This is a genomic window from Stenotrophomonas rhizophila, from assembly GCF_001704155.1.
Lineage (GTDB): Bacteria > Pseudomonadota > Gammaproteobacteria > Xanthomonadales > Xanthomonadaceae > Stenotrophomonas > Stenotrophomonas rhizophila_A.
The window spans coordinates 617501-674100 of record NZ_CP016294.1 but is presented as its reverse complement, the minus strand read 5'-3'; the positions used below and the strand labels follow the sequence as shown (position 1 = coordinate 674100).

General features: G+C 66.4%; 50 protein-coding genes and 3 rRNA genes (2 of these 53 running past the window's edge). 19 read left to right on the top strand and 34 right to left on the bottom strand.

The genetic code is table 11. From position 1 onward, the window contains the following. The 9 genes from hglS to BAY15_RS02835 form a co-directional block, all read right to left on the bottom strand. Positions 1 to 1196, bottom strand: the 5' portion of a protein-coding gene (gene hglS / locus BAY15_RS02875) for a 2-oxoadipate dioxygenase/decarboxylase HglS (protein ID WP_068848811.1). It extends 169 nt beyond the left edge of the window; the window shows 1196 of its 1365 coding nt (coding positions 1-1196); the start codon lies at positions 1194 to 1196; the stop codon falls past the left edge of the window. A 106-nt stretch (positions 1197 to 1302) separates the two neighbouring features. Further along, entirely contained in the window at positions 1303 to 1857 is a 555-nt protein-coding gene (locus BAY15_RS02870) for a hypothetical protein (RefSeq protein ID WP_068848809.1), read from the bottom strand. Between the two features lie 4 nt (positions 1858 to 1861). Continuing rightward, the gene (locus BAY15_RS02865; protein WP_068848807.1) at positions 1862 to 2608 is read right to left on the bottom strand and encodes an HAD family hydrolase; all 747 of its coding nucleotides are present in this window, start codon (positions 2606 to 2608) and stop codon (positions 1862 to 1864) included. Between the two features lie 95 nt (positions 2609 to 2703). Next, positions 2704 to 3120: an EF-hand domain-containing protein gene (locus BAY15_RS02860; protein WP_068848805.1), complete on the bottom strand. Its 417-nt coding sequence runs from the start codon at positions 3118 to 3120 to the stop codon at positions 2704 to 2706. A 219-nt stretch (positions 3121 to 3339) separates the two neighbouring features. Then, positions 3340 to 3717: a hypothetical protein gene (locus BAY15_RS02855; RefSeq protein ID WP_068848803.1), complete on the bottom strand. Its 378-nt coding sequence runs from the start codon at positions 3715 to 3717 to the stop codon at positions 3340 to 3342. A 59-nt stretch (positions 3718 to 3776) separates the two neighbouring features. Beyond that, a complete protein-coding gene (locus BAY15_RS02850; RefSeq protein ID WP_068848801.1) occupies positions 3777 to 4505 on the bottom strand; it encodes a M15 family metallopeptidase in 729 nt (242 codons plus the stop codon). Then, positions 4459 to 6084, bottom strand: coding sequence for a serine hydrolase domain-containing protein (locus BAY15_RS02845; RefSeq protein WP_068848799.1), 1626 nt, complete (start codon positions 6082 to 6084; stop codon positions 4459 to 4461). The genes BAY15_RS02850 and BAY15_RS02845 overlap by 47 nt, the downstream gene beginning before the upstream one ends. 48 nt (positions 6085 to 6132) lie before the next feature. Then, a complete protein-coding gene (locus tag BAY15_RS02840; RefSeq protein ID WP_068848797.1) occupies positions 6133 to 9159 on the bottom strand; it encodes a TonB-dependent receptor in 3027 nt (1008 codons plus the stop codon). Between the two features lie 61 nt (positions 9160 to 9220). Further along, positions 9221 to 10705: a transglutaminase-like domain-containing protein gene (locus BAY15_RS02835; RefSeq protein ID WP_068848795.1), complete on the bottom strand. Its 1485-nt coding sequence runs from the start codon at positions 10703 to 10705 to the stop codon at positions 9221 to 9223. Between the two features lie 132 nt (positions 10706 to 10837). On the opposite strand from BAY15_RS02835, the gene BAY15_RS02830 reads away from it, so the two are divergent. The 6 genes from BAY15_RS02830 to BAY15_RS02805 all read left to right on the top strand — a co-directional run bounded on the left by BAY15_RS02830 (position 10838) and on the right by BAY15_RS02805 (position 16824). After that, on the top strand, positions 10838 to 12280 hold the full coding sequence (locus BAY15_RS02830; protein WP_068848793.1) for an SH3 domain-containing protein: 1443 nt from the start codon (positions 10838 to 10840) through the stop codon (positions 12278 to 12280). Then, entirely contained in the window at positions 12280 to 13386 is a 1107-nt protein-coding gene (locus BAY15_RS02825; RefSeq protein WP_068848791.1) for a dipeptide epimerase, read from the top strand. Before BAY15_RS02830 ends, BAY15_RS02825 begins: the two co-directional genes overlap by 1 nt. A gap of 28 nt (positions 13387 to 13414) precedes the next feature. Continuing rightward, positions 13415 to 14263, top strand: coding sequence for a MurR/RpiR family transcriptional regulator (locus tag BAY15_RS02820; RefSeq protein ID WP_068848789.1), 849 nt, complete (start codon positions 13415 to 13417; stop codon positions 14261 to 14263). A gap of 17 nt (positions 14264 to 14280) precedes the next feature. After that, positions 14281 to 15075 carry a L,D-transpeptidase family protein gene (locus tag BAY15_RS02815; protein ID WP_068848787.1) on the top strand — a complete coding sequence of 265 codons (795 nt, stop codon included), beginning with the start codon at positions 14281 to 14283 and terminating at the stop codon, positions 15073 to 15075. Next, positions 15072 to 16367, top strand: a complete 1296-nt coding sequence (locus BAY15_RS02810; protein WP_068848785.1) for an APC family permease — start codon at positions 15072 to 15074, stop codon at positions 16365 to 16367. Before BAY15_RS02815 ends, BAY15_RS02810 begins: the two co-directional genes overlap by 4 nt. Positions 16368 to 16461: 94 nt before the next feature. Beyond that, positions 16462 to 16824: a hypothetical protein gene (locus BAY15_RS02805; protein ID WP_068848783.1), complete on the top strand. Its 363-nt coding sequence runs from the start codon at positions 16462 to 16464 to the stop codon at positions 16822 to 16824. A gap of 68 nt (positions 16825 to 16892) precedes the next feature. Here BAY15_RS02805 and yiaA read toward each other — a convergent pair whose 3' ends face one another. Then, positions 16893 to 17324, bottom strand: coding sequence for an inner membrane protein YiaA (yiaA, locus tag BAY15_RS02800; protein ID WP_068848781.1), 432 nt, complete (start codon positions 17322 to 17324; stop codon positions 16893 to 16895). A 142-nt stretch (positions 17325 to 17466) separates the two neighbouring features. On the opposite strand from yiaA, the gene BAY15_RS02795 reads away from it, so the two are divergent. Next, on the top strand, positions 17467 to 18624 hold the full coding sequence (locus tag BAY15_RS02795) for a PQQ-dependent sugar dehydrogenase (RefSeq protein ID WP_068848779.1): 1158 nt from the start codon (positions 17467 to 17469) through the stop codon (positions 18622 to 18624). Between the two features lie 226 nt (positions 18625 to 18850). Here BAY15_RS02795 and BAY15_RS02790 read toward each other — a convergent pair whose 3' ends face one another. The 5 genes from BAY15_RS02790 to tsaD all read right to left on the bottom strand — a co-directional run bounded on the left by BAY15_RS02790 (position 18851) and on the right by tsaD (position 25288). Then, positions 18851 to 19474 carry a hypothetical protein gene (locus BAY15_RS02790; protein WP_068854518.1) on the bottom strand — a complete coding sequence of 208 codons (624 nt, stop codon included), beginning with the start codon at positions 19472 to 19474 and terminating at the stop codon, positions 18851 to 18853. A gap of 128 nt (positions 19475 to 19602) precedes the next feature. Beyond that, complete coding sequence (gene bglX / locus BAY15_RS02785; protein ID WP_068848777.1) at positions 19603 to 21777, bottom strand: beta-glucosidase BglX; 2175 nt, start codon at positions 21775 to 21777, stop codon at positions 19603 to 19605. Positions 21778 to 21859: 82 nt separating this feature from the next. After that, positions 21860 to 23122 (bottom strand): mechanosensitive ion channel family protein, encoded by a 1263-nt coding sequence (locus BAY15_RS02780; RefSeq protein WP_068848776.1) that lies wholly within the window; start codon positions 23120 to 23122, stop codon positions 21860 to 21862. Between the two features lie 164 nt (positions 23123 to 23286). Continuing rightward, the gene (gene folB, locus BAY15_RS02775) at positions 23287 to 23640 is read right to left on the bottom strand and encodes a dihydroneopterin aldolase (RefSeq protein ID WP_068848774.1); all 354 of its coding nucleotides are present in this window, start codon (positions 23638 to 23640) and stop codon (positions 23287 to 23289) included. Between the two features lie 622 nt (positions 23641 to 24262). Further along, positions 24263 to 25288, bottom strand: a complete 1026-nt coding sequence (tsaD, locus tag BAY15_RS02770) for a tRNA (adenosine(37)-N6)-threonylcarbamoyltransferase complex transferase subunit TsaD (protein ID WP_068848772.1) — start codon at positions 25286 to 25288, stop codon at positions 24263 to 24265. Between the two features lie 167 nt (positions 25289 to 25455). Here tsaD and rpsU point away from each other — a divergent pair, with 167 nt between their 5' ends. From rpsU to BAY15_RS02740, 6 genes are all read left to right on the top strand, one after another. Beyond that, positions 25456 to 25671 carry a 30S ribosomal protein S21 gene (gene rpsU, locus BAY15_RS02765; protein WP_002808376.1) on the top strand — a complete coding sequence of 72 codons (216 nt, stop codon included), beginning with the start codon at positions 25456 to 25458 and terminating at the stop codon, positions 25669 to 25671. Positions 25672 to 25786: 115 nt separating this feature from the next. Next, positions 25787 to 26233: a GatB/YqeY domain-containing protein gene (locus BAY15_RS02760; RefSeq protein ID WP_068848770.1), complete on the top strand. Its 447-nt coding sequence runs from the start codon at positions 25787 to 25789 to the stop codon at positions 26231 to 26233. Positions 26234 to 26412: 179 nt separating this feature from the next. Beyond that, a complete protein-coding gene (locus tag BAY15_RS02755) occupies positions 26413 to 27363 on the top strand; it encodes a YihY/virulence factor BrkB family protein (protein WP_083214047.1) in 951 nt (316 codons plus the stop codon). 64 nt (positions 27364 to 27427) lie between these two features. Beyond that, positions 27428 to 29152, top strand: a complete 1725-nt coding sequence (gene dnaG / locus BAY15_RS02750) for a DNA primase (protein WP_068848768.1) — start codon at positions 27428 to 27430, stop codon at positions 29150 to 29152. Between the two features lie 24 nt (positions 29153 to 29176). Further along, a complete protein-coding gene (locus BAY15_RS02745; protein ID WP_237334307.1) occupies positions 29177 to 29764 on the top strand; it encodes a beta-lactamase hydrolase domain-containing protein in 588 nt (195 codons plus the stop codon). Positions 29765 to 29816: 52 nt separating this feature from the next. Then, complete coding sequence (locus BAY15_RS02740) at positions 29817 to 30809, top strand: bile acid:sodium symporter family protein (protein ID WP_068848766.1); 993 nt, start codon at positions 29817 to 29819, stop codon at positions 30807 to 30809. A 266-nt stretch (positions 30810 to 31075) separates the two neighbouring features. Here BAY15_RS02740 and BAY15_RS02735 read toward each other — a convergent pair whose 3' ends face one another. The 6 genes from BAY15_RS02735 to BAY15_RS02710 form a co-directional block, all read right to left on the bottom strand. Beyond that, positions 31076 to 31816 (bottom strand): hypothetical protein, encoded by a 741-nt coding sequence (locus BAY15_RS02735; RefSeq protein WP_157771677.1) that lies wholly within the window; start codon positions 31814 to 31816, stop codon positions 31076 to 31078. A 764-nt stretch (positions 31817 to 32580) separates the two neighbouring features. Then, positions 32581 to 33405 carry a calcium-binding protein gene (locus tag BAY15_RS02730; protein WP_068848763.1) on the bottom strand — a complete coding sequence of 275 codons (825 nt, stop codon included), beginning with the start codon at positions 33403 to 33405 and terminating at the stop codon, positions 32581 to 32583. 72 nt (positions 33406 to 33477) lie between these two features. Further along, complete coding sequence (gene cyoE / locus BAY15_RS02725) at positions 33478 to 34365, bottom strand: heme o synthase (protein ID WP_068848761.1); 888 nt, start codon at positions 34363 to 34365, stop codon at positions 33478 to 33480. Continuing rightward, positions 34362 to 35558, bottom strand: coding sequence for a COX15/CtaA family protein (locus BAY15_RS02720; protein WP_068848759.1), 1197 nt, complete (start codon positions 35556 to 35558; stop codon positions 34362 to 34364). Before BAY15_RS02720 ends, cyoE begins: the two co-directional genes overlap by 4 nt. A gap of 10 nt (positions 35559 to 35568) precedes the next feature. Continuing rightward, positions 35569 to 36144, bottom strand: coding sequence for a hypothetical protein (locus tag BAY15_RS02715; RefSeq protein WP_068848757.1), 576 nt, complete (start codon positions 36142 to 36144; stop codon positions 35569 to 35571). A gap of 13 nt (positions 36145 to 36157) precedes the next feature. Continuing rightward, a complete protein-coding gene (locus tag BAY15_RS02710) occupies positions 36158 to 36889 on the bottom strand; it encodes an SURF1 family protein (RefSeq protein WP_068848755.1) in 732 nt (243 codons plus the stop codon). Positions 36890 to 36946: 57 nt separating this feature from the next. Here BAY15_RS02710 and BAY15_RS02705 point away from each other — a divergent pair, with 57 nt between their 5' ends. Beyond that, positions 36947 to 37165: a twin transmembrane helix small protein gene (locus BAY15_RS02705; RefSeq protein ID WP_068848753.1), complete on the top strand. Its 219-nt coding sequence runs from the start codon at positions 36947 to 36949 to the stop codon at positions 37163 to 37165. A gap of 12 nt (positions 37166 to 37177) precedes the next feature. On the opposite strand, the gene BAY15_RS02700 is transcribed toward BAY15_RS02705, so the two are convergent. Genes BAY15_RS02700 through coxB form a run of 5 tightly spaced genes read right to left on the bottom strand, consistent with a single transcriptional unit; the run spans position 37178 to position 41403 of the window. Beyond that, positions 37178 to 38056: a cytochrome c oxidase subunit 3 gene (locus tag BAY15_RS02700; protein ID WP_068848751.1), complete on the bottom strand. Its 879-nt coding sequence runs from the start codon at positions 38054 to 38056 to the stop codon at positions 37178 to 37180. 20 nt (positions 38057 to 38076) lie between these two features. Then, positions 38077 to 38658 (bottom strand): cytochrome c oxidase assembly protein, encoded by a 582-nt coding sequence (locus tag BAY15_RS02695; RefSeq protein WP_068848749.1) that lies wholly within the window; start codon positions 38656 to 38658, stop codon positions 38077 to 38079. Then, positions 38655 to 38783, bottom strand: a complete 129-nt coding sequence (locus BAY15_RS19620) for a hypothetical protein (protein ID WP_256947664.1) — start codon at positions 38781 to 38783, stop codon at positions 38655 to 38657. Before BAY15_RS19620 ends, BAY15_RS02695 begins: the two co-directional genes overlap by 4 nt. A gap of 8 nt (positions 38784 to 38791) precedes the next feature. Then, positions 38792 to 40402 (bottom strand): cytochrome c oxidase subunit I, encoded by a 1611-nt coding sequence (ctaD, locus tag BAY15_RS02690; RefSeq protein ID WP_068848748.1) that lies wholly within the window; start codon positions 40400 to 40402, stop codon positions 38792 to 38794. Between the two features lie 59 nt (positions 40403 to 40461). Then, positions 40462 to 41403 (bottom strand): cytochrome c oxidase subunit II, encoded by a 942-nt coding sequence (gene coxB, locus BAY15_RS02685; RefSeq protein WP_068848746.1) that lies wholly within the window; start codon positions 41401 to 41403, stop codon positions 40462 to 40464. 442 nt (positions 41404 to 41845) lie between these two features. Here coxB and putA point away from each other — a divergent pair, with 442 nt between their 5' ends. Beyond that, entirely contained in the window at positions 41846 to 45070 is a 3225-nt protein-coding gene (gene putA / locus BAY15_RS02680) for a bifunctional proline dehydrogenase/L-glutamate gamma-semialdehyde dehydrogenase PutA (RefSeq protein WP_068848744.1), read from the top strand. Between the two features lie 69 nt (positions 45071 to 45139). Here the strand turns inward: putA and BAY15_RS02675 are convergent, their stop codons facing one another. Then, positions 45140 to 45787 (bottom strand): hypothetical protein, encoded by a 648-nt coding sequence (locus tag BAY15_RS02675; RefSeq protein WP_068848742.1) that lies wholly within the window; start codon positions 45785 to 45787, stop codon positions 45140 to 45142. A 104-nt stretch (positions 45788 to 45891) separates the two neighbouring features. Here BAY15_RS02675 and BAY15_RS02670 point away from each other — a divergent pair, with 104 nt between their 5' ends. Next, positions 45892 to 46623, top strand: a complete 732-nt coding sequence (locus BAY15_RS02670) for a ThuA domain-containing protein (RefSeq protein WP_068854515.1) — start codon at positions 45892 to 45894, stop codon at positions 46621 to 46623. Between the two features lie 194 nt (positions 46624 to 46817). On the opposite strand, the gene BAY15_RS02665 is transcribed toward BAY15_RS02670, so the two are convergent. Continuing rightward, a complete protein-coding gene (locus BAY15_RS02665) occupies positions 46818 to 48161 on the bottom strand; it encodes an outer membrane protein transport protein (RefSeq protein WP_068848740.1) in 1344 nt (447 codons plus the stop codon). Between the two features lie 230 nt (positions 48162 to 48391). Here BAY15_RS02665 and BAY15_RS02660 point away from each other — a divergent pair, with 230 nt between their 5' ends. After that, entirely contained in the window at positions 48392 to 49084 is a 693-nt protein-coding gene (locus tag BAY15_RS02660; RefSeq protein ID WP_068848738.1) for a rhomboid family intramembrane serine protease, read from the top strand. Between the two features lie 179 nt (positions 49085 to 49263). Here BAY15_RS02660 and BAY15_RS02655 read toward each other — a convergent pair whose 3' ends face one another. Both BAY15_RS02655 and BAY15_RS02650 read right to left on the bottom strand, forming a co-directional pair. Further along, on the bottom strand, positions 49264 to 50694 hold the full coding sequence (locus BAY15_RS02655; RefSeq protein WP_068848736.1) for a S41 family peptidase: 1431 nt from the start codon (positions 50692 to 50694) through the stop codon (positions 49264 to 49266). 95 nt (positions 50695 to 50789) lie between these two features. Next, positions 50790 to 52007: a murein hydrolase activator EnvC family protein gene (locus BAY15_RS02650; protein WP_237334340.1), complete on the bottom strand. Its 1218-nt coding sequence runs from the start codon at positions 52005 to 52007 to the stop codon at positions 50790 to 50792. 205 nt (positions 52008 to 52212) lie between these two features. On the opposite strand from BAY15_RS02650, the gene BAY15_RS02645 reads away from it, so the two are divergent. Together BAY15_RS02645 and BAY15_RS02640 are read left to right on the top strand one after the other, a co-directional pair. After that, positions 52213 to 52875, top strand: coding sequence for a hypothetical protein (locus BAY15_RS02645; protein WP_068848732.1), 663 nt, complete (start codon positions 52213 to 52215; stop codon positions 52873 to 52875). Positions 52876 to 52927: 52 nt separating this feature from the next. Then, a complete protein-coding gene (locus BAY15_RS02640; RefSeq protein ID WP_068848730.1) occupies positions 52928 to 54658 on the top strand; it encodes a M28 family metallopeptidase in 1731 nt (576 codons plus the stop codon). A 63-nt stretch (positions 54659 to 54721) separates the two neighbouring features. Here the strand turns inward: BAY15_RS02640 and BAY15_RS02635 are convergent, their stop codons facing one another. The 4 genes from BAY15_RS02635 to BAY15_RS02620 all read right to left on the bottom strand — a co-directional run. Continuing rightward, positions 54722 to 55126: an REP-associated tyrosine transposase gene (locus BAY15_RS02635; protein ID WP_237334306.1), complete on the bottom strand. Its 405-nt coding sequence runs from the start codon at positions 55124 to 55126 to the stop codon at positions 54722 to 54724. A gap of 414 nt (positions 55127 to 55540) precedes the next feature. Next, positions 55541 to 55655: ribosomal RNA gene (rrf, locus tag BAY15_RS02630) — 5S ribosomal RNA — on the bottom strand. Between the two features lie 159 nt (positions 55656 to 55814). Beyond that, positions 55815 to 55929 (bottom strand): 5S ribosomal RNA (rrf, locus tag BAY15_RS02625). Positions 55930 to 56076: 147 nt separating this feature from the next. Next, positions 56077 to 56600, bottom strand: a 23S ribosomal RNA gene (locus BAY15_RS02620); it runs 2355 nt beyond the window's last position.

The window sequence follows — 56600 nt, the reverse complement described above, 5'->3', positions numbered from 1 at the left end:
ACTGGCAGGAAATCTTCGTAGACGATCGGGTCGGCACTGGCCAGCCCTGCCGCGACCAACGCTTCGGCCGGCAGGTCGCCCACGGCGGCCGGGTTGGCGCGGCCGGCGTCGGTGAGGGCGTAGCGGTAGTAGCCCAGCCCTTCGCGGCGCAGGGTGTCGTGGTCGTCCGGGAAGGCGGTGAAGGCTGCGGCCAGGCGCGTGGGGTAATCCTGCCCGGTGCTGCCGGCGCCGCCGGCATCGCGGGCCTGGGCCAGCAGCTGGTCGTACAGCGCGCGTCCCTTCGGGGTGAGGGCCAGGCCGCGCTGTTCAATTTCGCCGAAGCGCGCGGTATGGGTGCCGGCATCGCCGCCCTCGCCGTGCGGGAAGTTCACCGTTTCCTCCAGCGCCTTGAAGCTGGTCTGGCGCAGCAGGATCGGGCAGCGGCGCGGCGGCGGGCCTTCGACCACGGCCTTGGCATCGATGCCACGGGCCAGCATGCCGGCCTGCGCGGCGTCGATGTCCAGCGTGCGCGGGGTGAGGTGGTTGATGTGCGGGCCACGGAAGCTGACCACGTCGGCCACCAGACGGTGGGCGTTGCTCAATGCCTCGTAGGTGGCCAGCGAGACGGTGGCATCGCTGTGCCAGCGGAAGGTTTCCAGTGCGGCCAGCACGAAGCGGCGGGCATCGTACTGGTCCAGGCCGCCTTCGCGTTCTGCCTGCTCGATCAGCGCCAGCGCGTCATCGGTGAAGATGCGGCGGCGCGCGAGGATGCGCGCGGATTCTTCGCGCAGGGCTTCGTCTTCGATCAGTTCCAGGCGCAGCAGCGAGGTGAACACGCGGAACGGGTTGGCGGCCAGCGCGGCAGCGGTGCGCGGGCGGAAGGCGGTGGAATGCACCGGCACGCCGGCCACGGAGAGGTCGTAGTAGCCGATGGGGTACATGCCCATGACGGCGAACAGGCGGCCCAGGGTGGCCAGCTCCTCGGCGGTGCCGACACGGATGGCGCCGTGGCGCTCCTGCGCCAGGCGGCCGCGCTCGTCATTGCGCTCGAGCTGCTCGGCCAGTGCCGGGTCGTCGGTGAGCACGGCATCGTTGATCTCGGCCACCAGGTCGACCAGGGTGCCGTACAGCGGCACTTCGGTGCGGTACATGGTGGACATGGCCTGGGCGAACAGGCTGCGGATATCGTCGGGTGAAACGAAACGGTCGGCGCTCATTACGTACTCGGCAACGGATCACGGGGAACAGCAGGTACCCATTGTCGCCGAGGTGGGCCGTACCGGGCGAGGTGCACAGCAGCATTCGCAGATGGGGCCTGGAGGGTCAGCGGGCGCGTTTGGTTTCGGCGTCAGCAGCGGCTTTGTCGCGCTGGGCGCGGTCGCCGAGCTGGCGCTTGAGGGTGGCGTCGAGGGTGACCGGGCGGTCCCAGTGGTCGTGGCTGGCCACGATGGCGTGGCGCAGGGTGCGCCAATGCGTGTTGCTGGGGGTGACCGGCATCCTGGTCACCACGTCGGCCCAGCGCTTGTCTTCGCCTTCGTCGGGCACGAAGCGCGACCAGGCCTGCACGGCGTCCCGGCAGGAGCGCTCGGTGGCCTTGGCCCAGAAGCAGGCGAAGTAGATGTCGCCCGCCTGCCAGCCATGGGTGTAGAACAGCGCAGCGATGTAATCGCGCGGGACACTGGCGTAGCGCGCGACCTCGTCGAGGAAGCTCTCCGGGTAACGCTCGGCGTAGTGGTTGATGTCCTGCAGTTGGTCATCAACCCAGGCGTCACCGGTGTGGACCTGGTAAGCCTGGGATTTTTCCGGGGTCTGCTGCGCGGCCGCCAGCAACGGCAGCCACAGCAGCAGGGCAACCAGCAGCAGGCGCAGGCGCTTCACCGGTTCAGCCGCCCGCCTTGGCTTCAATGGCGCGCAGGGCCTGCGGCCAGTCGAACGCGGTGGCCGCTTCGACCATGCGCGGCTCATCGGCAGCCACGCCATGCTGGGTTTCATGCGCCCAGGTCACCGCATACGGGGTGTGGATGCCCCAACCGCCCAGGGTGACCACCGGTTCGATATCCGAGCGCAGCGAGTTGCCGACCATGACGAAACGCTCCATCGGCAGGTCGAACTCTCCGAGCACGCGCGCGTAGGTTTCCGGATCTTTCTCGGACACGATCTCGATGCGCGGGAACAGGTCACGCAGGTTGGCGACCTTGATCTTGGCTTCCTGGTGGAACAGGTCGCCCTTGGTGATCAGCACCACTGGATACTCGCGGGCGATTTCGGCGACGGACTCGCGCACGCCATCGATCAGCTCCACCGGGTGGCGCAGGGTGTCATGGCCGATGTCGAGGATCAGCTGCAGGTCGCGTGCGGCAATGGTCTTTTCGGTGATCTCGATGGCCGCTTCCAGCATCGACAGGGTCATGCCCTTGACGCCGTAGCCGAACACGCCGAGGTTGCGCTGCTGCACTTCGAGCAGGTGGCGCGCGGTGGCGGTGTCGTGCACGTCGATGTAGCGCGACAGGATGTCGAGGTAATCCTGCTCGGCCTTGCGGTAATAGTCCTCGCTCTTCCACAGCGTGTCGTCACCGTCAAAACCGACCAGACCGATGGCGCCGGTGGGCGCGGGCATGGAGGTCATCATCGGGCAAGGATACCAAGCGCAAAAGAAGGAAGGGCGGCCCAAGCCGCCCTTCCAGGCCATTCACCGTTGTCCAGCGGTTTCAGGCAGTTGCGTGGTCAGCGGCCCGGGGCGGCGTTGCCGCCGGCTGCGGCGCCCTGCTGGGCGGCGACGTAGGCTTTGTACTCGTCCGGGGTGAGCTTGCCGTCTTTGTTGGTGTCGGCCTGGTCGAACACCTGGGCAAGGCCGGCGTTCACCTGGGCCTCGCTCTTGCTGATGGCGCCGTCACCGTCGGTATCGACGCTGGCCCAGGTCTGGCCGCCACCGCCGCCGGCCTGCGCCGAGGCCTGGGCGGCCGCGCCGGTGGCCGCATCTGCCGCCTGGTCTGCCTGTGCCGCCGACTGCTGGGCCTGCGCGGCCTGGGTCTGGGCCTGCGCGGCACTCTGCTGTGCGGTCTGTGCCATCGCCGGAATGGCCAGAACACTGCCGGCGGCGACGATCAGGGCGATCAGGGGCTTGCGGTTGCGAATAGTCATTGGGTGGTCTCCTTGTGGGATGTTGCGCGGCTCGTTGTTTTCCGCACGGCCCCACACTGACACCCCGTTTGTGAATCGACCTTGCCCTGCAACCGGCCTGCGCACGCCGTCTTAACCACACGCGCGCAGCGCTCCGTTACCCCTGCGGTTACGCGCAGGTGAGCGGTTGGTAAGACGATCATTCAATGGGCCCGGATTTAACCGGATGCGAACGAAAACTCAGGGGTTGCTGGCGTTTTTTTCGCCTGAGCGGGAACTGAATATCAGCCAGCCCAGTGCAACACCGCCCAGCGCACCAGCCACTTCAATCACCACGCGCGAGCCCAGTTCGTTCGGATCGTGGATGGTGGCCAGGAACAGGCGTGCATACAGCGGCGACTCCAGCCGCATCATGCCCATGTAGAACAGGTTCCAGGCATCGATGCCGGCGGATGCGACCACGGACATCACGCAGGCCCAGCCAATGGCATGCCCGTCGGACCACCCCGCCCAACGGCACACCCGGTGCCACAGTGCGTACACCAGCAGGCCGACCAGCAGGGCGATGAGCCCGGCTTCCAGCGTGCCCAGCAATCCAAAGTGCAGCGGCAGGTTCATCGTGATCCGTGGGTTCGGTGAGCGCGCATTGTAGCGGCGCGCCGACCGGACGCAGGGGCTCAGCGCACCGGCACGTCGTAGGCCGTGGTGGGGCTGGGCTCGGGGGTGAGGGTGAAATGCCACCATTCCTGCGGATAGTTGGCAAAGCCCTGGCGCTGCATGGCCTGCAGCAGGGTCTGGCGGTTGCGGTACTGGATGGGGGTGATGTCGGGCGCGTTGGTATGCGCGCGTGGGCCGAAGAAGTCGAAATCGGTGCCCATGTCGACCACGCTGCAGGGGTCGCTGCGGCAGTCGAGCAGGCCCAGGTCGACGGTGGCGCCACGGCTGTGGCCGGAGGTTTCGGCGATATAGCCGCCCAGCAGCGCGGGTTTGCCGAGGCTGGGGTACTGCTGCGCCTTGCGCGACTGCTCCAGCGGGTCGTTGGCCCAGTCCACGAACGCCCGCACAGATTGTGCGGGGCGGTAGCAGTCGAACAGCTGCAGGCCGTAGCCATTGGCGCGCAGGTCGGCTTCCACCTCGGCCAGCGCCTTGGCGGCCGGGCGCAGCAGGAAGCACTTGGGCGCTTCGTAGCCGGGCACCGGGCGGCCGGTGAAGTTGTTGCTGCCGGCGTAGCGCATGTCGAGTTTGATATCCGGCGCCAGCGTGGTGATGTCGACCAGGCCGGCCTGTTCGGCGGTGCGCACCAGGGCGATGTGCACCGGCTGGGCCGACACCGGCGGTGCGGCCGCGGCGAGCAGCAGGCTAAGGGCAATCGCCGATGCGGGTGAAGTGCAGGTCCTGGTAGTCATAGCTGAAGTCGATATCCGGATCGATCGCGCTCAGGCGGAGCGTGGGCGGGGTGCCCGGCTCCACCTGCAGCCAGGGTTCTGCATCCGCCCCGAGGGTATCCCACTGCACCAGCCAGCGGGAATCGAGCTGCATCACGGTTCCGCGCAGTGTGGGCGATTTGTCCACGCTGAAGCGCAGGGTGTTGTTTTCCGGGCAGAGGCGGGCCTGGCCCAGCCAGGGGTCGCGATAGAGGCCTTGCACGGCTGCGGGATGGTCGCCACCGCGTAGAGCCACGCCCTGCGTGGCTGCGGGATGGTCGGCGCTGCCCAGCCACGCATGGCGTGGCTCTACGGGTTTGCGCGCGCTCGTATCGGGGCGCACATGGCCCGCCGCATGGCGGTTGGCTGTTTCGGCCTGCAACTGCGCGGCGTAGCTGGCTACCGTCTGCTTCTGCGCCGGGGCGGTGTAGTGCTTCAGCGCGGCCTGCATCAGCACGGTGCGCGCGTCCTCGCCTTCGCCGTTGATCAGGATCACCACGCCCACCTTGCGGTCCGGCAGCAGCGCGAGCGAGGAATACATGCCCGACAGCGTGCCGGTGTGGGCGACCTTCCACTGCCCGTCCATGTCCGACAGGCGCCAGCCGTAGCCATAGGCGGAGAAGTGCGCGTTGTCCCAGCGGCGCTGGCGTTCGCCGAGCGGCATGGGCATGTGCGCGGTCCACAGCGCGCGGCGCTGGGGTTCACTGAGCCAGCCAGGCACCCGCGTGGGATCCAGCAGCACCTGCATCCAGCGGGTCATGTCGCGCAGGCTGCAGCGGATGCCGCCGGCCGCCATCGAGGTCAGGTCCGGGGCGATGTCGGTGTCGGCGTTGACGACCACGTTGCCACTCCCGCGCCGGGCATGCGGTTGCGCCACGTTGTCCACCTTCGCCACTGACCACGTGCCGGCCTGGCAGCGGGTCATGCCGAGCGGGATGAACACTTCCTCGCGCAGCAGCTGGTCATACGGTTTGCCACCGGCAGCCGCCGCCACTTCGCCGGCCACCACGTACATCAGGTTGTCGTAGGCATAGCCGCTGCGGAAGCTGGTCACCGGCTTGAGATGTTCCAGGCCGGCGATGATGTCGGCGCGGGTGAACGCATTGGGTTCGGGCCACAGCATCAGGTCGCCCGCACCCAGGCCGAGGCCGCTGTTGTGGATGAGCAGGTCGCGGACCTGCATGTGTTGGGTGACCCACGGGTCGTGCATGCGGAACTGCGGCAGGTATTTCGTCACCGGGTCGTCCCAGGCGAGCAGGCCACGGTCGACCAGCCGCGCCAGTACTGCGGCGGTCATCGCCTTGCTGTTGGAGGCGATCTTGAACAGGGTGTCGGCGTCGATCGGCTCGCCGCTGCCAGCGCGGCGTTCGCCACGGGTGCCGGTGAATACCACCTGGCCGTTGTCGACCACCGCCATGGCGATGCCGGGCAGGTGGTGGTGTTCGACGGTGCTGTCGAGCATCGGGGTGAACGGGGACGGGACGGCCGCTGACGCAGGCAATGCGGCCGCCAGGGCGAGGGACAGCAGCAGCGTTGTGGATCGGAACGGAGGGGTGTGCATGGTTACCGTATCGGCGGGGGACGGACCTGCCGTCCCCCGCGCTGTCGATCAGAAGTTCCAGGTCACCATCAGCTGGGTGTAGCGCGGGGCCTGCCAGCGCGTGCCGGTGTTGAAGGTGTTCTCGCGGTACTGGCCCGGCTGGGCTTCGTAACGCTGGTGGACGTTGATGACGGTCTGGTTGTTGAACAGGTTGAACACCGACAGCCGGGCGCTCAGGTCGATGCCTTCCACAGGCAGGCGCCAGGTGACATTGGCGCCCATGGTCCAGGTCCACGGCAGGCGACCATAGGCACCGCGCGGGGTGTATTCGAACTGGCGCTGGTCGTACGGGCCGGAGCAATTGGCCACGCACAGCCAGCCGGTGCCGCCGCCACCGCTTTCGTTGGAGGTGCTGCCGCCAGCGACGGTGTCGTTGGGCCACATCACGCCGAAGGCGGTGACCGGGCCACCGGACTGCACCTGCAGCGTGGTGCCGAACGACCACTGTTCGTTGAGCGCGTAGGCAGCGCGCAGCTTGAACTGGTGGCGGAAGTCATTGAACAGCACGCCATAGCGTTCGTTGTTGGACGGGTGGTCCCAGTGCTGGACCATGCCGGTGTCGCCGTAGCCGGTATCGGAGTTGACCGGGCCTTCGAAGTTGCCGTCGCTGCGCGACCACAGGTAGGAGGCGTTGAACAGCCACTTCTCGTCCCATGCGCGATCGATCTGGAATTCCAGTGCCTTGTAGGTGCGCTTGGGCTTGGAGTAGCCCACCACTTCACCGCTGCCGCCCTTGCGGTAGCCGCTGTTGGCGGTATCGATGGTGATCCAGCCTTCGGTGGTGCAGCCGATGCTGGAGTCGCCCCAGATGGTCAGGCTTTCGCCCGGATTGGCGATCGGCCACAGGGTGGTGCCGGTCGGGCCGCACGGAGTGTAGTTCAGGCGCATGTCGTCCAGCGCGCGGTCCATGGTGCGGTAGGTGGCGTTGACGCCCCACGACCAGGCCTGGTTGATCATGCTCTGGAAGCCGAGGATGTATTCATCCTGGTACACGGCCTTGAGGTCGCGGTCCACGCTCTGGCGCAGGTCGGCCGCGCCGGTGTTCATGCGGGTATCCACCGGGCCGATCTGCTGGCCGATGATCGGTGCCATGTAGGGCGCACCGGTGACCGGGTTGGCCTGCTGCTGCCAGCCGTTCAACACGAAGTAGGAGTACTCGTCGGTGAGGCCGCCGGCGAAGTTGACGTTGATGTTGTTGGTCACCGGCAGGTAGTAACGGCCGGCGTTGCCGAACAGCTTGGTGGTGGCATCACCCTTCACGTCCCAGGAGAAGCCCACGCGCGGTGCGATGAGGTCGTCCATCTTGATGAAGGCGTTGCCATCGGCGGTGCGGTTCTCGAAGCGGTCCCAGCGCACGCCCAGGTTGAGCATGAGGTTGTTGGTGACGTTCCAGATGTCTTCCAGGTAGAAGGCGTTGGCTTCGGTTTCGAAGGTACCGCCGGACACGCGGTTGCGCCCGCGCAGCATCTCGGTGACACCCGGCGGCACGAAGGCGTTGGCGCCATCCCACACTTCATCGCCGGGACGGGCAACGTAGGCGGTGTAGCTGAGCTGGGTCGGGCCCGGGTAGCGGGTGGACTGCTCGGTGGTCATCAGCTCGCGGTCCACGCCGAAGCGCAGCAGGTGGCGGCCGAGCTGCCATTCGAAGTCCAGGCGGGCCACGTCGCGGGTGTCGTCGCGCTCGGCCACGGCAGCGCCGGTCGGGTGGCAGCCGGGGCGCAGGCCGTTGAGCTGGCCCAGGCGCGAGGCATAGCTGGGGTCGGTGAACACCGGGCTGCAGGCTTCATCCAGCGAGGAGCTGGTGAACGCACGCTGGTTGTTCTGGCCGACCATGGCGCGGGCAGTGAAGTTCTCGCCGAAGTGCCCGGTGTAGGTGGCCGAGTAGTTGCGGCCGCCGCTTTCGGTCACCGAATCGCCGCCCCATCCGCCGATCTGGTTCTCGTCCCAGTCATAGTTGTAGGAGCCGTTGGTGACATCGCCTTCGTCGGAGAACGCCAACAGGGCCAGGCTGTGGTTGTCGGTGATGTTCCAGTCGAGCTTGGCGCCCCAGAAGCCGTTGTTGGCTTCGTTCTTGAACCAGGTCAGCGCGTCGTTGGAGGTGTTGTGGCCATGGTCGTTACGGTCTTCGTACATGGCAAACAGGAACAGCTTGTCCTGCACCAGTGCGCCCGAGCCCCAGACATTGGTCTTGAAGAAGGAGCTGTCGTCACGGCTGGCATAGGAATGCGCGGTGCCGTCGCGGTGGAAATGGTCACGGCCGCTGGAGCGCCACGCGCTGGGTTCGGCGGTGACTTCCACGCCGCCCTGCAGTTCGTTGCTGCCCGAACGGGTCACCGCGTTGATCACGCCGCCGGTGGAACGACCGAACTCCACCGAGTAGCCCCCGGTCTTGACCTGGAACTCGCTGAAGAAGGCGAACGGTGCGCTGGAGAAGCCGCGCCGGGTGTACATGTCGGTGACGTTGAGGCCGTTGATGAACACCGCGTTTTCGGCCACCGACGAACCGGCGAAGGACAGGCCGCCAAAGGTGGAGTTGCCGCCGACCACGCCGGGCGCCAGCAGCGCCACCGCGCTGAGGTCCTGCGCCACGGGCAGGCGCTGCAGTTCCTGGCGGTTGACGTTGAACGAGGTTTCGGTGGTCGATACGTCCACGCGGTTGACCACGCGCGTGCCGACCACCTGCAGGGCATCGAGGTTGACCACGCCGCCGCCACTGGCCAGGTTCACCGTGGTGGTGCCGCCAATAGCCACGCTGACCGCCACCGGGTCGCCGAGCTTCTGGCCGTCGCGGCTGAGCTGCAGCTGGTAATCGCCCACCGGCAGCTGGCCGAGGCGATAGCTGCCATCGGCGCTGGCGGTGACGGTGCGGGTCAGGCCGGTGCTGTTGCTGACCACGGTGACCTGGTCACCGGCGCTGGCCCGGCCGGCCACCGCACCGCTGACTGCCTGTGCGTATGCAACCGTTGGCAGCACGCTGCCGAAACACGCACCCAATGCGACGCATAGCGCCGCCCGCTTCAAACCGTTCGCTTTCATTCCCTGCTCTCTCCTTCAAGGGTGAAAAATTAATGTTGATCACCCCACCAACGGTGGGGTGCTACCGCGGTGTGGCAGGCACCACGTGCGACTGGAAGTCGTAATTCCATTGATCGAAGTACAGGTTGCCGCCGGACCATTCGACTTCGCCGCGCTGCGAATCCACGGTGTCCGAGCGCGGGTGCTGCTTGGCCGGCTGGAACGGCTGCTGGAAATCGTCGTTGAAGGCGATGCGGTAGGCATCGAGCCCGCCGAAGTAGAAGTCACGCAGCGCCGGGTCTGCGCTTTGCAGGCGGCCGGTGGTGACGTCCATCGGCACCCAGCCATACGGGGCCAGGTACAGCGCGCCCCAGTCGTGCAGGTTGTTGTAGCCCACCGCGTCGTCCGAATAGACCATGCCGGACTGCCAGCGCGCGGGAATGCCGTTGAGGCGCAGCAACGCGATCAGCAGCAGCGTCTGCTGGCCGCAGTCGGCGTGGCCGGCGTGCAGCGCGTAATCGCTGATGTTGGAGATGGTGGAGTATTCGCGGGCGCCGGCCCACGGGATCTGGTCCACCGCGTCGAACAGCTTCTGGGCGATGCGGTACGGGTTGGTTTCATTGCCGACCACGCGCTGTGAGAACGCGCGCAGCGCCGGGGTGAACACCACGTGCGGTGGCTGTTCGGCCAGGTAGGGTTGCAACGCCGCATCGGCCGGCGTGGGCAGCACCTTGGCCGGATCGATATCGATGTGGCGGGCGTAGACGGTGACGGCATAGCGGATCTCGAAGCGGGTCGGCTTGCCTGCCACGGCCTTCTGCTGCAGGTGGACGGTGCGCTGCTGGGCGGTTTCGGGCGCGATCACCGCGCCACTTTTGGGCCCGATCCAGCTGATGTCTTCCTGCTGGCCAGGAATGGCACGCGGGTAAGGAATCCATGCCTGCAGCAGCTCGCCGGCGGGCACGGCATCGGGTTTGACCGTGATCGACTGGGTGACTTCCACACGGCGCGGCACCACGCTGCGGGTGCCGCTGGCCTTGGCCGCCGCGATTACTTCTTCATGGTGCGGGGCGAGGTTCTCGTACGGGCCATCCACCGGCAGTGGGACGTTGGGTGCGCGGCGTGCCTTGGCTTCGGCGCTGACGCGGAACAGGTTGGCTGGCGCGCGCTTGAAGTAGCGGCGTTCACCGTCGATATCCAGGTGTTCGATCAGCCCGGCGGCATCCCAGCGCGCGAACTCGTCATCGCGCAGGTCGGGGATCTGCTTGCGCACCAGGGCCTTGGCGGCGGCCTCGTCCAGGGTGAAGTCCAGCCGCATGCGGCGCATCCGCTCGCGCTGGAACGCATAGGCGGCACGTGCCTCTGCGCTGAGCGCGGGGTCGTTGATGGCCGCAGCGATGCGGGCATCGGCAGCGGCAAAATCGCCGTGGTCGATCTGCGCCACCACCGCATCCAGCGCCGGACCCTGTGCCCCGGCCGAGGCAATGCCCAGCAGCAGGCACGCCGTTGCGGCGCGCCGGGCGAAGGTCGAGGCAGGAGAACGCGGTTTGCGTACGGGCAGATCCACGGCGACACTTCCCAAGGTGCAGGTGGTAATCGCTGTGTAACACGGGCCTGACAGGTGGTCAATAATTTATTCTTGCTTTCGCCGGAAAAAGGAATAAATATTCCTGACGCTTTCGAGGAGGGTGACCGCTCCATGATCCAGGCTTCCCCCCGCCGCCCCGCGCGGCCTGCGTGGCTGGCGCGCGCCCTGCTGGTGGCGCTGACGCTGCTGCCCGCCGGCGCGACCTGGGCCGACGCGCCCTTTGCGCCGCCGGCGGCATTCGGCGGCGTTACCGGGTTGCGCGAGGCCTACCTCGACCCGGCGTTCTGGGCGTCCCGGTTGCCCGATGCCGACCGGGTGATGCTGGATCGCGCCGGCATTGCCGCGCAGAACACGCGGATGCGCGCTGAAGACGACTCCATCCATGACCTGCGCGCGCTCCCCGCCCAGCTGACCCGTGCGCGGGTGCTGGCCGACATCCAGGCGCTGTCGCGCTGGCCGACGAAGCCGTTGTTCGGCGAAGACGAGCAGCCGATTCCCGCCAGCGCGCGTACCGCCATCGAGGCGAACCTGGCCCTGGCGGCCATTCCCGCCGAGCGCCCGCTGCAGTACGGGCTGGTGACCCACCGCGCGGCGCTGCGTGCGTTCCCCACCGCGCTGCGGGTGTTCACCGCGCAGGGCGATACCGATATCGACCGCTTCCAGGAATCGGCGCTGTTCCCCGGCGACGCGGTGGCGGTGCTGCATGAAAGCGCGGACGGCCAGTGGCTGTTCGTCACCAGCGAGCGCTATTCGGCGTGGATTGAAAAGCGCTTCGTTGGCATTGGCAGCGCGGACACCGTGTTCGGCTACGGCCAGCACGGACCTTACCGGGTGGTGACCGGCGCCACCGCCTTCACCGCATTCACCCCGGAAGAGCCGCGCGTGTCGCGGCTGCAGCTGGAGATGGGCGTGCGCGTGCCGGTGCTGGCCGATTGGCCGCTCAACCAGACCGTGAACGGCCAGCAGGCGCACGCCGCGCACGTGGTGCAGCTGCCGGTGCGCAATGCCGATGGCACGCTGGCGCTGGTGCCGGCGCTGCTGCCGCGTTCGCAGGACACAGCCAGCGATTACCTGCCGTTGACCCCGCGCAACGTGCTCACCCAGGCGTTCAAGTTCCTGGGCGAGCGCTACGGCTGGGGCCATTCGTACGACACGCGTGATTGCAGCGGCTTCGTGTCCGAGATCTACCGCAGCTTCGGCGTGCTGGTGCCGCGCAATACCAGCGCGCAGGCAGTCAGCCCGGCGCTGGACCGCATCGCCTTCAGCGACAAGGACGGCAAGGCCAGGCGCAACGCGGCCGTGCAGCAGCTGCAGGTGGGCGACCTGGTCTACATTCCCGGCCACGTGATGGTCACCATCGGCCAGCTCGACGGGCAGACGTGGATGATCCACGACACCGCCGGCGGCAGCTGGTTCGGCCCCGACGGCAATCGCGTGCAGGCCCACCTCAACGGCGTTTCGGTGACTCCGCTGCAGCCGATGATGGCCAGCGACACCGTGAGCTACATCGATCGCATCACCAACATCCAGCGCATCCGGCCCCAGACTCCTTGATGAAAATCACCGACATTGAACTTGGCATGCTGCGCGTGCCGCTGAAAACCCCGTTCAAGACCGCACTGCGCACCGTGGATACGGTGGAAGACGTGGTGGTGCTGGTGCGCACCGACACCGGCCACACCGGCTATGGCGAGGCGCCGGCCACGGCGGTGATCACCGGCGATACCCACGGTTCGATCATCGAGGCGATCAACACCTTCATCAAGCCGCGCCTGGTCGGCCAGGACGTGGCCGAACTCAACCGCAACTGCGCGCTGATCCAGTCGTCGATGGAGCGCAACACCAGCGCCAAGGCGGCGGTGGAAATCGCGGTGTACGACCTGTGGGCGCAGCTGCACAAGGCGCCGCTGTACCAGATGCTGGGCGGTGGCGACCCGGTGATCACCACCGACATCACCATCAGCGTGGATTACATCGACAAGATGGTGGCCGATTCGCTGTCGGCGATCGACCGTGGCTTCGAGTCGCTGAAGATCAAGGTCGGCAAGGACATCGGGCTGGATATCGAGCGGGTGAAGGCGATCCACGCCGCCGTGCAGGGCCGCGCCCTGCTGCGCCTGGATGCCAACCAGGGCTGGACCGCCAAGCAGGCGGTGCACGCCATGCGCACGCTGGAAGAGGCCGGGGTGGTGCTGGAACTGCTGGAGCAGCCGGTGAAGGCGGCCGACATCAGCGGGCTGAAGTACGTAACCGACCGGGTCAACACGCCGGTGATGGCCGATGAGAGCGTGTTCAACCCGGGCCAGGTGTTCGACCTGATCCAGCAGCGCGCGGCCGACATCATCAACATCAAGCTGATGAAGACCGGCGGGCTGTCCAACGCGATCCGGATTGCCGACATCGCCGCCATCTACGGGGTGCCGTGCATGATCGGCTGCATGATCGAATCGAGCATCAGCGTGGCGGCGGCCGTGCACCTGGCGGTGGCCAAGAGCGAGATCATCACCAAGGTGGACCTGGACGGCCCGTCGCTGGGGCAGTTCAATCCGGTCACCGGCGGGGTACATTTCAACGAGTCGGAGATCACCATCAGCGATGCGCCCGGCCTGGGCATCACCGAGGTGCGCGGGTTGGAGATGATCAAGCCGCCGCGCTGGTAACGTCCCCCGTCCCCTTTTTGATGACCCCATGCCGCCTCTGGTGAAAATCCGCTCCGAGCGTGACCACATGTCGGCAATCGAACGCCGCATCGCCGATTTCATCCTCGACAATGCCCACCTGCTGCGCGATTACTCGTCGCAGCAGCTGGCCAGCGCGCTGGGCATCAGCCAGTCCAGCGTGGTCAAGTTCAGCCAGAAGCTGGGCTTCAAGGGCTATCCGGACCTGAAGTATTCCATCGGCCAGGCCGTGGCCCGCGCCGGCAACGATCCGGCCGCCGGCCCGCCGGCCGCCGCGCCGGGCAACGATTACGACCAGCTGGCCGAGCGCCTACGCCTGAGCCGTACCGCGGCCGACGAGGAAACCCGGCTGGCCAACCCGCAGGCGGACGTGGAAGCGATCGTGCAGCTGATCGACGGCGCGCCCAAGCTGTTCGTGTACGGGCTGGGCGACGATGGCCTGTACGCGCGCGAGTTCGCGATGCGGCTGTCGCTGCTGGGCATGCTTACGGTGCACCACGCCGACCCGATCCTGATGATGGCCAACCTCTCGGCGGCGCGGCCGGGCGATGTACTGCTGGTGTTTTCCGAATTCGGCAAGCTGCCGCAGCTGTTCCAGCTCTCGCGCCAGTTCCAGGACGTGGGCGGCAAGGTGGTGTCGATCACCCGGCACAGCGCCAACCCGCTGCGCGCGCACGCCGATGGCGCGCTGGTGGTGTGCGCGCACGATCCGGCGCCGCACGTGGCACAACTGTTGTACCGTTCTGCCTTGCAGTCGCTGCTGGACTTCGTGTTCGTGCTGCTCTGCCACGCCAACCCGGACCGCCACCGCCAGCTCGGGGTGAACCTGGAACGGATCGAACACCTGATCGACACCTGATTCCCGGAGTGCACCCGATGCTGTCGCTGCTGCGTACCGCCTTTGCCACCGTGCTGGTTGCCAGCGCCCTGCCCGCGTCGGCACTCACCCCCGTGGCCACGCCGCTGCTGGACAACGGCCAGATGATCGTGGTCACCACCGACGGCTGGGATGCCACCCAGGGCCGCCTGCAGGCCTATGCACGCACCGCGCAGGGCTGGCAGCCGCATGGCGCCGCGTTCGATGTGGCGGTGGGCCGCAACGGCAGCGCCTGGGGCGTGGGCGTAGCGCCCGCGCCGGACGGCAGTGGGCCGCAGCAGCCGGGCGAGCCGGTGAAGCAGGAGGGCGACGGCCGCAGCCCGGCCGGGATGTTCAGGATCGGCCCGGCGTTCGGCTATGCGCCGAAGGTAGCCAGCGCGATGCCCTACCAGCCGATGCTGGAGAGCAGCTACTGCATGGATGTACCGGATTCGAAGTACTACAACCGCATTGTGGATGCCGACGTCGTGGGTGCCGATGCGGTGGAAGGCTCCACCGAACCGATGCGGCTGGACCTGCACAACAAGGGCGACGTGCGCTACCGCGAGGGCTTCGTGATCGAGCACAACCCGAACGCGGAACCGCGCCGGGGCAGCTGCATCTTCGCGCACCTGTGGCGCACGCCGGGTGAGGCCACCGCCGGTTGCACGGCGATGCAGCCCGAACACATGCGCGGCCTGCTGGCCTGGCTGGACCCGGCCCAGCGCCCGGTGTTCGTGCTGCTGCCGCGCGCGCAGTACCAGCGGCTGCAGCAGGACTGGCAGCTGCCGGCCCTGCCCAAGGCCGCACGATGAGCGCCGCGCCCGAACCGCAATTGGAACGCGCAGTCAGCCGCTGGCAGATCGTGGGGTTGTCGATCAACGATGTGATCGGCAGCGGCATCTACCTGCTGCCGGCCGCGACGGTGTTGTTGCTGGGGCCGTTCAGCCTGTGGGGCGTGGTGGCAGCGGGCATCGTGGTGGCACTGCTGGTGCTCTGCTACGCGCAGGCGGCCAGTTACTTCGATGAACCCGGCGGCAGCTACCTGTATGCGCGCGAGGCGTTCGGGCGCTTTGCCGGGTTCGAGATCGGCTGGATGATCTGGCTGACCCGGATCAGTTCGGCGGCCGCGTTGAGCAACGCGCTGGCCGATGCGGTGGCACGGTTCTGGCCTTGGGCCGGGCACGATGTGGGCCGGGTGCTGGTGATCGTGGCCTCGCTGGGGTTCCTGACTGCGGTGAACGTCGCCGGTGTGCGCTCGGCGGCGCGGACCGGGATCGTGCTGGTGATCGGCAAGATGCTGCCGCTGCTGCTGTTCGTGGCGATCGGCGCGTTCTACGTGGATACCGACCTGGCCTTCTCCGGCACCCGACCGGACCCGCACGACCTGCAGCGCATGGGCGAGGCGGCGTTGCTGCTGCTGTATGCCTATGCGGGCTTCGAGAACATCCCGGCCGCGGCCGGTGAGTACCGCAATCCGCGCCGCGATATTCCGTTCGCGCTGATCACCATGATCATCACGGTGACGGTGATCTACGGCGCGGTGCAGTTCATCGCGCAGGGCACGCTGCCGGGCCTGGCCGATTCGGCCACGCCGCTGGCCGATGCTGCCGCCGGCTTTGGCGGCGAGGCGCTGGCCCTGATCCTCACGGTGGGCGCGACGATCTCCATCCTGGGCACCAACAGCAACACGATGATGATGGGCCCGCGCTTCCTGTTCGCCCTGGCGCGCGATGGCTACGGGCCGAAGCTGCTGGCGCAGGTGCACCCGCGCTTCCGCACGCCGGCGGCGGCGATCATCACCCAGGGCCTGATCGCGCTGGTGCTGGCGTTGTCCGGCTCGTTCGTGCAGCTGGCGCTGCTGTCGATGACCACGCGCCTGTTTGCGTACATCGGCACGGCGGCAGCCGTGATCGTGCTGGCGCGGCGCTTCCGCGACCGCCCCGGCGCATTGAAGCTGCCCGGCGGCCCGCTGATTCCGATCCTGGCGCTGGTGCTGTGCCTGGCGCTGTTTGCCAGCGCAAGTTGGCAGAACATCGCCGCCGCGCTGATCGCGTTCGCGGTGGGCGGGGTGATCTACCTGTTGCCGCGCAAACAGGAAGGATGACGGGCGTCGCTCCTTGATCCAACATTCACCCCACGCGCCCGCCGCGTTAACCGGTTCTTGGGTAGGTTGAAGCCTCACCCAACCGGAGCCCCACATGAGCCCTGACTACCAGATTCCCGGCCGGGTGCCGGAAGACGGCGTGCCGCGCGAAGCGGTCTCGGATTACTGGCGCGAGCGCTTCAGCGCCGAGCCGTACTACGACAGTGACCTGGCGTTCGAGGATTACGAGCCGGCCTATTATCTCGGCTACAGCTCCCGCCACGCCCGCACCCGCGCCGATGAAATGATCGACGCCTACGAGCAGGTGGAAGCCGAACTCGAATCGCGCTGGGCACGGGAACAGGCCACCAGCAAGTTGACCTGGGCGCAGGCCCGCAACGCGGTCCGTCGCGGCTGGGACGAGTCCACCGCACTCCACCAGTCCCACTTGGACAAGGGCGTCCCGCGCGGTACCTGAAGCGACGCGCGCCCAGAACGGGATGCGCCCTGCCGGGGTTGCATCCCGATCAAACAATCCCGCTTGGCTTATTCAGCGCGCGGAATCGGCGGAATCTCGCGATCACCCGCGGCCATCAGGTCGCGGGTGTTCTTCTGTACGGCCACGGCGCCAAACAGGCTAAGCGCGAAGGCCATGCCGTAGAAGCCCTTTTCGCTGAGCAGCAGGGTGGCGTTCCACAGGCCCACCAGCAGCAGCAACAGCGACACCAGCAGCGCGAACCAGCACAGCGAGTAGTAGAGGCTGCTCACCGGAATGCCTTCCACCCGGTCGCGCACGCTCTTCTGCAGTGACACGGCGGCGAACAGGCCGAACAGCAGCAGGGTGAGGTAGTAGCCCTTTTCGTTCAGTGCCATTTCGGCGTTGAACAGGCCGACCAGGTACGCCACGGCACCCAGCAGCAGTGCGGTCCACGAGGCGGCGATGAACGCCGGAGACGGTTTGGTGACCTGAGGCTTCATTGTTCAAACTCCCTTTTGATGGCGCCTACGGTAGCCGATTCCCCCGCACCCGCCTACGGGGGTGACGTATGGTCCACGCCCCCTTGATGGCCATGGTGTACAACAACGGCTGGCCATTCGCGTCCCCTTCCGGAGATTTCCCATGACCCGCCGCCTGCTGCTCAGCCTTGCCCTCGCCGCCACCCCCGCCCTGTTCACCACCGCCTGCGTGGCCGCCGATACGCCCGGGGCGGCCTCCGCGCCCGCGCTGGAAAAGGCGCAGTGGCCGTTCACCGCCACCGAATTTGCCACCTTCGACCAGCCCTGGGCGATGAGCTTCCTGCCCGATGGCAGCCTGCTGGTGACCGAGAAGGAAGGCCGGTTGAAGCACTTCAACCTGACTACCCGAAAGAGCGCGGAGATCACCGGCGTGCCGAAGGTGGCCTACGGCGGCCAGGGCGGCTTCGGGGATGTGCTGCCGCACCCGGACTTCGCGAAGAACGGCTTTGTGTACCTGAGTTACGCCGAGGAAGGCGACAAGGATACGCGCGGTGCCGCCGTGGGCCGCGCCAAGCTGGTGCTGGCCGCCGATGGCAGCGGCACGCTGGAAGACTTCAAGGTGATCTGGCGCCAGACCCCGAAGGTGGAAGGCAAGGGCCATTACGGCCACCGCCTGGCCTTCGGACCGGACGGCAAGCTGTGGATCACCTCCAGCGAGCGACAGAAGTTCGATCCGGCGCAGGACATGTCCGGCAACCTGGGCAAGATCATCCGCCTCAACGACGACGGCAGCGTGCCGGCCGACAATCCGTTCGCCTCCCAGGGGGGCGTGGCCACGCAGGTGTGGTCATTGGGCCATCGCAATGCGCTGGGCATCGCCTTCGATGCGCGCGGCAAGCTGTGGGTGCACGAGATGGGACCGGCCGGTGGCGATGAGTTGAACCTGATCACGCGCGGGGCCAATTACGGTTACCCGATCGTGTCCAACGGCAACCATTACGACGGCCGTGACATTCCCGACCACAGCACGCGCTCGGAATTCGCCGCGCCGAAGGTGACCTGGACCCCGGTGATTTCGCCGGCCGGTTTCATCATCTACAGCGGCACGCTGTTCCCGCAGTGGACCGGCAGCGGCTTCATCGGCGGGTTGTCGTCCACTTCGCTGGTGCGGGTGGCTTTCGACGGCGACAACGCGCGCGAGGCCGAGCGCTTCCTGATGGGCGAACGCATCCGCGAAGTGGAACAGGGCCCGGATGGCGCGATCTGGCTGCTGGAAGATGGCAGCAAGGGCAAGCTGTTGAAGCTCACCCCGAAGGGGTGATGCAGGTGGGAGCGCCGGGCGATGCCCGGCCTTCCCCGCCGGCGTTCATGCCATTACCGAACGCGGGCAATGCCACGGCGGTCGATCGGGATGCGACCCTACCAGCGCGCAGTCCCGTCCGGCCCAACCGGCCCGGTCGGCGGTGCTGGGGGTAGGGTCGGTTCCCAAACGACTGCCGCTGCGACATCAACATCCGGTAACGCATGACCTCCAACGAAGGCATGCGTCATTGTCCGATATTGTTGACCTTGACGTCGCTCTTCGTGCATTCCTTGTCCAGGCAGGTGCCGTTGATCCACACCTCGCCCTGACCCAGCATCACGCCCTGCCAGTTGACGAACAAGGTGTCGAACTTCTGCTCGGCAATCAGCGTCGCCAACGCCGGGGTCACGATCCTGTCGTAGTCGCGCTGGAAAGCGGCGGCATCAGCCACCTTCTGGTTCTTGCCAGCAATGGTGACCCGCACCGGGTACCGCATCAGCCCGGCCACCGCGGCACGGTCACCTGCGGCAACACCACGCTGCAGTTCGTTGAACACACTTTCATACGGGGCGGCATCCCCCAGCAGCTTGGTGATGCGCTCGCGTGCGCCACCCTCGGCTTCGGCAGATGCATCCGCAGGCGTCGCCGCCGAATCGGTCCCCGCTACCGGGGGAGCCGTATCCGGCGTGGCCGCCGTGCTGGGCTCCACCGCATCCGGTGACAACCCGGCCTGCGGCGCATCCTCGGCGGCCGTGGGCGCGGTGACCGGCGGCGATGTCGAGGGCGCCGCCGCTTCATTGGCCGGCGGCGTGGGCTGGCTGCACGCAGCCAGCATCAACGTGGGTAGCAGGATCTTGATCAGGCGCATGCACGGCTCCGTCGATATCTCGAAGATGCCAGCGTAGCCCGTATGGCGTGCAGCACCCATGACGGTAGTGCCAGGCCCTGCCTGGCAAGCGCGCGGTGATCGATCGCCGGGCAGGGCCCGGCGCCACATCACTTGGCCAGCAGCTCGAAGATCACCGGCTCACCGACGGCAGACGACGCACACACCCACACATCGAACTGGCCCGGCTCCGCACGGAACACGCCATCACGGCCGGTGAAGCCCAGCGCATGACGATCCAGCGTGAAGCGCACGTCCGTGCTCTCGCCCGGCTGCAATGCCACCTTGAGGAAATCCTTCAGCTCGCGCACCGGGCGCACGCGGCTGGCCACGCGGTCGTGGATGTACAGCTGCACCACTTCCTCACCCGCCACCGCACCGGTGTTGGTCAGGGTCGTGGTGATCTCCAGGGTGTCATCCCAACCCAGCTGGGCGCTGTTCAACTGGGGCACGCCGTAAGCGAAGGTGGTGTAGCCGAGGCCGTGCCCGAACGGATACAGCGCCGCGTTCGGGATTTCGCGCCAGCGTGCCTTGAACTCCGACATGGTCGGCAGTTCCGGGCGGCCGGTGCGCGGGTGGTTGTAGAAGAACGGCTGCTGCCCCGATACCTGCGGGAAGCTCACCGGCAGGCGGCCGGACGGGTTGTAATCGCCGAACAGCACGTCGGCCACGGCCGGGCCGGTCTGCGTGCCCAGGTACCAGGTGATGGCCACGGCCTGCGCATTGCGCACCGCACCCTGCAGGGCCAGCGCGCGACCATTGCGCAGCAGCACCACCAGCGGCTTGCCGGTCATCGCCACGGCCTCGGACAGCGCCTGCTGCGCTGCCGGCAGGGTGATTTCCACGCGCGACTGCGCCTCACCGCTGTACCGCTGCGGTTCGCCCAGCGCCAACACCACCACGTCCGCACGCAGTGCGGCGGCGACGGCCTGTTCGATGCCGTCCTGCACGGCCGCTTCCAGGTCGCAGCCGGGCACGATCTCCAGCAGGCTTTCATCGCGGATCGCCGCGCGCACGCCGGCTTCCAGGGTGACGTAGCGCGACTTGTCGCCGAACAGCGTCCAGCAGCCTTCGATGTTGTCGCGGTCCTGCACGAAGGGGCCGATCAGGGCGATCTTCTGCCCCTCCTTCCGCAGCGGCAGCACGTTGCCTTCGTTCTTGAGCAGCACGATGGAGCGACGCGCGGCATCGCGCGACAGTTCGTCATGCGCGGCGATGTAGGAGGTATCGGCTTCGCGCACCGGATCCAGCGAACGGTAGGGATCGTCGAACAGGCCGATCGCTTCCTTCAGGTTGAGGATGCGGCGCACGGATTCGTCCAGCGTGGCCATCGGCACCTCGCCGCTGTCGATCAGGCCCGGCAGGTGTTCGGCGTAGAAGCCGCTCTGCATGCTCAGGTCCAGGCCGGCGGTGAATGCCTTGGCGGTAGCGTCGCGGTCGTCGGCGGCATAACCGTGCGCGACCAGTTCCATGTCGGCGGTGTAATCGGAAATCACCACGCCCGGGAACTGCCACTCACCGCGCAGGATGTCGGTAAGCAGTTCGGCGTTGGCGCTGGCGGGCACGCCGTTGATGTCGTTGAAGGAGGACATCACCGTGATCGCACCGGCCTCGAATGCGGCCTTGAACGGCGGCAGGTGCACGTCGCGCAGGGTCTGCGGCGAGATGTCCACCATGTTGTATTCCATGCCGGCCATCACCGCGCCGTAGGCGGCGAAGTGCTTGGGGGTGGACAGCAGCGCGTCGGCGGCGCGCAGGTCCGGCCCCTGGAAGCCGCGCACGCGGGCGGCGGCGAACGCACAGCCCAGCACCACGTCTTCACCGGCGCCTTCGGCACCGCGGCCCCAGCGCTGGTCGCGGGCGATGTCCACCGCCGGTGCGTAGGTCCAGTGCAGGCCGGCCGCGGTGGCTTCGACGGCGGTGGCGCGCGCGGTGCGCTGGGCCAGGTCCGGTTCGAAGCTGGCCGCTTCGCCCAGCGGGATCGGGAACACGGTGCGCATGCCGTGGATGACATCGGCGGCCAGGATCACCGGAATGCCCAGGCGGCTTTCTTCCAGGGCAACCTGCTGGATGCGGCGGCCGGCCTCGACGCCCACGCCGTTGAACAGCGAGCCCACCTTGCCTTCGCGCACCTGCTGCAGCACCTGGTCGGCGTTGCTGACATTGGCTTCGGGGTTCACGTCCGGCGCGAACGGCCGGACCATGTCCGCGAACACACCCAGCTGGCCGACTTTTTCTTCGACGGTCATCTGGGCAATGAGGGTTTCGATGCGATCGGAGGCCACCGGCTATCCTTATGAAAACGTTTACAAGGCCGAGATTCTAGCGTTCCCGCCGCCAGCAAAGCAAAGCGCGGGGCACAGGAGCTTACTCTGCGGCGGCCCGCTGCTGCTGTGCGGTCATCAACATGGCATCACTGGAGGCCTGGAATACGCGCAGCCCGAACGCCGGCAGGATCGCCAGCAGGTGGTCAAACACGTCCGATTGAATGCCTTCGTAGTCCGCCCAGGCGGTGGTGCGGGTGAAACAGTACACCTCCAACGGCAGGCCTTCGGTGGTGGGCTGCAGCTGCCGTACCAGCAACGTCATATCCGTATGGATGCCGGGGTGCTGGCGCAGGTAGCGCTCCACGTAGGCACGGAAGGTGCCCAGGTTGGTGACCCGGCGCGCGTTCACCGCCGCCACGCCCTGGGCCTGCAGCTGGGTGTTCCACTGGGTGAGCTCGGCCTGCTTCTCACGCAGGTAGTCGCCCAGCACCGCGAACTGCTCCAGCCGTTGCAATGCCGCCGCGTCCAGGAAGCCCACGCTGTGCTGGTCCAGGTACAGCGCGCGCTTGATCCGGCGGCCGCCGGCTTCCTGCATGCCGCGCCAGTTCTTGAACGACTCGGTGACCAGCTTCTTGGTCGGGATGGTGGTGATGGTCTTGTCGAAGTTCTGCACGGTGATGGTGTGCAGGGCGATATCAATCACATCGCCATCGGCGTTCTGGCTGGGCATTTCGATCCAGTCACCGAGCCGCACGCGACCATCTCCGCTGATCTGCACGCTGGCCACCAGCGACAGGATGGTGTCCTGGAAGACCAGCATCAGCACGGCGGTGGCGGCACCCAGGCCGGCCACCATCGGGCCCAGCTTCAGGCCCAGCAGTTCAGCAACAATGACCAGGCCTGCGGCCACGAAGACCACGATCTTCACGACCTGCAGATAGCCCTTGATGGGCTTGTTGCGGGCATCGGGGCGCCGCTCGTAGAGCTCGTTGGCCGCATCCAGCGCGTGCGAGACCGCCAGCGCGACGGTCAGGACCGCCCAGGCCCGGCAGGCGCCGATGACGAATCCCACCAGCTGTGGCGGCAGATCCGGCACGATCCGGATGCCGGCGGCGATGACCATGCTGGGCACCACGTTGGCCAGCCGCGAGATCACCCGCAGGTTGCTGCCGCCTTCCGTGCCGGGCAGGCGCCGCACCAGGCGGCGCAGGCCGCGCAGCAGGATGCGCTTGGTGACGAAGTTGGCCAGCCACGCGGCCAGCGCCAATGCGCACAGCACGATGGTGGTATAGGCCCAAGGCCAGGGTTCGAGGGTGTCCTGCAGGTTTTCCAGGAGTTGTACTGCGATTACGGCGTCTACCATCGTTTACGGGTTCTCTTGGTATTGCGAGGGCCGACTGACAGTCGGCGCTCCCGGGTCGCGGCCCCTGCGACAGCTGCGCTACCGGGTCGCGGCCCCTGCGACAGCTGCGCGACCGGGGCGCGGCCCGTGCGACAGCTGCGCGTTCAGTGCCGGGCAGCGGTGCCTCAGGCGGTGCTGCGCTCGATGATCACGCCCACGGCCTTGGCACCACGCACCGCGCCGGGCTTGCTGAGCTTCAGGCGCAGCCACTGCACGTTGAATTCGCGCAGCACGATCTCGGCGATGCGCTCGGCCAGGGTTTCAACCAGGCCGAAGTCGGATTCGCGCACGAACTGCTCGATGCGCTTGCTCACGGCCTTGTAGTTCAGGGTGTCGGCGATATCGTCGCTGGCCGCCGGCCTGCGGTTGTCAAAGCCCATTTCCAGATCGAAGCGCAGGGTCTGGCGGATCCGCCGTTCCCAGTCGTAGATCCCGATCAGGGCATCGATCTCGAGCCCTTCGATGAATACCTTGTCCATAGGAGTGCCACGTAGAAGATGGCGACCATGGTAACGGGACGGCCCCGAACGTGCCTCGAACCGGTGCCTGACGGCGCCCGATGTGAAATGCGGGCCGAAAAAGACAAAGGGCCCCGCGCGGGGCCCTTTGCTTTACCTCTTGTCCCCGGGTGGAGATGGGATACCCATCCGCGAGTCCCGGTGGCGCGTGAGGCAGAAACTACGTGGGCGGCGCTACGCCGTCAACCAGTGTTGACTGGAATTGGGACGAGTTTCGCTCTTGCGGTCGATTCAATAGAGACAGTCAATCAGGCTCCGCAGATCGATTGAGACAACCTCGCAACAGCCTCCTGATCCCTGATGTTCACAGCACCGCCTGCCACTCCATCCTCCACCCATCGGACATGAGGGGCCAGCAGTGTGCATATGGAAGACGCAGTAAGACGTGCTTTGTCGGAAGAACGGCTGCGCACATTCGATTGTGCAGTCACCTGCAGCACACAGTGCACACCACTCGAACTTTACCTCTGGAATGCACGCATCTCCGCCGCGTTTCTGGTGCCGCTGCACATTGGCGAGGTGGTGACCCGCAACGCCGTATCCGATGCGCTTACCCGAATCCATGGGCCGCGGTGGCCATCTGCTACACCGCCGGCAGCGTCGCCATGTCCCAGCGCGGGGTGACCTGCACCTGCGGCGGGTTGTGCTGGCCGGCCTCCAGGCGCAGCGCGCCGGCGAAGGCGATCATGGCGCCGTTGTCGGTGCACAGCGAAGGGCGCGGGAAACACGCCCGGCCGCCACGGCGTTCGGCCATCTGCTGCAGCTTGGCCCGCAGGCGCTTGTTGGCGCCCACGCCACCGGCCACCACGATCACGTCGGTACCGGCTGCATCCAGCGCGCGCTCGCATTTGATTGCCAGCGTTTCAACCACGGCATCTTCAAAGCCGCGCGCGATGTCGGCGCGGGTCTGCTCGCTCTGGTCGCTGTCGCGCCAGGCCAGCAGCACCTGGGTCTTCAGGCCGGAGAAGCTGAAATCCAGCCCGGGCCGGTCGGTCATCGGGCGGGTGAACTTGAACCTGCCCGGGGTGCCCTGTTCGGCCAGGGCCGCCAGTTGCGGGCCACCCGGGTACGGCAGGCCCATCAGCTTGGCGGTCTTGTCGAAGGCTTCGCCGGCGGCATCGTCCAGGGTCTCGCCGAGCAGGCGGTACTGACCGATCCGGTCTACCGCCACCAGCTGGGTATGCCCGCCGGACACCAGCAGGGCCACGAACGGCGGCTCCGGCGGGTCGTCTTCCATCAGGGGGGCCAGCAGATGGCCTTCCATATGGTGGACGCCCACCGCAGGCACCTCCAGCGCCCAGGCGAGCGAACGGGCCACGCCCGCGCCCACCAGCAGGGCGCCGACCAGCCCCGGGCCGGCCGTATAGGCCACCCCGTCGATGTCGCCCACGCCCAGCCCGGCCTCGGCCAGGGTCTGGCGGATCAGGGGGAGCAGCTTGCGCACATGGTCACGGCTGGCCAGTTCAGGCACCACCCCGCCGTATTCGGCGTGAAGGGCGATCTGGCTGTACACGGCATGGGCGCGCAGGGCGTCCGGGCCGGCCACGGCGGTGTCATACACCGCTACGCCGGTCTCATCGCAGGAAGATTCGATACCAAGGACTCGCATAACGGGTATTATGGACCTCTTGAGGCCTTGGCAGACGTACCGCCGACGTGCCCTTCACTACCCCAGGCCAGGATCTTTGCCGGGGTGGGTTGCAACTTCTTTTCTCGCCGCTATAATGTGCGGCTCTCACCGGGCGTGACCCGGTTCTACTGTGTCCCGGAGATTCCATGCCCAGCGTTAAAGTCCGCGAGAACGAGCCCTTCGAGTTTGCGCTCCGTCGCTTCAAGCGCACCTGCGAAAAGGCCGGCGTGCTGGCCGAAACCCGCAAGCGCGAGTTCTACGAAAAGCCGACCCAGGAGCGCAAGCGTAAGGCTGCCGCTGCTGTGAAGCGTCAGCTGCGCCGCTCGTCGCGCGACGTCACCAAGCGTCAGCGCCTGTACTGATCGGACGCAACTTCGATGCGGCAGGCTTGTCCTGTCGCGGCGGAGCCGAAGCCGGAACGCGCGAGCGTTACCGGCTTTTTGCGTTTCCACCCTTTTCATCGATACGAGGTGTTCCATGAGCCTGAAGCTGCAGCTCACCGAAGACATGAAGGCCGCCATGAAGGCGGGCGACAAGCACAAGCTGTCCGTGATCCGCCTGATCAAGGCGGAAATCCAGCGCCGCGAAGTGGATGAGCGCGTCGAGCTGGACGACACCGCTGTGATCGCCGTGCTCGACAAGATGGTCAAGCAGCGCAAGGACTCGATCAGCCAGTACGAAGCAGCCCAGCGTGAAGACCTGGCGCAGATCGAGCGCGACGAAGTGGTGGTGATCGACACCTACCTGCCGGCCAAGATGGGCGAAGCCGAGATCGTGGCTGCGATCCAGGCCGCCGTTGCCGAAACCGGCGCCGCCAGCGCCGCCGACATGGGCAAGCTGATGGGCGCACTGAAGCCGAAGCTGGCCGGCCAGGCCGACATGGGCCTGGTCTCCAAGCTGGTGAAGGCGCACTTCGCCGGTTGAGTGAGCGGGGGGACACGACCAACGGTATGCCCACGCTGCGCGCGGGCACCCTTCGGGCCGTCGTAAACGACGTTAGGTGCGGCTTTCGCCGCACCTTGCGTGTCCTACCGGTAGGCGCCCACCGTTGATGGGCCCGCGTTTCACCCGGTCTTCGAACCGGGCCTGCTAGAAATCCAGGCATGTCTTCGCTGCCGCCCTCTCCCGCGCCCGAGCCCGCGCACGACCCTTCCCGCGTTCCGCCCCGCCTGCGCAAGTACGTGGACCGGCTTGAACGCAGCTTTCCGGTTGCCGTGGGCAAACGCTTCGTCGATGTGGACGTGCTGACCCAGGCCGCGTCGGTGTCCTTCTATGCCCTGCTGTCGATGGCGCCGTTGCTGGTGCTGCTGCTGTGGCTTACCGCTTCGCTGTACCCGCCCGCACAGCAGGCGCTGATCGGCCAGATCAACGATGTGGCCGGCAGCAGCGCGGCCACCGTGGCCGATACCGTGCTCAAGAACGCCGACAACCAGCCCTCGATGGGCTCGCTGGCCGGGATGTGGAGCACGTTATTGCTGTTCATCGGCGCCACGGCGGTGTTCGCCCAGCTGCAGAACGCGCTCAACCTGATCTTCAACACCAGCGGCGAACGCCTGGACGGCATCGTGGCGTGGCTGCGCAAGCGCGTGTTTTCCTTCGGCGTGGTGCTGGCGCTGGGCTTCCTGCTGATCCTGTCGATGACCGCCACCACCATGCTGCAGGTGGCGTTCGCGCAACTGCCCTCGGTGCTGCCGGCGGTGGGTTACCTGACCAGCCTGTTGCTGTACACGGTGGGCTTCGCGTTCCTCTACCACTACCTGCCCGACCGGCGCGTGGCCTGGCGGCAGGCGTTCATCGGCGGGGTGATCACCTCGGCGCTGTTCGCGCTGGGCCGCTATGCCATCGGGCTGTACATCGCCACGGTGGCGCCGGGCAGCGCCTACGGCTCGATGGGCGCGCTGGTGATCTCGCTGGTGTGGATCTACTACGCCACGGTGGTGTTCTTCGTGGGCGCGCTGATGACGGCGGTGATCGACGAGCGCCTGCGTGCCCGCGTGCACCTGGCCGAGGCCGGCATCGTGCCGCCGAAACCGGGCGAAGGCACCGCCAGCTAGTAGACTAGCGGGGTCCCCCGCTTCCGTGCGTGGCCGTTGCCGGCCGTGCCCCCTGCTGCTGCCCATGGCCCGTATCCCCGACGCATTCATCGACGACCTGCTGGCCCGCTCCGACATCGTCGAAGTGGTGGGCAGCCGCGTGCCGCTGAAGCGCCAGGGCAAGGAATATTCGGCGCGCTGCCCGTTCCATGACGAGCGCTCGGCCTCGTTCACGGTCTCGCCCACCAAGCAGTTCTACCACTGCTTCGGCTGCGGCGCGCACGGCACCGCGATCAGCTTCCTGATGAACTACGACCGCCTCGAGTTCCTCGACGCGGTCGATGAGCTGGCCAAGCGCGTGGGCATGGAAGTACCACGCGATACGCAGCCGCGCACCGCCCAGCAGCAGGACGACAGCCGCGAGCTGTACGCCGCGCTGGATGCGGCCACGCGCTTCTTCCAGAAGTCGCTGGAGGGCAGCGACACCGCCCGTGCCTACCTGGACCAGCGCGGCGTGGACGAGGAAAACCGCACGCGCTTTGCAATCGGTTACGCGCCCGATGGCTACAGCGCGCTGAAGGATGCATTGGGCAAGGACGAGCGGCGCATGAAGCTGCTTGACCGCGCCGGGCTGTTTTCCAAGAACGACCGCGGCCATGTCTACGACAAGTTCCGCGACCGGGTGATGTTCCCGATCTACGACCGGCGCGGGCGCGTGATCGCCTACGGCGGCCGGGTGCTCGAGAAGGACGACGGCCCCAAGTACCTCAACTCGCCCGAGACCGCGCTGTTCCACAAGGGGCGCGAACTGTACGGCCTGTGGCAGGTGCGCCAGGCCAACCAGAAGATCGAGCGGCTGATCGTGGTCGAAGGCTACATGGACGTGGTGTCGCTGTTCCAGTTCGGGGTCACCCAGGCGGTGGCCACGCTGGGCACGGCGACCACGCCGGACCACGCCGAACTTCTGTTCCGCAACGCGCCGGATGTGTTCTTCTGCTTCGACGGCGACGCCGCCGGCCGCCGCGCCGGCTGGCGCGCGCTGGAATCGGTGCTGCCGCGCATGAAGGATGGCCGCCAGGCGTTCTTCCTGTTCCTGCCCGATGGCGAAGACCCCGACACCATCGTGCGCAAGGAAGGCAAGGACGGCTTCGACGAGCGCCTGAAGCAGGCCACGCCGTTGTCGCAGTTCTTCTTCGATGAGCTCACCCGCGAAGTGAACATGGCCACGCTGGATGGCAAGGCACGCCTGGCCGAACGCGCGCGGCCGATGCTGGCGCAGATTCCCGATGGCGCCTTCGGCGACCTGATGAAGCAGCAGCTGGCCACGTTGACCGGGCTGGGCGCTAAACCAGCCGCCGCGCCGGCATCGCGCCCGCCGGCACGCGCCGTGGCACCCGCGCAGCGTCGCAGCCTGGTACGCGCGGCCATTGCCATCCTGCTGCAGCAGCCGTCGCTGGCGATGACGCTGGAAGGCCACCACTTCAGCGGCCTGCGCCTGCCCGGGGTGGAGCTGCTGATCGAGCTTCTCACGCTGGTGGAACAGCGCCCGGACATCAGCACCGGCGCACTGCTGGAGCACTTCGAAGGCCGCGAAGAGCAGGAATCGCTGCACAAGCTGGCCGCGCAGACGCTGCCCGGCGATGAGGCGATGTGGAACCAGGAACTGCACGATGCGGTGGCGCAGCTGGAAAAACAGCTGTTGCTGCAACGTCTTGAGGAGCTTCAGGCAAAGCAGCGGCAGCAGGGTCTGGACGATACTGACAAGTACGAACTGCGCGAGCTGTTGAAGGCGCGCGCCACGCTGCGTTGACCGATGAGGGAGGAAGGTGAAGTGATGCGACGTTGGAACCGCCCCGCCTTCTTCAGTGCCTGTGTGATGTGCCTGGTGTTGCTTGCTCCGGCCAGCAGCGAGGCAGGGCCCCGCTCTACGCAGGACGGGTTGGATGCTCGGCTGGTAGAGCGAGGCCCTGCCTCGCTGGCCGACGCCGACCTCGCCCGAACCTTCAGGAATCCTGCCGAAGACCTCTACACCGGCGGACAACCGACGGCAGCACAACTGCAGCAGGCCGCCACGGCAGGCATCACCACCGTGATCGACCTGCGCCAACCCACCGAGGACCGCGGCTTCGACGAAACCGCCACGGCGGCGTCGCTCGGCCTGCACTACGTGCGCATCCCGGTCGCCGGTGCTGCCGGCCTGACCCCCGCCAAGGTGCAGGCCCTGCAGGCCGCACTGGCCCGGGCAAACGGCCCGGTACTGCTGCACTGTGCCTCCGGCAACCGCGTCGGCGCGCTGCTGGCCCTGATGAAAGCGCAACAGGGCGCATCCACCGAACAGGCCCTGCAGTTCGGCCGCGAGGCCGGCATGACCTCGCTGGAGGCCCAGACCCGCACCCTGCTCGAGCAGGACACCGCGCGTTGATCCTGCTGCCGCTTCACCCCCTTTCCCCCTGCTCTACAGGAGCCTGCCCACCATGACCCGCTGGTGGTCGCGCCTGCGACCGGACAACTTCACCCTCGCCCTGCTCGGCACCGTGCTGCTGGCGTCGTTCCTGCCGATGCACGGTCCTGCGGCCATGGTGCTGGACGATGTCACCGACGTGGCCATCGCTGCGCTGTTCTTCCTGCACGGCGCGCGCCTGCCGCGCGAATCGATCATGGCCGGGCTGCTGCACTGGCGCCTGCACCTGACCATCCTTGCCTGCACGTTCGTGCTGTTCCCGCTGTTCGGGCTGGCGTTCAAGCCGCTGGGTGGCTGGCTGCTCACCCCCGAGCTGTACATCGGCGTGCTGTTCCTGTGCGCGTTGCCGTCCACGGTCCAGTCATCGATCGCGTTCACCTCGCTGGCGCGCGGCAACGTGCCGGCGGCGGTGGTCAGCGCTTCGCTGTCCAGCATCCTCGGCGTGTTCCTCACCCCGCTGCTGCTGGCCCTGCTAGCCGGCACCGCAGGCGGCATGCACAACCCCGGCCAGGCCATCCTGAGCATCATGCTGCAGCTGCTGGTGCCGTTCGTGGCCGGCCACCTGCTACGCCCGTGGATCGCCCGCTGGGTGGAACGGCAGCGCGCGCTGCTGCGCTACACCGACCAGGGCACGATCCTGCTGGTGGTGTATTCGGCCTTCGGTGAAGCGGTCAACGAAGGGCTGTGGAGCAAGACCCCGCTGCTGTCGCTGCTCACCGTGGCGGTGGTGGCGGCGGTGCTGCTGGGTATCGCCATGCCAACGATTGCCTTCCTGTCACGGCGGCTGGGCTTCAACCGCGAAGACCGCATCACCATCCTGTTCTGCGGTTCCAAGAAGAGCCTGGCCACCGGCGTGCCGATGGCCAAGATCCTGTTCGCCGGCGGCAGCCTGGGCGCCATCGTGCTGCCGATCATGATCTACCACCAGATCCAGCTGATCGTCTGCGCGGTGATCGCACAGCGCTACGCACGCGACCCCGTGGTGAACCCCGCGCCATTGGACTGATCGCGCAGCACGCGGTACGCGGCACGCGGCACGCGGCACGCGGCACGCGGCACGCGGCGATGTTGGTAGGGTCGCTTCCCAAACGACCGCCGATAACGGTGATCAGCCGATGGTGGGCATGACAATCATCGGAACTGCGCTTTGCGACGTGGCGTCGGCCCGGGTCATGCCGCCATCGCGCTGATCATTGCTACCGGCGGTCGTTTGGGAAGCGACCCTACCGCGCGGTGTCGCTGCCACCAGCGGGACCGCGAGCTATCGCCGCTTCAGTCCCTCACGGTCGCGGCGATCTCCTGTAACACGGCGGCTTTGGGCCCCACGTCTCCTTCGCCAGTGGCAATCAACGTGTAGACCTTGCTGTCTCCAGCCCAGACCAGCGTTGCTCGGCTGCGACCCCTGTCATCAGCGACCAGTTCGAGTTTCGCCGGCGTACCGTTGACGCGGGCGTTCTGTAGTTCGGCAATTACCTCGATGCTTGTGCCCGGCGTACGATAATTGTCTTCATTGAACTCAACGATTCCGACTCCATTCAAACGATAGAATCGAGTCAGGCCACTGGACTTCAGGCCGTCCAGAGCGCCGCTCGGTTCCATTCCCATCAGCTCAGCTGCGCCGAGCATCGTGCGTTGCAGGTCGGTGGGTGGAGTAGGCAACCGACCACGCAGTTCGGCGTTGGAACGCACGGTCCTTGGCAATGAAGAGATCATTGTCGCCTGGGAGGGAATCTCACCATCGGTGACCTGTTTCACCCCTGACGCGTTCCTGGCCATCTCGGCACGGAAGTGTTGCTTGACCTCCTCCGGTGCATCCAACTCAGACAACGGAATGATGCGATAGGTGCCTTCCAGTTCCCCGCGGCGGGCACCAGGACTACTGTCTTCAAGTGCGGCACGCATGGTGCGCTCGTTAAGCCACTTGCCTACGGCATCTACCTCGTTCTGAGCGCCATGGCCTTGGGCGCTGCACAGCAGCCCGGCAATCAAGAAGGGGATGGTCAGAGACTTCATCAAGTTCACCATTCGGTCAGGCTGCAGTCGACTGCATATGTGTGGCGAGTGTTCACCGCTCCCTGGAGTATCCAGGTGTGATACCCCTTCACCGTGATCCGCTCGCTATGGGAGTAGTCGTATGCGCGAAACCTCCACCAGAAGGCTCCATTGTTCGCCGCACCCACAACGTGTCTTGGCCTCAACTCACCTTGCGCGTGATGAGTACTTGCGGCTGATCCTTGCAGTCTTCTGAAAAGTGGCCGGTCGTATGTGATCGATTCTTTGACGGCGAGCAAGCAGTTCGCACGGCTTAGTGCCTTCATCGCTGCAGCTGCTTCAGCACTGGCGAAAAGCGCCGTTGCTGTTACCACCGCTCCCATGATGCCTTTGTAAAAGGCCATTCGAACTCCAGCAGATTGCGCGAGCAGATTCTCGCGTGGTCTGTTCTACGGAGCTGCTTCCAATGAAAGTGGGCGCTGCGTCTTGTTACGTGCTCGGGAAATCGGGGCCACACTTCGTCGCGGAGGTTCCCTATAGGCGACCGTGCTTGATGCGCCAAGGCAGGACGATCCGCGCTCCGTTCGGATTCGGCATGGACACTCAAGACTGGATACAACATGTCGCAAGCGGCATATGGCAATTGCGGTTTCGACGGGGGCATGTCCGGCATTACTCCGTCATGGGTCATGCCGCAACCGCGCTGATCATTGCTACCGGCGGTCGTTTGGGAAGCGACCCTACCAATGCCGTTGCCAGCCCAGTGTGCTCCGCGCCGACCGGCGTCAACGGTCAGTCAATGTGCCTACGCTCAGCTCCGGCAGGTACACCCATACGTCATACGAGCGATCCGGGTCCGTTTCGGCAACCGGATCGCGCGCTGGCCGCTCGAGCAGCGGCATCGCGCGGCAGGGGCTCATGCAATGCCAGGTGTGGCCACGCAGTGCCTCCACGCGCACGCTGTACAGCGGCAGGTCCAGAAGGAACGCCGCCATGGTGCGATGCTTCATTTCCGGGGGCGCATCTTCGAACGGGTGGCGCATCGCATGCACGTTGCCTGTCAGTACCAGCATCCGCGCCGCACTGGGCAGCGCGTTGAACTGTTGGCGCACATGGGTGGCCATCTCCGCGTCGCGATCCACGTCGCTGTCGTACGCGCTGATCTCAATATCGTAGCCCGCTACAGCGATATCTCGACCCTGCGACCGCAGCACGCGCAGGGCTTCGATCAGCGCCAGCATGTCGCGACTACGGCGCCCGTCATGCTGGCCATCTTTCACCCGCCAGAACGGCGAGGTGCGCAGTGCTTCGCGCGCATCCGCATCACCGTTGGAGCGCAGGTACCGCGCCAGCGCGGCGTTCTCGCTCATCGGCAGCTCCAACCCCAGCCGCACGGACGCGTTGTTGCGGCTGTAGCGTTCCATCAGGTCGGCCACCAGCAGCGGCGTTTCGGCGGTACCGTGGTATTCGCCGAGCACCACCAGCCGGTGGTTGCCCGCCAAGGTCACGATCTGCGTTGCGGTGTCGCCGACACCGCCTGCCGGCACGGCGGCGGCTGTGCCGCACACCATCGAAGCTACCATCACAGCCATCCAGAGCCATCGCTTCATGCCGTCACGTCCTGTTGGGGTCATGAAAGCAATGGCGACGCGATGGCCGGTTTCAAGGCTGGCGCAGGAAGCTCAAAGGAACGGCAACATCCAGTGGTCCACCATCAGGAACGCGAACAGCGCCATGAGGTAGACGATGGAGTAGCCGAACATCTTCATCGAGAACAGCTCGTCCGGTGGGTTGAGCATGCGCCAGGCGTACCAGAGGAATACGGCGTTGAGCACCACCGCGCCGCCCAGGTAGAACAGCCCGCTCATGCCCACCACCGTGGGCAGGATGCTGACGATGGCCAGCACGATGGAATACGCCATGATCGACTTGCGGGTGTACGCCACGCCATGGGTGACCGGCAGCATCGGGATCTTGGCCTTGGCGTAATCTTCGCGGCGGAAGATTGCCAGCGCCCAGAAATGCGGCGGGGTCCAGATGAAGATGATCAGCACCAGCAGCGAGGCATACGCCCAGTCCCACGGACCCTGCATGCCGGTGATGGCCGCCCAGCCCAGCAGCGGCGGGGTGGCGCCGGCGAGACCGCCGATCACGATGTTCTGCGAGGTGGCGCGCTTGAGGTACACGGTGTAGATCACCGCGTAGCCGATCAGCGAGGCGAAGGTCAGCACGGCGGTGATGACGTTCACCCACAGCACCAGGATGGTCATCGACAGCACGATCAGCGCGCCGGCAAACACCAGCACCTGCCACGGCTTGACCTTGCCCACTACCAGCGGCCGCCACGAGGTGCGCGCCATCTGCGCGTCGATCTGCGCGTCCAGCAGCTGGTTGATGGCCGCTGCGGCCGAGGCCGCCAGCCAGATGCCGAGGAAGCCCAGCGCGCCGCGCACGGCCTGCTCAGCGGTGGGCAACGCGGGGATGGCCAGGAACATGCCCACCAGCGCGGTGAACACGATCAGGGCCACGACCTTCGGCTTGGTCAGATCCCAATACTGCCTGACGCTCATGGTGTCGCCCCAGCGGCTTCATCCACCACGTCGGAAGGCGCGCGCAGGCGGGCCATCAGCGTGACCAGCACGAACAGCAGCGCGACCGCGCCGCCGCTGTGCGCCACTGCCACTTCGAGCGGCACCGCCAGCTTCACGTTGAGAATGCCCAGGGTAATCTGCGCCACGACCAGCAGCCCCAGCGCACTGGCCCAGCCACGCATGCTCGGCAGCCGGTACAGGCGCACCGCCAGCCACAGCAGGTACACCGCCACGACAACGGCAAACATGCGGTGCGCCATCTGGATCGCGATACGCGAAGCGCCATCGAGCACGCCCCCTTCGTAATCCACGCCGATGCCACGCCACAGCGTGAAGCCTTCCTTGAAGTCGTGCTGCGGCCACCACTGGCTGACGCAGCGCGGGAAGTTATCCAGCGAGGCACTGCCGCCGCCGCAGGCCAGCGCGGCGTAGTTGGCGCTCACCCAGCCACCCAATGCGATCTGCATGACCAGCACGGCCACGCCGATGCGCAGCAGCCACTTCAGCTTCGGCGCCTGCACCAGGGTGATCGGCATGTGCGTGGCGCGCCAGGCCATCCACACCAGCAGCCCGAACATCAGCATGCCGCCGAGCAGGTGGCCCATGACCACGATGGGCTTGAGCAGCAGGGTCACCGTCCACATGCCCAGCAGCGCCTGGAAGATCACCACCGCCAGGGTCAGCAAGGCCGCGCGTGAGAGGTCGATGTTGTTCCAGCGCAACGCGGCGATCAGCAGGATCACTTCGCCGGTGATGGCCAGGATGCTGGCCAGGACATGCATGCCCATCATGTACAGCGGTATGCCGGTGGCCACCAGCACGCACGCGGTAACCACGGCAGTGGTGCCCCAGCGTCGGCGGCGCGTGGCCAGCAGGGCCAGGGTGAGGATTTCGATGCCCAGCGCGCCGGCCAGGAAACGGTGCACCTGCTCGCGCCACGCCTTGTGGGTTTCCAGCGGGCGGATCTTGGCCGCTTCGTGGCCGATCACTTCCTGCGCATGCTGCGGCCAGGTCACGCGGCCGTAGCAGGTCGGCCAGTCCGGGCAGCTCAGGCCGGCATCGGACAGGCGCACGAACGAACCAAACATGATCGTGCTGGCCGTCATGATCAGGGCGAACCACGCCAGACGGTGGAAATTGCGATGCAGCGCCGGGCGCGCGGTGGGGTTCATCAAACGGAACTCACTTCAGTTTCAACAGCGTGGCCATGTCCTTGCGCAGACCGGCCAATTCGAATCCCGGCGCATACCGCATGATCACGAACCCGTTCGGGTCGATGACATACACAGGCGTGCCGGCGGCGTCATCCACGGCGGGCAACACGGCACGCAGGTTCGGCTGGGGGGCCAGCACGCGCAGGGCGGGAAAGCCCTGGACCTCGGCCGGCGGCGTACCCAGCCACAGGATCTCGACATTATCGGCCCTATGGCCGAACAGCTGCCACACCTTGTCCAATCCCTGCGACAAAGTGACGCACTCGGCCGCGCAGCCCGGGGCCGGCGCCACCAGGATGCGCCAGACTTGGGCATCGGGGTTCCACGGGTACGGTTGGCCGTTGGCCAGGGTGGGCGGCAGCGCGCGCGCGTCCACCGCCGGGGTGAACACTTCGCCGGTGTTGCGGTGGGCGGCCGGCTGCCAGCCGGCGAAGCGCAGCACGCCGGCCAGCGCCATGGCCCCGAAGAACAGGCCGAACAGGGCTACCAGGGTCCAGCGGCCACGGTTGCGGGCCTTGAGCTGTTCCGGGGTGATGGCATTCATGCGTGGGATTTTCTCATGGAAGGAGGGGGCGTGCCGGGCGCCGCCGGCGCCATTCGAGGACGAGGGCGACGGTCAGCACGGTCAGGGCCAGGCCGAACCACTGCACGGCGTAGCCGAGGTGGCGGCTGGGCGGCAGGGTGTTGGGCAGCAGCTCCAGGTCGCGGGCGTAGCCGCCGGGCAGCGCCGGGTCCAGGCGCAGTACCGGGCCGTGCAGGCTGCCCGCGGGCAGTGCCAGCGTGGAGGCGACTTCATCGGGCGGCATGCGGTTGGCCAGCCACACACCCGGTTGCGGGGTCGCGGTGAATGCCGGGCCCAGCACGAGCCCGCTGGCCGGCGGCGGCGCCAGCAGGCCGGCCACCTGGGCGGGGCCGTCGCGCGGCACGATGGCCGGCAGGGTGCGGTCGCCCGGCATCGGCAGCCAACCCAGGTCCACCAGCACCACCGCGCCGCCATCGCTGCGGAACGGCTGGTACACCTTGATGCCGGCGCGGCCTTCGCGGGTCTGGTTGTCCAGCAGCACGGTGCCGGGCAGGAAGTGGCCGTGGTCCTCCACCCAGCGCAGCTGCACGGGTGCGGCCTGCGCCTGGGCCAGGCTGAGAGTCTGCGCACGGGCCGGCAGTTGCTGATCCAGCAGCGCCTGTTTTTCATGCATCCGCTGCAGCTGCCAGCGGCCCAGCTGGCAGAACGCGAGGATCACCAGCACGGCGACGACCCAGCCGATCAGGCGCGTGTGCTTGCGCATCATGACAACGCCGGCAAAACGAGGTCAGATAGGCATACCCGCCCTGCCCTCGAGCTGCGCATGAATGATTCGTTGAAGACCCTGCTGGTAATCGCGTTTCTGATCGTCATCGTCTGGAATCTGGGCGCGGGGCTGTATTACCTGCTGGTCGACCGTGGCCAGACCAAACGCACGGTCAATGCGCTCACCCGCCGCATCGCGGTATCGGTGGCGCTGATCGTGCTGGTGGCCATCGGCATCTACAGCGGCTGGATCAAACCCCACGGCGTGGGCGGCTGATACCGCCCGACGCTACAGCACGTAGACGAACAGGAACAGCATCAGCCACACCACGTCGACGAAGTGCCAGTACCACGCGGCGGCCTCGAAACCGAAATGGTTGTCGCGGGTGAAGTGGCCCTTGGCCGAGCGCAGCCACATCACGATCAGCATGATCGTGCCCAGCAGCACGTGCGCGCCGTGGAAGCCGGTGAGCATGAAGAACGTGGAGCCGTAGATGCCCGAGCCCAGGGTGAGGTTGAGCTCCTTGTAGGCGTGGATGTATTCCTCGGCCTGCAGGGTGAGGAAGAACGCGCCCAGCAGCACGGTGATGCCCAGCCACACCAGCAGCTGGCGGCGGTGGCCGGCCTTGAGCGCGTGGTGGGCGATGGTGAGGGTGACGCCGGAGGTAAGCAGGATCAGCGTGTTGATCAGCGGCAGGCCCCAGGCCGGAATGGTCTGGAAGTGGCCGCCGATGGCGCCCGGGCCGTTGGTCGGCCAGGCGGCCGAATAGCCATCCCAGAGCAGTTCATTGGTCATCACCCCGTCGCCCTCGCCGCCCAGCCACGGCAGGCCCAGGTTGCGGGTGTAGAACAGCGCGCCGAAGAAGGCACCGAAGAACATCACTTCGGAGAAGATGAACCACACCATGCCCATCCGGAACGAGCCGTCGACCTGGTGGTTGTAGTTGCCGGCCTGCGATTCGCGCACGACGTCGCTGAACCACCAGAACAGGGTCAGCACCAGCATGGCGATGCCGGCGTAGAAGGTCCACTTGCCCCAGCCGGCATCATTGAGCCAGCTGGCCACGCCCACCATGGTGACCATCATCGCGATGGAGCCGATGAAGGGCCACTTGCTGTGGGTGGGCACGAAGTACACGTTGGCGTCTGGGCTGTGCTGGGTGGCCATGATCGGTATCCGGGTACGTATCAGGGTGCCGAGCGCGCGGTGGCCGGCGGGGTCGCCGTGGCCAGCTGCGCCGACAGCGCGTCGTTCTTGTAGAACGTGTAGGACAGGGTGATGGTCTTGATGTTGGCGGGCAGGTCCGGATCGACGATGAAACGCACCGGCATGTCGCGTTTCTCGCCGGCCACCAGGGTCTGCGCGGTGAAGCAGAAGCATTCGGTCTTGCTGAAGTAACCCGAGGCCTTGGCCGGGGCCACCGACGGCACCGCGCTGCCCACCAGCGCGTGGTCGCTGTCATTGCGCGCGTAGTACAGCGCTTCGTTGAGTTCGCCGGGCACCACGTCCATGGTCAGCTGTTCGGGGTGGAAGGCCCACGGCAGTTTGGAGTTCACGCCGCCATCGAACTGCACCCGCACGGTGCGCTTGGCTGCGCCGGGCGCGCCCACCGCCGCCGCACCAGGGCCACGCTCCAGCCGCACCCCGAACACCTTTTCGCAGGCGATGCGATACAGCGGCACCAGCGAGAAGGTGAGCACGAACACCGCCACCGCCACCGCGATCAGGCGCGGCAGCCCGGCATGCGGTGCGGGGCGGGTCTCGCTCATCGGCCCAGCACCCCGCTCAGGATGAAGCCGACATAGACCAGGATCGCTACCGCACCGACCCACAGCGCGGTGCGCCGTGCGCGTTGGCGGCGGGCAGCCAGATCCTGTTGATGGACATCATGCATGGCAGACCTCAATGGGTGATGTCGTCATGGGCCAGATCGCCCGGGCGGATGGTCGGCGGTACGGTGAAGGTATGCGCCGGTGCCGGTGACGGAACCGTCCATTCCAGCCCGCGTGCACCTTCCCAGGCGCGGTCAGCGGCCTTTTCGCCGTTGCGCAGCGAGGCGATCAGGATCGCGGCCATCATGAACGGGGTCACGAACATGCCGAACGCGCCGATGGAGCTGATCAGGTTCCAGTCGGCAAACGCCACGCTGTAATCGGGAATGCGGCGCGGCATGCCGGCCAGGCCCAGGAAGTGCTGCGGGAAGAACAGCAGGTTCACGAAAATGATGGACCACCAGAAGTGCACTTTGGCCCAGAACTCGCTGTACATGCGCCCGGTCCACTTCGGCCACCAGTAGTACACCGCGCCGATCAGCGCGAACACCGCGCCGGTGACCAGCACGTAGTGGAAGTGCGCCACCACGAAGTAGGTGTCGTGGTACTGGAAGTCGGCCACCACGATGGCCAGCATCAGGCCGGAGAAGCCGCCGATGGTGAACAGGATCACGAAGGCGACCGCCCACAGCATGGGCGCCTCGAAGGTGAGCGAACCGCGCCACATGGTGCTCACCCAGTTGAACACCTTCACCCCGGTGGGGATGGAGATCAGCATGGTGGCGAACATGAAGTAGATTTCGCCGCCCAGCGGCATGCCCACGGTGAACATGTGGTGGGCCCAGACGATGAAGGACAGGAAGGCGATCGCGGCGATCGCGTAGACCATGGCCTGGTAACCGAACAGCGGCTTGCGGCTGAAGGTGGGGATGATTTCACTGACCACGCCGAACGCCGGCAGGATCATGATGTACACCTCCGGGTGGCCGAAGAACCAGAAGATGTGCTGGAACATCACCGGGTCGCCGCCGCCGGCCGCGTTGAAGAAGCTGGTACCGAAGAACTTGTCGGTGAGCAGCATGGTCACCGCACCGGCCAGCACCGGCATCACCGCGATCAGCAGGAAGGCGGTGATCAGCCAGGACCAGCAGAAGATCGGCATCTTCAGCAGGTCGATGCCCGGCGCGCGCATGTTGAGCACGGTGGCGATGATGTTGATCGCGCCCATGATCGAACTGATGCCGGCCACGTGGATGGCGAACACGGTGAACGCCACGTTGTAGCCGCCCTGCAGCGACAGCGGCGGGTACAGGGTCCAGCCGCCGGCTGGCGCGCCGCCGGGCAGCAGGAAGGTGAGCAGCAGCAGGCTGAAGGCGACCGGCAGCAGCCAGAACGACCAGTTGTTCATGCGCGGCAGCGCCATGTCCGGCGCGCCCACCTGCAGCGGGATCATCCAGTTGGCCAGGCCGACGAAGGCGGGCATGACGCCACCGAAGATCATCACCAGCGCGTGCACGGTGGTGAGCTGGTTGAAGGTTTCCGGCTTCACGAACTGCAGGCCGGGCTGCATCAGCTCGGCGCGGATGATCACGCTCATCGCCGCGCCGATGATGAACATGATGAAGCTGAAAAGCAGGTAGAGCGTGCCGATGTCCTTGTGGTTGGTCGAGAAGAACCAACGTTCGAAGAACGACTGCTGATGCCCGTGATGCCCGTCGTGATCAACTGCGGAATGCGCCATCGCCACACCACCTCGTTGGTTCGGTATCAGCGCGCGCCGCACGGCGCGCGCGGTTCGTATCAGGCGTTTTCAGGCGCCGGTGCAGCTGCGGGTGCAGCCTCGGGTGTGGGCGCCGCCGGGTCTGCGGGCGCAGGGGCGGCTTCCGGTGCGGCCGGTGCCGGCGCCGGGTCGGGCGCCTTGGGCCGCTTTTCGGCCAGCCACTTCTGGAAATCTTCCTTGGACACCGCTTCCACCACGATGGGCATGAAGCCATGGTCCTTGCCGCACAGTTCGGCACACTGGCCGCGGTACACGCCGACCTTCTCGATATTGGTCCAGGCTTCGTTGACGAAACCGGGAATGGCGTCCTGCTTCCAGCCCAGCGCGGGCACCCACCACGCGTGGATCACGTCATCGGAGGTGATGACGAAACGCACCTTGGTGTCGACCGGCAGCACCAGGCGGTTGTCCACGTCGAGCAGGTAATGCGGGTGGCTTTCGCGGTCGGGTACCTTGCCGCTCTGCCGGACCCGGTCGGATTCGCGGTCCAGGCGGCTGGTGAAGGTGACGTCTTCACCCAGGTATTCGTACTTCCACATCCACTGGTAGCCAGTGACCTTGACGGTCATTTCAGCATCGCGGGTGTCGTAGAACTTGATCAGGTTGGCCGTGGCCGGCCACGCCATCACCACCAGGATGATCACTGGAATGACCGTCCAGACGATCTCGGCCCTGGTGTTGTGGCTGAAGGTGGCGGCGACCGCCCCCTTGGATTTGCGGAACTTGAAGATGGCATAGAACATCGCGCCGAACACCAGCACGCCGATGACCGTACACACCCACAGGGAGAACATGTTGGATTCCCAGGCCAGCCGCGAGCTCTGGGTGACCCCCTTGCCCATGTTCAGCTGCCACGGAACCGGGTCGGCCGATTGAGCCCACGCCAGTGCCGGCGCCATCAGCGCTGCCCCACACCCCACTGCCTTTGCGAACTGCGTGCCCCACTTTCTGCGTTGCTTCATTGCCTAGACCCTTAGCGTCGTCGGTTGCAGCCATCGCTGGCCACTAGCAAGCCTTCTGGTTCTCTTCCCGCCGACGATCAGCCCCCACCCCATGGGGGTATGCACTGAACACCGGCGATCGACCGGGTGCGGATTCATCTCCGCACACACCGTTCATTCGAGCGCCCGTGGGGGACGCGTGTTCCTGCCGCAGGAAACGTCTCGATGGTAGCCCTGATCTCGCGCGACCGGCAAGGGTCCATTCACAGTTTTGACAATGGTGCAATACAGCATAAGCATCGGCAGCTGTTTTGACGAAATCGGCACAGCTTTTAACGACACCGCTGGATCCGCCGAATCCCCCTGTATGAAAGGCTATGACCGTAATCGGCGGCGCATCTCCGATTGCTTTCACGGATGAAAAAGCGATTAAAATGGTCAAGTTTTCCACGAGCCAACCGGCATGACCGCACCTTCCGCGCTTCCCCCTGCCCCGGCCCCGTCCGGCGCCTCCCGCCCGCCGCTGCTGTCCCCCGAGCTGCCGGCCGTTCCCAATGCGTTCCGCCAGGCGATCACCGATGCCTGGATGAAGGACGAGGCCAGCCACGTGCGCGAGCTGCTGGCGCAGGCGCGCCTGCCCGCCGACGAGCAAGCGAAGGTGCAGGCCACCGCCGCCGACCTGGTCAAGCGCGTACGCGTGCGTGCCAAGGACCAGGGCGCGATCGAAGCCTTCATGCGCCAGTACGACCTGGGCAGCGAGGAAGGCGTGCTGCTGATGTGCGTGGCCGAAGCGCTGCTGCGCATTCCGGACCAGGACACCGCCGACAAGCTGATCCGCGACAAGCTCGGCGAAGCGGACTGGAAGAAGCACCTGGGCGGCAGCGATTCGGTGCTGGTCAACGCCTCCACCTGGGGCCTGATGCTCACCGGCCACATCGTCCAGATCAACGACTCCACCCGCGCCGACGTGCCGGGCGCATTCGCGCGCCTGATGGGCCGCGTGGGTGAGCCGGTGATCCGCCTGGCCGTGCGCCAGGCGATGAAGATCATGGGCCACCAGTTCGTCATGGGCCGCACCATCGACGAAGCGCTGTCGCGCTCGCACAAGGGCGACAACGCCAGCTACCGCTATTCGTTCGACATGCTTGGCGAAGGCGCGCTGACCATGAAGGACGCCAAGCGTTACCTGGAAGACTACCGCCGCGCGATCCACTCCATCGGTGGCGACCACAAGGCCCGTGGCGGCCGCCCGGATGGCGACGTCAATTCGGCCCCGGGCATTTCCATCAAGCTGTCGGCGCTGTACCCGCGCTATGAGCACGCCAAGCGCGCGCGCGTGATGGCCGACCTGGTCCCGGGCGTGCTGGAACTGGCACGACTGGCCAAGTCGTACGGCATCGGCTGCACGGTGGATGCCGAGGAAACCGACCGCCTGGAACTGTCGCTGGACATCATTGAAGCGGTGGTGAGCGATGCCTCGCTGGCCGGGTGGGAAGGCTTCGGCGTGGTGGTGCAGGCGTACCAGAAGCGCACCCCGTACACGATCGACTACCTGGCCGACCTGGCCCGCCGCATCGGCCGTCGCCTGCAGGTGCGCCTGGTCAAGGGCGCGTACTGGGACGCGGAGATCAAGCGCGCCCAGATCGACGGCCTGCCGGCCTACCCGGTGTTCACCCGCAAGCAGAACACCGACGTGTCCTACCTGGCCTGTGCCAAGCGTCTGTTCACCCATGCCGATGCGATCTACCCGATGTTCGCCACGCACAACGCGCACACCATCGCGGCGGTGCAGGCGATCGCGCAGGGTGGCCAGTACGAACACCAGAAGCTGCACGGCATGGGCGATGACCTGTACGCCGAAGTGGTGCCGGCCAACCGCCTGAACGTGCCGTGCCGCGTGTACGCACCGGTGGGTTCGCACGAAGACCTGCTGCCGTACCTGGTGCGCCGCCTGCTCGAGAACGGCGCCAACTCCAGCTTCGTCAACCGCATCACCGACGACGCGGTGGCCATCGATGACCTGATCCGCGATCCGGTCGACGCCGTTGCCTCGTTCGATTCCATTCCGCACCCGAAAATCCCGCTGCCGGTTGACCTGCTGCGCAGCCAGAACCACGACAGGAAGAATTCCATGGGCGTCAATCTCGCCAACGACAACGATCTGCGCGCCCTGGCCGAGCAGCTCAACGCCGCCGTCAAGCCGTGGCAGGCCGCTCCGCTGGTGCCGGGTGCACAGCCCACCGGCGCGCTGTTGAACGTGGTCAACCCGGCCGACACGCGCCAGGTAGTGGGCCAGTGGCAGCCGGCCGACAGCGCCACCGTGGAAAAGGCCCTGGCCAACGCCGTGGCCGCCCAGCCGCAGTGGAACCGCACTCCGGCCGCCAGCCGCGCGGCGATCCTGGAACATGCTGCCGACCAGCTGGAAGCCCGCCTGCCCGAGTTCATGGCGCTGTGCGTCAAGGAAGCCGGCAAGAGCCTGCCCGACGGCATCGCCGAAGTGCGCGAAGCGGTGGACTTCCTGCGCTACTACGCCAAGCAGGCGCGCGAGCAGTTCGGCCATGCCGAGAAGCTGCCCAGCCCGACCGGTGAATCCAACGAGCTGCAGCTGCATGGCCGCGGCGTGTTCGTGTGCATCAGCCCGTGGAACTTCCCGCTGGCGATCTTCCTGGGCCAGGTCGCCGCCGCGCTGGCCGCCGGCAACAGCGTGATCGCCAAGCCGGCCGAACAGACCAACCTGATCGGCTACTACGCGGTGAAGCTGCTGCTGGACGCCGGCGTGCCCGAAGGCGTGGTGCAGTTCCTGCCGGGCGACGGCGCCACCGTGGGTGCCGCGCTCACCGCCGACCCGCGCGTGGCCGGCGTGGCCTTCACCGGTTCGACCGATACCGCGCGCGCGATCAACCGTGCGATGGCGGCCCGTGATGCTGCAATCGGTGTGCTGATCGCCGAAACCGGCGGCCAGAACGCCTTCATCGCCGATTCCTCGGCGCTGCCGGAACAGCTGGTCAAGGATGCGATCGGTTCGGCGTTCACCTCGGCCGGCCAGCGCTGCTCGGCCGCGCGCGTGCTGTTCGTGCAGGACGACATCGCCGACAAGGTGATGACCATGCTGGCCGGTGCGATGGCCGAGCTGAAGATCGGCGATCCGGGCCTGCTGTCGACCGACGTCGGCCCGGTGATCGATGCCGATGCGCTGCAGATCCTGCAGGAACATGCGGTGCGCATGGAGAAGGAAGCGCGCCTGATCGCCGCTGCCGAGCTCAGCGAAGCGGCCGCGCACGGCACCTTCTTCGCGCCGCGTGCGTATGAGCTGAAGAACCTGGACCAGCTGCACAAGGAAATCTTCGGGCCGGTGCTGCACGTGATCCGCTGGAAGGGCGACCAGCTCGATGCGGTGATCGACCAGATCAACGCCACCGGCTACGGCCTAACCCTGGGCGTGCATTCGCGCATCGACGAAACCGTGGACCGCATTTCCTCGCGGGTGAACGTGGGCAACGTGTACGTCAACCGCAACCAGATCGGTGCGGTGGTGGGCGTGCAGCCGTTCGGCGGCCAGGGCCTGTCGGGCACCGGTCCGAAGGCCGGCGGCCCACACTACCTACTGCGTTTTGCCACCGAGAAGACCGTCACCGTGAACACCACCGCGGCCGGTGGCAATGCGTCGCTGCTGACGTTGGGCGATTGATCGACGTGGTGATGGTTTAAACGAAAAACCCCGCGAAAGCGGGGTTTTTTGTGGGTGATGCCGACGCCGTCACTCGGCGTGGATGGCCTCGATTTCATCGCGCATGAGCAGTTCTTCGCCCATGTAGCGCTCGAATTTGATGCGGCCGAACCCCGGTGCATACCAGGCTTCCAAGCGGTTGTCTTCGAAGGTCGCGCTGACGTGGCAGGTGTCCTTGAAGGTGCGCGGCTGGTCGTCGACCGTGGCCTCCACGTCTTCGAAGCCGACGAAGGTGTAGTCGTTGAAGCCGTCGTAATCCACCGGCTCCACCGTTTCTTCCATGTGGTGGGTGCGTTCGCCGCTGCCGTTGACCACGAAGCGCTCGCCCGGCCTGGCGGTCTGCGGGAAGGTCGGCGCGGGCTTGAAGGTATCGGTCATCACCGGCCGGGAGGCGTCGCCGCCCCAGGCGGAGATGCCGTAGCGGTCCTGGCCCAGCAGCTGGCGGCCGCTGGCATCGTAGTAGGCGGCCGTACCGACGCCACCACCGGCGCTCTGCACGCGGATAGCCTGCTGGCCGGCGAACTCCGCCTTCTCGATGGTCAGGGTTTCATCGCCGGTGGAGTAGCGCAGGCCCGGGGTGAGGGTGAAGCAGGTGGCGAAATCGGCGGCGGCGAAGGCCGGCGCGGCCAGCGCGGAGAGGGCGAAGGCCAGGGTGGAACGAAGCAGAACGGGCGACATGTGGTTTCCTTGTCATGGATCGTGAAGCGGTTCCTGCGCCGCAGGCGGCATCCGGCCGCCTGTACGCGGACCGGGATTGTACGGGGCTGTGGCATGATCCGGCCATGCGCCCAAATGTCCTGCCGTTGCTGTTGGCGATGTTCCTGTCCACCGTTCCGGCGGCCATGGCGGCGGCCAACGAGCGCGTGCTGGTGTTCACCAGTACCGCCAAGTTCCGCCACGATTCCATTCCCACTGCCGTGAGCACGCTGCGCCTGCTGGCCGAGCGCGAGCGGATGGCAGTGGACCAGAGCGAGAACGCGGCCGATTTCAACGACGCCAACCTGGCCCGCTACCGGGTGGTGGTATTCGCCAACACCACCGGCGATGTGCTCGATGCCACCCAGCAGCAGGCGATGGAGACCTTCATCCGCGCGGGTGGCGGGTTCATGGGCGTGCATTCGGCCGCCGACACCGAGTACGACTGGCCCTGGTATGGGCAGCTGGTGGGCGCGTATTTCAAGAACCACCCCGAAGGCCTGCAGTTCAGCCGCGTGCAGCCTGAGCGCGAGGGCAAGCCGCAAGGCACCTCGTGGCCGGTACGCGACGAGCTGTACAACTACCGCAGCAACCCGCGTGGGGCCGTGCAGGTGACCGCCACGGTGGACGAGCGCATGTACCAGGGCGGCACGATGGGTGCCGACCACCCCATTGCGTGGTGCCACCGGTTCGATGGCGGGCGCAGCTGGTACACCGGCCTGGGCCATGACACGGGCCTGTACCGCAACCGCGATTTCCTGGCGCACCTGCGGCAGGGCCTGTTGTACGCCGCAGGACGTTCGCCCGCGTGCGGGTAGAGCCGACTGTCAGTCGGCTGCCGTTCGCATGAAGCCGTAGACCGCGCGTAGAGCAGCCGACTGACAGTCGGCTCTACCGGTGCGGTTTCGCATCCGCGTCCGCATCCGGTTTCGCATCCGGTTGCCGACCCACAACGCAGAAGGCCCCGCTTGCGCGGGGCCTTCCGTCTGTTACGCGGCGCGAACGCCGTGGATCAGAACTTGTAGTTGAACGATGCAGCCAGCACGTCGCCGCGGACCTTGTACTTGCCGTTCAGCGAATTGCCCTGGTTGTTCGTGGTGGCCGGAACGATGACGTTCGGGTCGCTGGTGAACAGGTGGGTGTAGCCGAAGTTGTACTCGGTGTTCGCCGACGGGGTCCAGCCCACGCCCAGCGACAGCCACTTGCGGCTGGTGTCCGGCACGCGGACGTCGCGGTGCGCGTCGGTGGTCGGGGTCTGGTCGTACGCCACGCCGCCACGCAGGGTGACGGTGTCGCTCAGCTTGAAGTCGGTACCCAGCGAGACGAAGGTCGTGTCGCGGTAGCCGAATTCCAGCACCGAGTCCGGCTGCGCCGAGGCGTAGTCGATGGTGACCTGGTCGAACGCGGTCGACCAGGCAGTGCGGGTGACGTCACCCATCACGGTCCAGCGGTCGTTGACGTTGTGGGTCACGCTCAGGGTGGCCGACGCCGGCAGGGTCACGGTGGCCTTGCCCGAGGTGGTCACGAAGCGGCCCGGCTGGGCGACGGCCAGCACGGCAGCGGCGTTGGACGGCACGTCGAAGGTGGCGTCACCGCCGGTGATCTTGTGCTCGACCTTGGAACGGTAGCTGATGCCGATGTGGGTGTTCTCGTCCGGGCTGAACAGACCGCCGATGGTCCAACCCACGGCGTTGTTGTCGCCTTCGACGGTCAGCTTGCCATCGGCGCTGCCCGGGGCGAAGCCCGGCACGCGGGACTGGGCCAGCGCGGTGCCGAAGTCGATGTTGTTGCTCAGTTCGATGGTCAGGTGCTCAACGAACACCGACGCGCCGAAGGACACGTACGGGTTGACGTCGTACGAGGCGGCAAAGCCGAGGTCGATCGCCTTCAGGTCGGTCTTCAGGCCGCTGTAGCGACCCACCCAGCCGTTGTCGTAGTCGGTCTTGAAGCCGAACGGAGCGGTCAGCGACACGCCGAAGTGGGCCTGTTCGCCGATCGGCATGTGGAAGTACGCGGCCGGAACCGGCGCGATCATGCCGGCGTCGCCGCCGTCACCGCCGGTCTGCGGCTGGCCGGTCGGCTTGCGGCCGGTGCCTTCGTATTCGGCCTTGAAGCTGATGGCGCTCAGATCGCCCTGGATCTGCATGCCTTCCAGCTGGCGCATGCCGGCCGGGTTGACGGCGATGATCGAGGCGTCGCCCTGGGCGCTGCCCGAACCAGCGAAGGCGCGGCCGAGGCCCTTGGCGCTGTTTTCCTTCAGCTGGAAGGCGGCGGCGTTGACGTGGCCAACGGCCAGGACACCGGCGATGCCGACAGCGAGGGCGGTGACGCGAGCGAGGGTGGAAGCGGTATGCATCGTTTGTTCTCTCCGGAAATGCGTGTGGTTTGGCAACGCGCGCCTGCGCTGTCCCAGGCCCCGAAGGACTTGACACAACGCGCCGGATTCCCCTCCCGACATACGACGCCGTATGCGAGTATACCCAGACCAGTTAATGAAACAATAACGCGATCACCCTTTCCGGCTATTCAGGCTGAACGCGTCTTCGCTCCTTCAGGCGCGTTGCCGCGCTAGGCTAGCGCCCACGCATGTTCGTCTCGCTTCCCTCCCGCAAGAAGTCCGCCGTCCGCTGGGCGACGCCCCTGCTGTTCGCGACGCTGTGGGCCGCATTCCTGTGGTCGATCTCGCGCCCGGGCGATGCCCGGCGCAGCCTGTGGATGGACTGGGGCGCGCTGTCCACCGGGCTGACCCGGCCGTTGGACTGGTGGGCGACCTTCGAGGACGGCAGCGTGCTGCGGCTGTTCACCGCGCTGTTCCTGCACGCGGACTGGTCGCACCTGCTGGGCAACCTGGTGTTCCTGCTGATCTTCGGGCTGCCCGCCGAGCGGGTGCTGGGGCCGTGGCGGCTGATCCTGCTGTTCCTGGTGGGCGGGGCGATCTCCAACCTCACCGCGATCTACACGATGGGCAGCCCGGACCAGATCATCATCGGCGCCAGTGGCGCGGTGTCGGCGCTGATCGGGGCGTACCTGGCCCTGTTCCCGGGCGCGCGGCTGGGGGTGGTGATCCCGCTGGGGCTGTTCCTGGAATTCGTGCGGGCGCCGGCCTACCTGCTGATCGGGGTGTGGGCGGGGCTGCAGGTGGTGTTCGCGTACATCGGCCCGACCTTCGGCATGGTGGCCTGGTGGGCACACATTGCCGGGTTCGTGTTCGGGCTGGTGTATGGGGTGTACGTGCGCGCGGCGATCGCGCGGCGGTTGCGGAAGCGGCACGGGTTTTAAGCGTGCGCCGCAGGCTGGTAGGGTCGCATCCCAATCGACCGCCGTGGTACCCGCCGCGTTCGATGTCGGCATGAACATCGGCGGATCCGGCTGTTACGCCGTTCAACGCAATGCGTTACCGGGCGTTGCACCGTTATCGGCAGTCGTTTGGGAACCGACTCTACCAGCGGGTGCACCCGTCACGGCGTGGGTGCAGGTTCCGTCTTCGGCTTTGCTTCCGGCTTTGCTTCCGGCTTTGTTTCCGGCTTCGGCTTGGCTTCCACCTTGGGCGCCGGCTTCTTCGCCGCGTCGGCCTTCTGCTTTGCGGCCACCGAACCGGGCTGTTTCAGCTCGGCCAGCGCGTCGTTGATCGGGCCGTCGCCGGGCAGTACATCGCCGGCCTGGTAGCCTTCGCCGCCTTCTTCGTCACCGCGCAGGTGGCCCGGCAACGTCGCTTCGCTGTAATCGGACAGGCTGGCCGGCAGGTCGTCGTCTTCGCCTGGCTTCTTCTCCGGCACCAGCACCACGTCGGGCACGATGCCGGTGGCCTGGATCGATTTGCCGCTGGGGGTGTAATAGCGCGCGGTGGTCAGCTTGACCGAATCGCCGTTGTCCAGCGGCAGCACGGTCTGCACCGAGCCCTTGCCGAAGGTGCGGCTGCCGATCACGCGGGCACGGCCGTTGTCGCGCAGTGCGCCAGCCAGCACTTCCGAGGCGCTGGCCGAACCGGCATCGGCCAACACCACCACCGGCGCCCCCTTGAGCAGGTCGCCAGGCGTGGCATCGAAGCGCGCGTCGCTGATCGCGATGCGGCCCCGGGTGCTGACGATGTTGCCCTTGTCCAGCAGGTCGTCGGCGACCTGCACGGCTGCGGTGAGCAGGCCACCGGGGTTGCTGCGCAGGTCCAGCACCAGGCCCTTGAGCTTGCCGCCGGCCTGCTGCTGCAGCTGGCCCACGTGCTTCTGGAAATCGGCACCGGTATCGGCCTGGAAGGTGCTCAGGCGCACGTAGCCATAGCCGGGTTCCAGCATGCGGCTGCGCACGCTGGTGACGCGGATGGTTTCGCGGGTGATCGGCACATCGAACGGCTTGGCTTTGCCCTCGCGCAGGATGGTGAGGATCACCTTGCTGCCGGCCTTGCCACGCAGCGGCTCGGTGGCTTCGATCGCGCTGATCGGCTTGCCGTCGATGGCGATGATCAGGTCGCCGGCCAGGATGCCGGCCTTGGCCGCCGGGGTGTCGTCGATCGGCGAGATGACCTTGAGGCTGCTGTTGTCGGGCTGCTGCTGCAGCTCCACGCCGATGCCTTCATAGGCACCTTCGGCCTGTTCGTCGAAGGCTTCGGCATCTTCCTTGTCGAAGTAGGTGCTGTGCGGGTCCAGGTCCAGCAGCAGGCCACGGATGGCCGACTGCATCAGCTTCTTGTCGTCCACCGGCTCGACATACGCGGCACGTACCGCGTTGTAGACGGCGACGTAACGGCGGATTTCATCCAGCGGCACGCGCGAGGTCACCGCCTCTTCGGTGGAGGCTGCATCGCCGCCGCGTTCCGGAACCTGGGCGGTCTGCTGCGCCCAAGACAGCGCCGGCACCAGGGCCAGCAGCAGGGTGGCGGAACGGGCTACGCGCATGAAGCACTCCAGGTTGAGCGGGGGACGGGACCACACGCACCGATGATGCGTCGCCCGATTATGCGCGAAGGCACGGTAAATTCCCGTTGAACAGGCTACCGGCGCTGCAGCCACGACGATGGATCCACCGGCTGCCCGTTACGCCGCAATTCAAAATACAGCGCGGTAACGCCCTGCCCGCCCGAGTTGCCGACCTTGGCCACGGCATCGCCCTTCTTCACCGTGCCGCCGGCATCGCGCAGCAGCGTGTCGTTGTGCGCGTAGAGGCTCATGTAGCCATTGCCGTGATCCACGATCAGGATCATGCCGTAGCCGGTCATCCAGTCGGAGAACACCACGGTGCCATCGGCGACGGCGGTGACGGTGCTGCCCGCAGGCGCGCTGATCAGCACACCACTGCTGGTACGCCCGTCCGGCAGCTTGCCGCCATAGCGTGCCAGCAGGTTGCCCGACAGCGGCCAGCCCAGCCCGCCCACCTTGGGCGCCGGCGCCGAGGCGACGGCCGGCGGGGTCTTGCCCGGGCGCGGCGGCGGCTTGGTGCCACTGGCGGCGGCAGCGCGTTCGGCCTTCTCGGCGGCGGCTTTTTCCGCGGCGGCGCGGCGCGCGGCGGCACGGCGTTCGGCTTCGGCACGGGCGGCAGCAGCGCGCAGGTTGGCCAACAGGGTTTCCAGCGCCTTGGCATCCTGGCCCAGCGCTTTTTCGCGTTCGCTGCGGTCTTTGTAGCGTTCGTCCAGACTGGCCACCGTCTCGGCGCGCGTGCGGCGGTCCGCAGCCAGGCTGGCGGCCTGTTGTTTCTGCTGCTGGCGGGTGCCTTCCAGCGCCTGGCGGCGTTCGGCGATCTGCGCCTCCAGCGATTCCAGTTCGGTCAGGTCGGCGGTCAGCGCGCCGATGCGCCGCGCGCGTTCGCGCTGCAGGTAACGGTGGTAGGCCAGCGTGCGGTTGGCATCGGCCACCCGGTCCTGCGACAACAGCAGCTTCAACGGCGCGTTGTTGCCGATGCGGTAGGCGGCGCGCAGCAGCGAGGCCAGCTCCTGGCGCTGCTGCTGCAGGCCCGCCTGCAGTTCGCTGCGGCGCTGCTGCGCCTCCTGCAGGGCGCGGGTTTCGCGCTGCAGCGCGGTTTCGGTCTCGGCCAGCACGCGGCCGGTGCGGGCGACCTTCTCGTCGGCCTCGCGCAGCTGGCGCGAGGCTTGGCCGCGCTGGCCTTCCAGCGTGCGTCGTTCCTGGGCGACACCCTTCAGCTCGGTGCGCAGCTTCTGCAGCTTGCGCTCGGCGTCCTTCGGGTTCTGCGCGGCCAGCGGCGCAGCGCCGATCATCGCCAGAATCAGTGCCAGCGCCGACAGCGCCACCGGCCAGCGCGAGCTACGGCCGTGCCCAGCGGTCGGATTGTTATTCCCGCGTGAGGAAAAGACGTTGGGGCGCAAGGGCTTTCCAGTGACTTCAGGCAGATGCGGATTGCAGCGCTGCATGGTGACATTCCTGAAGGCGGCCTGCCAGCCGCATACCCGGACGAGGCACCCCATGAAACGTTTCCCGCTACCGCTGCTGATTGCCCTGGTGCTGCCCTGCGCGCCCGCCTTCGCCAGCGATGGCATCAGCAAGGTCAATGGCAGCATCACCGCCAGCGCCGGCCAGACCTATGGCGACCTGGACACCGTCAATGGTGGAATCACCGTCGAGGGCGGCGCCGAGGCCGGCGACATCCAGACCGTCAACGGCGGCATCCAGGTGGATGATCGCGCCCGCACCCGTGGCATCTCGACGGTCAACGGCGGCATCCGGATCGGCCAGCGCGTCGTGGTCGATGGCGATGTCGAAACCGTCAACGGCAGCATCTTTGTCGACCGCGGCACCCGCATCGACGGTGGCGTGGAAACCGTCAACGGCGGCATCGGTCTGGTGGAGACGCGGCTGTCCCAGGGTATCGAGACGGTCAACGGCGACATCACCGTCGGCATCGGTTCGGTGGTCGAGGGCGGCATCCACGTCAACAAGCCCAGCTTCAGCCTGTCGCTGCGCGCCGGACGCAAGCCGCGCGTGATCATCGGCCCGAATGCGGCGGTCAACGGCCCGCTGCACTTCGAGCGCGAGGTCACCCTGTACGTGCACCGCAGCGCGCACATCGGTCCGGTCGAGGGCGCCCAACCCGTGCCGTTCGACACCGACGCCGCGCCGAACGATTGATACTCTTTTACCCGGTGCCCGCGCACCGGCCCTTTGTCTCCAGGAATCGATGATGTCCCGCAAACTTCTGTTGTGCCTGGCCGCCACCGCCGCGCTGACCGCGTGCAAGGGCGAGACCACCGCACCGGCGGCCGCGCCGGCTGCTGATACCGCCCCGGCCGCCGCCGGCCACGCCTTCTCGGCCGAAATCAACGCCGGCGACTTCGGCGAGCTGGTCAAGACCCTGTCGTCGGACGAGTTCGAAGGCCGCGCGCCGGGAAGCACCGGCGAAGACCGCACGGTGGAGTACATCCGCGACCAGATGCAGCGCATCGGCCTGCAGCCGGGCAACGGCGACAGCTGGTTCCAGGAGGTGGCGATGACCGAAACCACCGCCGATGAGAGCACCGTGCTGAAGCTGGACCAGGCCGGCAAGCAGCGCGACCTGAAGTTCGGCACCGACATGGTGATCGGCACCCGCAGTGGCCAGAAGGAAGTGAAGATCGACGGCAGCGACCTGGTCTTCGTCGGCTACGGCGTGGATGCGCCGGAGCAGAAGTGGAACGACTACGCCGGCCAGGACTGGAAGGGCAAGACGGTGGTCATGTTCGTCAACGACCCGGGTTTCCACGTCAACGACGAGAAGCTGTTCGACGGCAAGCGCATGACCTATTACGGCCGCTGGACCTACAAGTTCGAAGAGGCCGCCCGCAAGGGCGCTGCCGCGGCGCTGATCGTGCATGACACCGCCGGTGCTTCGTACGGTTGGGACGTGGTCAAGAACTCGTGGGCCGGCCCGCAGTACGACCTGCCGGCCAAGGACGATCCCGAACCCCGCCTGCCGGCGCAGGGCTGGCTGAGTGCCGATGCGGCGCGCCAGCTGTTCGCCGATGCCGGGCTGGACCTGGACCAGGCCTACAAGGATGCCAACAAGCGCGGCTTCAAGCCGGTGCCGCTGAAGGCGAAGATCTCGCTGGACCTGAAGAGCACCATCGCTGAAAAGAAGTCGCGCAACGTGGTCGGCGTGCTGCCGGGCACCAAGCATGCCGACGAGGCCGTGCTGTACATGGCGCACTGGGACCACCTGGGCAAGCATGAAGGCGAGCAGGGCGACAACATCTACAACGGTGCCATCGACAACGCCACCGGCGTGGCCGGCATCCTGGAGATCGCGGACGCGATGGCGCATGAGCAGCCCGCGCCGGAGCGCTCGGTGGTATTCCTGGCAGTGACGCTGGAAGAATCGGGTCTATTGGGGTCGAAGTATTACGTGAACCACCCGACCTTCCCGCTGGACAAGATTGCCGGCGTGATCAACATCGACGCAATGTCGGTGGCCGGCAAGGCCAAGGACCTGACCGTGACCGGCTTCGGCAGCTCGCAGCTGGAGGACATCCTCAAGCCGCTCGCGGCGGAGAAGGGTCGCACGCTGCACGGCGAAACCTCGGTGCAGAGCGGCTTCTACTTCCGTTCGGACCACTTCAACTTCGCCAAGGCCGGCGTGCCGGCGCTGTATGCCGACGGCGGCGAAGACCTGCTCGACGGCGGCGTGGACGCAGGCCGCAAGGCGGCTGAGGCGTATGGCCGCGATCGGTACCACGGCCCCAAGGACGAGTACGACGCCAGTACCTGGAAGCTGGACGGCACCGTGGAAGACCTGGAGCTGCTGCACGGCGTGGGCAAGGCCATCGCCGTGGGCGGCCAGTGGCCGAACTGGTACGAGGGCAACCCGTTCAAGGCAGCCCGCGACGAGATGATGAAGGGCAAGACCGAGGCGGCTGCGGCGGCTCCGGCTGCGAAGTAAGCCTGGCCCACATCGCTGGTTGAAGAGAAGCGGCGCCTTTGGGCGCCGCTTCTTTTTTGGGGGTCACTCGGTAGCGGAGGGCCACCGCGTCCAGCAATACGGGTACTCGCCTGCCTTTGTAGCGAGCCCCGAACGAATCGGGTTCTCGATCAGGTAGTTGGCCTGTGTGAGTAAAGATTCGTCGGAGCGGATGCAGTGGTCGTAGAAGCCGCGTTGCCACAACGAGCCCGCGCTGCCGCGATGCAGATTGAGTGCACGCGAGGAGCGGGATTTGAAGGCTTGGACACAGCGACTGATGTTGCCGTTGCCCAGTTGCATCAGCCAATGGACGTGATCCGGCATCACCACCCATGCGAGCGTGCGTGAGCGATGTTCGCGATCTGAGCAGCGAAGTGCCTCGACCACGCATTCGACGGTGGCGTCATCGACAAAGATCGATTCGCGGCCGGCCACTACGGTGGTGAGCATGTAGTACGCGCCCTGAAGGGAGCGGCGGCCGATGAGGAGGCGTGGACTGGGCATGGCCAAAGAGTGGTATTTCCCCATGGCCGGTGGTATCCGGGAAGTCGCAATCAAGTCGTCAGGAGACCCCGGTAGGGTCGCATCCCAATCGACCGCCGAGGTGGTGATTACCGCATTGGGGCATGACCATGAACGCAGGCAACGCGTTTCGATTCGGGTCCATGCGTCACCGTGCCGATCACCGTTATCGGCAGTCGTTTGGGAATCGACCCTACCGCCGCCCGGCCCGTCGCGGTGGGTGCCGACCGTTGGTCGGCACACATCGATCATCCCAACACGGTAGGTGCCAACCGTTGGTCGGCACGCTTTGACGCAAAGAAAAAACCCCGCTGCGTGAGCAGCGGGGTTTTTGGGTGTAAACCCTGGCGATGACCTACTCTCGCATGGCTTGAGCCACACTACCATCGGCGCAGCTGCGTTTCACTTCCGAGTTCGGGATGGGATCGGGTGGTTCCACAGCGCTAATTTCACCAGGGAGACGGTTGGAGCAGCGCAGTGCGCCAGCTCGGCATTCGTGTCTCCCGTTTCACACGACCAACGGTCGTGTGCTACCGGGTGCAGGCTCCCGAAAACATGGGGCTTGCAAAAAAAGGAAAACCCCACTGCATCTGCAGCGGGGTTTTTGGGGTGTAAACCCTGGCGATGACCTACTCTCGCATGGCTTGAGCCACACTACCATCGGCGCAGCTGCGTTTCACTTCCGAGTTCGGGATGGGATCGGGTGGTTCCACAGCGCTAATTTCACCAGGGAGACGGTTGGAGCGTCGCGATGTTCGTGGATTTTCCCTTGGGGAAAAAGCACGGCCATACTGCGCCTGCCTCTCATAGTTCTTGTGACGTAGCGTGCACTTGGGCTCTATCGACATGTCATGTCGGCCAAGGCAACTTGAGGTTATATGGTCAAGCCACACGGATCATTAGTATCAGTTAGCTCAATACATTGCTGTACTTACACACCTGACCTATCAACCACATAGTCTATATGGTTCCTTCAGGGGGCTTGTGCCCCGGGAGATCTCATCTTGAGGCGCGCTTCCCGCTTAGATGCTTTCAGCGGTTATCGCTTCCGAACATAGCTACCCGGCAATGCCACTGGCGTGACAACCGGAACACCAGAGGTTCGTCCACTCCGGTCCTCTCGTACTAGGAGCAGCCCCTCTCAAATCTCCAACGCCCATGGCAGATAGGGACCGAACTGTCTCACGACGTTCTGAACCCAGCTCGCGTACCACTTTAAATGGCGAACAGCCATACCCTTGGGACCGACTACAGCCCCAGGATGTGATGAGCCGACATCGAGGTGCCAAACACCGCCGTCGATATGAACTCTTGGGCGGTATCAGCCTGTTATCCCCGGAGTACCTTTTATCCGTTGAGCGATGGCCCTTCCATACAGAACCACCGGATCACTAAGTCCTAG

What these genes read in the sequence shown, in the direction of transcription:
- BAY15_RS02850 (WP_068848801.1), bottom strand. Translation starts at nt 4,505, where the DNA reads ATGACTACCAGGACCTGCACTTCACCCGCATCGGCGATTGCCCTTAGC.
- BAY15_RS02715 (WP_068848757.1), bottom strand. Translation starts at nt 36,144, where the DNA reads ATGAATGCCATCACCCCGGAACAGCTCAAGGCCCGCAACCGTGGCCGC.
- BAY15_RS02670 (WP_068854515.1), top strand. Translation starts at nt 45,892, where the DNA reads ATGCGCCCAAATGTCCTGCCGTTGCTGTTGGCGATGTTCCTGTCCACC.
- dnaG (WP_068848768.1), top strand. Translation starts at nt 27,428, where the DNA reads ATGGCCCGTATCCCCGACGCATTCATCGACGACCTGCTGGCCCGCTCC.
- BAY15_RS02675 (WP_068848742.1), bottom strand. Translation starts at nt 45,787, where the DNA reads ATGTCGCCCGTTCTGCTTCGTTCCACCCTGGCCTTCGCCCTCTCCGCG.
- ctaD (WP_068848748.1), bottom strand. Translation starts at nt 40,402, where the DNA reads ATGGCGCATTCCGCAGTTGATCACGACGGGCATCACGGGCATCAGCAG.
- folB (WP_068848774.1), bottom strand. Translation starts at nt 23,640, where the DNA reads ATGGACAAGGTATTCATCGAAGGGCTCGAGATCGATGCCCTGATCGGG.
- BAY15_RS19620 (WP_256947664.1), bottom strand. Translation starts at nt 38,783, where the DNA reads ATGCATGATGTCCATCAACAGGATCTGGCTGCCCGCCGCCAACGCGCA.
- BAY15_RS02705 (WP_068848753.1), top strand. Translation starts at nt 36,947, where the DNA reads ATGAATGATTCGTTGAAGACCCTGCTGGTAATCGCGTTTCTGATCGTC.
- rpsU (WP_002808376.1), top strand. Translation starts at nt 25,456, where the DNA reads ATGCCCAGCGTTAAAGTCCGCGAGAACGAGCCCTTCGAGTTTGCGCTC.
- BAY15_RS02825 (WP_068848791.1), top strand. Translation starts at nt 12,280, where the DNA reads ATGAAAATCACCGACATTGAACTTGGCATGCTGCGCGTGCCGCTGAAA.
- BAY15_RS02640 (WP_068848730.1), top strand. Translation starts at nt 52,928, where the DNA reads ATGTCCCGCAAACTTCTGTTGTGCCTGGCCGCCACCGCCGCGCTGACC.
- BAY15_RS02805 (WP_068848783.1), top strand. Translation starts at nt 16,462, where the DNA reads ATGAGCCCTGACTACCAGATTCCCGGCCGGGTGCCGGAAGACGGCGTG.
- BAY15_RS02860 (WP_068848805.1), bottom strand. Translation starts at nt 3,120, where the DNA reads ATGACTATTCGCAACCGCAAGCCCCTGATCGCCCTGATCGTCGCCGCC.
- coxB (WP_068848746.1), bottom strand. Translation starts at nt 41,403, where the DNA reads ATGAAGCAACGCAGAAAGTGGGGCACGCAGTTCGCAAAGGCAGTGGGG.
- BAY15_RS02845 (WP_068848799.1), bottom strand. Translation starts at nt 6,084, where the DNA reads ATGCACACCCCTCCGTTCCGATCCACAACGCTGCTGCTGTCCCTCGCC.
- BAY15_RS02655 (WP_068848736.1), bottom strand. Translation starts at nt 50,694, where the DNA reads ATGCGCGTAGCCCGTTCCGCCACCCTGCTGCTGGCCCTGGTGCCGGCG.
- BAY15_RS02700 (WP_068848751.1), bottom strand. Translation starts at nt 38,056, where the DNA reads ATGGCCACCCAGCACAGCCCAGACGCCAACGTGTACTTCGTGCCCACC.
- BAY15_RS02695 (WP_068848749.1), bottom strand. Translation starts at nt 38,658, where the DNA reads ATGAGCGAGACCCGCCCCGCACCGCATGCCGGGCTGCCGCGCCTGATC.
- BAY15_RS02650 (WP_237334340.1), bottom strand. Translation starts at nt 52,007, where the DNA reads ATGATCGGCGCTGCGCCGCTGGCCGCGCAGAACCCGAAGGACGCCGAG.
- BAY15_RS02635 (WP_237334306.1), bottom strand. Translation starts at nt 55,126, where the DNA reads ATGCTCACCACCGTAGTGGCCGGCCGCGAATCGATCTTTGTCGATGAC.
- BAY15_RS02740 (WP_068848766.1), top strand. Translation starts at nt 29,817, where the DNA reads ATGACCCGCTGGTGGTCGCGCCTGCGACCGGACAACTTCACCCTCGCC.
- BAY15_RS02735 (WP_157771677.1), bottom strand. Translation starts at nt 31,816, where the DNA reads ATGAAGTCTCTGACCATCCCCTTCTTGATTGCCGGGCTGCTGTGCAGC.
- cyoE (WP_068848761.1), bottom strand. Translation starts at nt 34,365, where the DNA reads ATGAGCGTCAGGCAGTATTGGGATCTGACCAAGCCGAAGGTCGTGGCC.
- BAY15_RS02745 (WP_237334307.1), top strand. Translation starts at nt 29,177, where the DNA reads ATGCGACGTTGGAACCGCCCCGCCTTCTTCAGTGCCTGTGTGATGTGC.
- BAY15_RS02795 (WP_068848779.1), top strand. Translation starts at nt 17,467, where the DNA reads ATGACCCGCCGCCTGCTGCTCAGCCTTGCCCTCGCCGCCACCCCCGCC.
- BAY15_RS02855 (WP_068848803.1), bottom strand. Translation starts at nt 3,717, where the DNA reads ATGAACCTGCCGCTGCACTTTGGATTGCTGGGCACGCTGGAAGCCGGG.
- BAY15_RS02780 (WP_068848776.1), bottom strand. Translation starts at nt 23,122, where the DNA reads ATGGTAGACGCCGTAATCGCAGTACAACTCCTGGAAAACCTGCAGGAC.
- BAY15_RS02730 (WP_068848763.1), bottom strand. Translation starts at nt 33,405, where the DNA reads ATGAAGCGATGGCTCTGGATGGCTGTGATGGTAGCTTCGATGGTGTGC.
- BAY15_RS02760 (WP_068848770.1), top strand. Translation starts at nt 25,787, where the DNA reads ATGAGCCTGAAGCTGCAGCTCACCGAAGACATGAAGGCCGCCATGAAG.
- BAY15_RS02645 (WP_068848732.1), top strand. Translation starts at nt 52,213, where the DNA reads ATGAAACGTTTCCCGCTACCGCTGCTGATTGCCCTGGTGCTGCCCTGC.
- putA (WP_068848744.1), top strand. Translation starts at nt 41,846, where the DNA reads ATGACCGCACCTTCCGCGCTTCCCCCTGCCCCGGCCCCGTCCGGCGCC.
- yiaA (WP_068848781.1), bottom strand. Translation starts at nt 17,324, where the DNA reads ATGAAGCCTCAGGTCACCAAACCGTCTCCGGCGTTCATCGCCGCCTCG.
- BAY15_RS02710 (WP_068848755.1), bottom strand. Translation starts at nt 36,889, where the DNA reads ATGATGCGCAAGCACACGCGCCTGATCGGCTGGGTCGTCGCCGTGCTG.
- tsaD (WP_068848772.1), bottom strand. Translation starts at nt 25,288, where the DNA reads ATGCGAGTCCTTGGTATCGAATCTTCCTGCGATGAGACCGGCGTAGCG.
- BAY15_RS02660 (WP_068848738.1), top strand. Translation starts at nt 48,392, where the DNA reads ATGTTCGTCTCGCTTCCCTCCCGCAAGAAGTCCGCCGTCCGCTGGGCG.
- BAY15_RS02865 (WP_068848807.1), bottom strand. Translation starts at nt 2,608, where the DNA reads ATGATGACCTCCATGCCCGCGCCCACCGGCGCCATCGGTCTGGTCGGT.
- BAY15_RS02815 (WP_068848787.1), top strand. Translation starts at nt 14,281, where the DNA reads ATGCTGTCGCTGCTGCGTACCGCCTTTGCCACCGTGCTGGTTGCCAGC.
- BAY15_RS02790 (WP_068854518.1), bottom strand. Translation starts at nt 19,474, where the DNA reads ATGCGCCTGATCAAGATCCTGCTACCCACGTTGATGCTGGCTGCGTGC.
- BAY15_RS02830 (WP_068848793.1), top strand. Translation starts at nt 10,838, where the DNA reads ATGATCCAGGCTTCCCCCCGCCGCCCCGCGCGGCCTGCGTGGCTGGCG.
- BAY15_RS02820 (WP_068848789.1), top strand. Translation starts at nt 13,415, where the DNA reads ATGCCGCCTCTGGTGAAAATCCGCTCCGAGCGTGACCACATGTCGGCA.
- BAY15_RS02665 (WP_068848740.1), bottom strand. Translation starts at nt 48,161, where the DNA reads ATGCATACCGCTTCCACCCTCGCTCGCGTCACCGCCCTCGCTGTCGGC.
- BAY15_RS02810 (WP_068848785.1), top strand. Translation starts at nt 15,072, where the DNA reads ATGAGCGCCGCGCCCGAACCGCAATTGGAACGCGCAGTCAGCCGCTGG.
- BAY15_RS02755 (WP_083214047.1), top strand. Translation starts at nt 26,413, where the DNA reads ATGTCTTCGCTGCCGCCCTCTCCCGCGCCCGAGCCCGCGCACGACCCT.
- BAY15_RS02720 (WP_068848759.1), bottom strand. Translation starts at nt 35,558, where the DNA reads ATGAACCCCACCGCGCGCCCGGCGCTGCATCGCAATTTCCACCGTCTG.
- BAY15_RS02840 (WP_068848797.1), bottom strand. Translation starts at nt 9,159, where the DNA reads ATGAAAGCGAACGGTTTGAAGCGGGCGGCGCTATGCGTCGCATTGGGT.